Genomic DNA, 55,715 nt, shown 5'->3' with positions numbered 1-55,715 from the left:
CGGCCTCGTCGAAGGTCAGGCCGTACTGGCGCACGATCAGCTGCGTGAGCTGCGCGCTGCCGAAGGTCTGGTCGCGGTCGTAGAGGATGTCGTCGTCGCGCAGCACCTTCAGGCTGGTCGAGTCGGCCCCGATCTCGAACAGCGCCACCAGCACGTCGCGGCCCTGGTTGGGCAGGGCCTCGACGACGCGGCTCATCGCCAGCCGCGAGGCGTTGGACTCGATGTCGAGCACCACCAGCTTCAGTCCGGCCGACTCGGCCAGGCCCTGGCGGTCCTGGATGCGGTCCTTGCGCGAGGCCGCCAGCATCACCTCGACATCGCCGACCTGCTCGGTGCTGGGACCGATGACGCAGAAGTCGAGGCTGACATCGTCGAGCGGGAACGGAATGTACTGGTGGGCCTCGGCCTCGACCTGCAGCTCCATCTCCTCCTCGGTCAGCCCGCCCGGCAGCACGATCTTCTTGGTGATGACCGCCGACTGCGGCATCGCCATCGCGACCTGCTTGGTGCGGGTGCCGCTGCGCTGCACCAGCCGCTGCACCGCCTCGGCCACCTCGTCGAACTTCTCGATGGTGCCGTCGTTGATCCAGCCCTTCTCGAAGTTCTCGCTGGCGAAGCGCTCGACGATGTACTCCCCGGAGGCGGTCTGACCGAGTTCGACCAGCTTGGCGCCGGACGAGTTGATGTCCAGCCCGATCAGGGACGCATGACGACGGCCCAGCAGGAGGTCAAGAAAGCCCACGCAATTCCCCAATGCACGTCCGAAAACGCGCCGGACTGTTAACAAATCACTTCAATGCTATCAACAAAGGCATTGAGGGCCCAAGGATATCCCGGCTTTCGCATTCCGAGGATGTTGCAAACCCGTCAACTGGCCGCGCAAGGCAAAGCTTGTCATGCGATCACGATACAGGAGCCCGGGCAAGGGGGGGCTCGCCCGCCGTTACAAACGTATCTCGCGGTTCGTGACCAGTTCCTATAATCCGCCGCGATCGGCCTGCCATCCGGCGGCCCCCTGTCCCGAGAGTCCATGAGCGATAAAGGCACTTCCCCGAACACGCCGAGTCCGGCCGGGACGGCGACCGGCGCCCGGAAGGTGCTGCGAACCCTGGGCTGGATCGTCGGCCTGCCGCTGGCCCTGCTGCTGACGGGCACGCTGCTGCTGGGCATCGCGCTGGCGATGGCCTACCCGAACCTGCCGGAGATCAACTCCCTGGTCGACTACCGGCCCAAGCTGCCGATGCGGGTCATCTCCTCCGACGGCGTGATGCTGGGCGAGTACGGCGAGGAGCGCCGCAGCTACCTGCCGATCGAGCAGATTCCGAAGGTGATGCAGGACGCGGTGCTGGCCATCGAGGACGCGCGCTTCTACGAGCACGGCGGCATCGACTACAAGGGCATCCTGCGCGCGGCGGTCGAGAACCTGCGCGACTCGCGCAGCCAGGGCGCCTCGACGATCACGATGCAGGTGGCACGCAACTTCTATCTGTCGACCGAGAAGACCTTCACCCGCAAGATCTACGAGATCCTGCTGTCGCTGAAGATCGAGAGCCAGCTGAGCAAGCGCAAGATCCTCGAGGTCTACATGAACCAGATCTTCCTGGGTCAGCGCGCCTACGGCTTCGCGGCGGCCAGCGAGATCTACTTCGGCAAGCCCCTGAAGGACATCACGGTGGCGGAAGCCGCGATGCTCGCCGGCCTGCCCAAGGCGCCGTCGGCCTACAACCCGATCCGCAACCGCAAGCGCGCGACCGTGCGCCAGCGTTACATCCTGGAACGAATGGTCGAGAACGGCTTCATCACCGAGGCCCAGCGCGACGAAGCGCTGGCTCAGGAGCTGAGCTATCCCAGCCCGCGCGGCAGTGACATTCATGCCGAGTACGCGGTCGAGGCCGCACGCCAGCTGATCTTCGCCCAGTATGGCGAAGAGGCCTACACCCGCGGCCTGACGGTCGAGCTCTCGCTCGATGCCGGCGAGCAGATGCAGGCCTACCGCGCGCTGCGCCGCGGGCTGCTGAACTACGAGCAGCGCCGTGCCTACCGCGGCCCGATCGGCTTCGTCGAGCTGCCGGTGACCGACACCGGCCTGGACGTGCGCATCGCCGAGGCGCTGGAGGACCATCCCGACTACGACGACGTGCGCGCGGCCATCGTGACCGTGGCCTCGCCGCGCAAAGTCAGCGCGATGCTGCAGAACGGCGAGACCATCACGATCAGCGGCGCTGGCCTGAAGCTGGCGGCCTCGGCGCTCGGCGAACAGGCACCACCGGCGCAGCGCGTGCGGCGCGGTGCGATCATCCGGGTCATGAAGTCAGGCAGCGCCGGCGACTGGAGCATCGTCAGCCAGCCCGAGGTCGAGGGCGCATTCGTCGCGCTGGACCCGCGCACCGGCCACATCCGCGCGATGGTCGGCGGCTTCGACTACGCCAAGAACAAGTTCAATCATGTGACCCAGGCCTGGCGCCAGCCGGGCTCGAGCTTCAAGCCCTTCGTCTACTCGGCGGCGCTGGAAAAGGGCTTTTCGCCAGCGACCGTCATCAACGACGCGCCGCTGTTCTTCGACGCCGGCACCACCGGCAGCCAGCCCTGGGAGCCGAAGAACTACGACGGCCAGTTCGACGGCCCGATGTCGATGCGTCGCGCGCTGGCCAAGTCGAAGAACATGGTCTCGATCCGCATCCTCAAGTCGATCGGTCCGAGCTACGCGCAGCAGTGGGTGACGAAGTTCGGCTTCGAGGCCGACAAGCATCCCGCCTACCTGACGATGGCGCTGGGCGCCGGCTCGGTCACGCCGATGGAGATGGCCGACGCCTATGCGGTCTTCGCCAACAGCGGCATGCGGGTCGATCCGGTGCTGATCACCCGCATCACCGATGCGCGCGGCCAGGTGCTCGCCCAGGCCCGCGTGCCCGCCGCCCATGACGAGCGCCTGCGGGTCATCCCCGAGCGCAATGCCTTCATGACCAACAGCCTGCTGCAGGAAATCACCCGCAGCGGCACCGCCGCCAGCGCGCAGGCGCGGCTCAAGCGGCCGGACCTGTACGGCAAGACCGGCACCACCAACGATTCGCAGGATGCCTGGTTCACCGGCTTCAGCGCGTCGCGGGTCGCGGTGGTGTGGATCGGCTACGACAAGCCGCGCTCGCTGGGCGCACGCGAGACCGGCGGCGGCCTGGCCCTGCCGGTCTGGATCGACTACATGAGCCACGCGCTGCGCGGGGCGCCGGTGGTCGAGTACACCCCGCCCGATGGCGTGACGCAGGTCGGCGGCGAGTGGTACTACACCGAGAACGCGCAGGGCGGCGGCGTACGCTCGCTGGGCCTCGACGAGGGCCAGCCACGCACAGGCGAGGAAGAGCGCAAGGGCATTCTCGACCTGTTCCGCTCCGACGAGAGCGGCGCCAGCGCACCCCAGTGAGCCGGCGGCCGGCGTTCAGGCCGCCGGCGCCTCGAAGCGCAGCGCCCGGCCGCCCTGGGCGCTGGCCTGCGCCGACAGCGCGGCGAAGAACTCCTCGCCGCTGCGGGTGTCGCGCCAGGCACCGTCGACCCAGCGGTAGTGATAGCCGCCGGCACGCGCGGCCATCCAGATCTCGTGCAGCGGCGGCTGGGTGTTCAGGATGATCTTGCTGCCGCCGGGAAAGCTCAGCTCCAGCAGGCCGCCAGTGCGGTGGGTGTCGATGTCGATGAGGTCCTCGTCGAGCCAGCGATCGATCGTGGTCTCGATCGCCGCCAGCGCCGCATGGGCCAGGCGAAGGTACTCGGCATCGGCGAGGCCGGAGGGCGTGCTGCGGTCGGAGGTGTCCGGAGGGGTCATGGTGCTCAGGCTAGAATCGTCTTCATGTTGCAAGGTCTGCTGAAAACGAGTGTAGCGCTGGCCTGCACCCTCCTGCTGGTGACGGGATGTGGCCAGAAAGGGCCGCTGACCCTGCCCCGCGAAGCAGTCACGGCCTCGCCCACGCCGGCCTCAGCGCCGGCACAGCCCGGCGCCGCACGCTGAAGCCACGGGCCGCTCAGAAGCGGTGGCGCACGCCCATCATCGTGCCGACCCGGCTGGTCGCGCCGTTGGCGAAGGTCAGGCTGTCGCGGAAGCGGGTGCGGTCGATCTCCAGATAGACATCGGTGCGCTTCGAGAAGGCGTAGTCGGCCACCACCGCATAGAAATCGGCCTTGCCGTCACCCGCGGTGGTGCGACCGGTCTGGCGTGCATGCCAGTAATGCGCGCCCAGATTGAGCTGCGGCGTGAGCTGGTAGCCGGCGCCGACCGACAGCATGTCGCGGTGCTCGACATTGCCCAGCGCGAAGGTGCCGTTGGTGCCGCCATTGCCCAGCAGCGAGGCGATGATCAGCGGATTGAAGCCGCTCTCGAACTTGTTGCGCGCCAGACCGAGCGAAGTGCTCCACGGACCACTGTTGTAGGAGCCGCCCAGGGTCATGACCTCGCTCTTGCGCGCCGCGCCGTCGCGCAGCGCCAGATAGGCACCACCGGCCGCGAAGCCGCCGCTGGCATAGCGCACATAGCCCCCGCTCGACTTGCCGCCGGTGGCCGCACCCTCGGACACGCTGGCCTGGACCGCTGCGCGCCACGGACCGCTTTCGACCAGGTACTTGACCATGTTGCTGTTGCGCGCGCCCAGCGAGAAGCCGATCTCCGGCTTGAAGGCCTCGATGTAGGGCGAGTAGCGGAAGGACGCGTAGGTCGAGGTGAAGACATCGAACAGCACGTTGTACTGACGACCCACGGTGATGCGGCCGAATCCGCCCTGCAGGCCGACCCAGGACTGGCGCCAGAAGTCGGTCGCCGCCTGTGTACCCTCGTCGGCATTGAAGCGGTGCTCGAGGTTGCCCAGCGCGCGCAGGCCACCACCGAGATCCTCGGAAATGTTCAGACCCAGCCGGCTCTGCGACATGCCGGCGGTCACCTGGCTCTGGGAATCGCCCCGGGTGGCGGCGGTCGCGCCATCGTTGGTGGTGTGGCGCAGCGCCAGATCGACGATGCCGTAGATCGACACCGCGCTCGGTGCCGCAGGCGTCTGGGCCAGCGCGCCGCCGTGCACGGCCGCGGCCGCTGCGGCGAACAGGAGGGTCTTCTTCATGGGGACTCCGTCAGCAAGGTGAGACAGCGCCATTCTTGGCTCTGGCCAGCCGGACGTGCAGTCTGGAAGATCCCGAGTGCACCGCCTCACATCTCGTCACCACAGTGACAGAAGGGGCATGGATGTCGAGGCGAGGCGCCGGCTCGATGCTCAGAAAAGCCGCGCCGGCCCGTAGCAGGCCTCGGCGCGGCCCTGGGTGTTGTCGGCATCGGTCATGTAGGCCAGGCTGGTCAGCGGACCCGACGGTTCGCCGAAGGCGCGCTCGAAGTCGGCGCGCACATCCCGCTCGTAGTGGCGCCAGCCATTGAGCTGGCCGCGACCGGACTCGACGACGATCTTGCGGATGCGGTCGCTGCGGCTGCTGACGATGACGCTGCCGACCGGCGCCTGGGCATCCCACACATACATCAGCGTGGCATAGGGCGGCATCTCGCCGGTCAGGGTGTGTGCCAGGTCGAAGAGCATGCGGTTGCGCGCGTTCAGGCGCGACAGGTCGCCGTCGAAGGCCAGCACCACCCGGGCCACCGCATCGTCGCTGTCGGCCTGCGCCACCGTGGCGCGCTCATCCAGATCGGCGGCCCACCAGGAAAAGCGCAGCAGGCGGGCCTCGGTGCGCGGCGCCTGCAGCCGCATCCGCCACAGGCTGGCCGAGCGCTCGGCACGCGCGTGCAGGCAGGGTTGACCGAGCCGCTGGGCCGGGCGATAGAACGTCTCGCGCTTGCCCGGCAGGCGTTGCACGCCCCCGGCATCGACCGACACCGCCGGCGACTGCGGATCATCCGGCAGGCTGGAGCGATCGACCGCGGCAGGCAGCCCGGCGCAACCCGCCAGCACGAAGCTGCCCGCTAGCGCGAGCCCGCACTGGGAAAGGAAGGAGGTCATGGAGAGAGGCGCCATGGAACAGCAAGGTATCAGTCCGTCTACCCATGACAAAAGGCAAAAGGCCACCCGAGGGTGGCCTTTTGCGCATCTTCGATCTTCAAGCCTGCAGGACGCAGGCCGGACATCAGAAGGTGTGGATCACGCCGAAGTCGTAACCGGTCTTCTCGGTCTTGCTCAGCAGATCGTTGACGCGGGTAACGTCGGTGTACAGCTGGGTGCGCTTCGACAGGTTGTGGCGATAGCCCAGCGAGACCTTCTTGGTCGCGTCAGCGGTGCCGACTTCCTGCTGAGCGTAGCCAGCCAGGACCTGGCCAGCGGCGCCGACATTGACGGTCACGCCGGCCAGAGCCTGCTTGACGCGCACGTTGCTGTTGTTGTCGCCACGGCCGATGCCCAGCGAGACCTTGGCCGGGCCGAAGGCGTACGAACCGCCCAGGGTGGCCAGGTTGTCGTTGGCGCCGGTCGGGTTGTCGTACGAAGCGGCGACCATGAACGGGCCGGCAGCGTACTGGGCAGCGACCGAGTACGGACGATCCACGCCACCAGCCGGGGTCTCGGCGATGTCGGCAGCGACCTTCAGGCCACCGAAGGCGCCGTCGTAGCGGACCGAGTTCTCGGTGCGCAGGCGGCCGACCGACTTGGTCAGCGATTCGCCACGCAGGCCGGCGACGGTATCACCACCGAACGGGTCGATGACGTTGGTGGCCAGCGAGAAGGCAGCGGTGTACTGGCGGCCCAGGTTCACGGTGCCGAACGATCCGCCCAGACCGACGGTCGAGACGCCTTGCCAGAACAGCGTGGCAGCCTGGTCACCGGTGTCCGGGTTGAAGCGGTGCTCGAACTGGAACATGGCCTTCAGACCGCCACCCAGGTCCTCGACGCCACGGAAGCCGACGCGGCTGCCCGAACCGTCACGGACTTGCTTGTCAGCCGAGCCGGCGGTCTTGGCGAAGCCCAGATCCAGCTTGCCGTACAGCGTGACCGACGACTGGGCCGAAGCGGCACCGGCGAAAGCGCCCAGGACGGCGAGAGCGAGCAGAGACTTCTTCATGCAAATATCTCCTAGGTTGAACTAGAGGGTCCTGCAGCACGAGGTGTCGTCACACGACACTGCCCGGGCCAGGCCGACCTCCTCATCGGAAGCTGACGGTATTGCACCAGAGCCGTTCTTGCATTGCCAAGCGAGACAACACCGAGCGGGAATTGGCCGTTGCTGCAACACAACAAGCGGGGCTTTCGTGACACTGACAAGTCGCAAGTGCCTCGCGACTGTCACGCAACAGCGCAGCAAGTGCCGTGGAAACGCCCGCATCTGTCGCAATCCGTCATTGGCGCCCCACTACACTGCGAGCGCCATGAAGATCACCTTTTCGCCGATCGACCGCCTGGTGTCGGTCATGGACCAGAGCCTGCGCACCGTCTGGAGCCACCACCACGCCAGCCGGCCGACGCCGCGGCCCGACGCTCAGGTCGCGGCCGAGACGCCTGAGCTGGACGAGGCCGAGCGCCGGCTCTCGGGCGCGCTGATGCGGGTCAACCATGTCGGCGAGGTCTGCGCGCAGGCGCTCTACACCGCACAGGCGCTGGCCACCCGCGACGAGCGGCTGCGCGAGCAGCTCGAAGAAGCCTCGCGCGAGGAGACCGACCACCTGGCCTGGACCGAACAGCGCCTGAAGGAGCTCGGCGACCGGCCCTCGCTGCTCAATCCGCTCTGGTATGCCGGCGCGTTCGCGATCGGCTGGGGCGCGGCGCGCCTGGGCGACCGTGCCAGCCTGGGCTTCGTCATCGAGACCGAGCGCCAGGTCGAGCAGCATCTCGACGGCCACCTGCAGCGCCTGCCCGTCGGCGATCACGCCTCGCGGGCGATCGTCGCGCAGATGCGCGACGACGAGATCCGTCACGCCGAAGCCGCGCAGGCCGCCGGCGGGATCCGTCCGCCGCTGCCGGCGCGCTGGCTGATGCGCGCGGCCGCCAAGGTCATGACCGCCACTGCGCACCGCATCTGAAGCCGATCAGTCGGACTCAAGCCGCCGGCAACGCCGTGTCGACGATCTCGACCTCCAGATCGATCTGCGCCGTCTTGGCCAGCATCGCAGTGGCCGAGCAGTATTTCTCGTAGGACATCTGCACCGCGCGCTTCACCGCCGCCTCGGGCAGCTTCGCGCCGCTGACGACGAACTTCATGACGATGCGGGTGAAGACCTTGGGCTCGGTCTCGGCGCGGTCGGCGCTCATCTTCACCTGGCAGCCCTGCACCGCATGGCGGCCGCGCTTGAGGATCAGCACCACGTCATAGGCAGTGCAGGCGCCGGCGCCGGCCAGCATCGTCTCCATCGGCCGCGGGGCGAGGTTGCGCCCGCCGCCCTCGGGCGCACCGTCCATCATCAGCAGGTGGCCGCTGCCGGTCTCGGCGGAAAAGGCCATGCCCGAGGCCGGCATCCAGTTGATCGTGCACTCCATCGCTCGTGTCTCCGCAGAAAAGGGAGCGATTGTGACGTGCGACCGCGATGCCCTGCACGGACCGGCGGGGCCTGGACAGGACGCCTCCAGTTCTCGTTGCAATGCAGCAATCGCTTTGGTACACTTTCGAACAAGCAATCGGGACTGTCCCCTAGAACTTTTCGAACGACGGACACTCCCAAGCACTGGTTGTCTCCTCCACCCTCCTCCATAGGTGGATTGAGCCCGAGGCCTCAAGCCTCGGGCTTTTTTTCGTCCCGCTGCCGGGTTTGCGCGACACTAGCGGCCGCTTCTGCCCGACTCTGCCCTTGTTCTCGCCCATGTCCGACGATCGCCAGACCCTGCTGAACCACTACCTGAAGCGCATCCTGACCGCCCGGGTCTACGACGTCGCGCGCGAGACCGAGCTGGAGCCGGCACGCCAGCTCTCGCGCCGAGTGGGCAACCAGGTGCTGCTCAAGCGCGAGGACAACCAGCCCGTCTTCAGCTTCAAGCTGCGCGGCGCCTACAACAAGATGGCGCACCTCAGCCCGGAACAGCGTGCGCGCGGCGTCATCTGCGCCTCGGCCGGCAACCACGCCCAGGGCGTGGCGCTGGGCAGCCAGCGCCTGGGCTGCCGCGCCGTCATCGTGATGCCGGTGACGACGCCGCAGGTCAAGGTCGACGCGGTACGCCACCTCGGCGGCGAGGTCGTACTGCACGGCGACAGCTACAACGACGCCTACGACCACGCGCTGAAGGTCGCCGAGGCCGAGGGCCTGACCTTCGTCCATCCCTTCGACGACCCGGACGTGATCGCCGGCCAGGGCACCATCGGCATGGAGATCCTGCGCCAGCACGAGGGCCCGATCGACGCGATCTTCGTCGCCATCGGCGGCGGCGGCCTGATCTCGGGCGTGGCGGCCTACATCAAGGCGGTGCGCCCGGAGATCCGCATCATCGGCGTGCAGACGGTCGATTCCGACGCGATGCTGCAGTCGGTGCGCGCCGGCCAGCGCGTGCGCCTGAACGACGTCGGCCTCTTCGCCGACGGCACCGCGGTGAAGTTCGTCGGCGAGGAGACCTTCCGCGTCGCGCGCGAGCTGGTCGACGAGTTCATCGTCGTGGACACCGATGCGGTCTGCGCAGCGATGAAGGATGTCTTCCAGGACACCCGCTCGATCCTGGAGCCCTCGGGCGCGCTGTCGGTGGCGGCGCTGAAACAATACGTCGCGCGCGAGGGCTGCACCGGCAAGACCTTCGTGGCGATCACCTGCGGCGCCAACATGAACTTCGACCGCCTGCGCTTCGTCGCCGAGCGCGCCGAGGTCGGCGAGGAGCGCGAGGCCCTGTTCGCGGTGACGATCCCCGAGGAGCGCGGCTCGTTCAAGCGTTTCTGCGAGCTGATCGGCCCGCGCAGCGTCACCGAGTTCAACTACCGCATCAGCGACGAGCGCGTGGCGCACATCTTCGTCGGCCTGAGCACGAAGACGCGCGGCGAGTCGGCCGAGATCGGCGCGCTGTTCGCGGCCCAGGGCTTCGGCGCGATCGACCTGACGCACGACGAACTGGCCAAGACGCACCTGCGCCACCTGGTGGGCGGGCGCTCGGAACTGGCCCGCGACGAGCGGGTCTTCCGCTTCGAGTTCCCGGAGCGGCCGGGCGCGCTGATGCGCTTTCTCTCCAGCATGCACCCGGACTGGAACATCAGCCTGTTCCACTACCGCAACCAGGGCGCCGACTACGGCCGCATCCTGGTCGGCATCCAGGTGCCGGCGGCCGACGAGGCGGCCTTCGGCGAATTCCTCGACACGCTGGCCTATCCCTTCACCGAAGAGACCGACAACCCGGTCTACCGGCTGTTCCTGCGCTGAATTCACGCGCCGGAATGCACTGAAGCGCCGCGGGACGCCGGGGTGCACGGGTCACGGCCGGACGGGCTGGCGCACACAATCTGTCGCCTTGTCTGTCGCCCTGTCCTGAACCCGGATTTCCGATGTCTTCCGCTGCCCGGCCCCTGATCGTCCCGACCGCCCACCCCCAGCTCGAGGAGGCGCTGCGCTTCAAGCTCGAACGCCGCGTCGCCACCGCCGGCGGACTCGGCGAGCTGGTGCCGCTGGCGCTGCGCCTGGGGCTGATCCAGGGCACGCTGCGTCCACGACTGCGCCAGCCGCAATTGCTGCTGTTCGCGGGCGACCACGGCCTGGCGGTCGACCTGAATCCGCCGCAGCACCACAGCACCGCCGCGCAGATCGAGGACCTGCTGGCCTGCCGGGTGCCGCTGCCGGTGTTCGCCCACCAGCAGGGCATGACGCTCGACATCGTCGACTGCGGCCTGGCCAGCGCGATGCCCGCCCGACCCGGCATGCTGCTGCGCAAGATCGCGCACGGCACCCGCAACGGCCGCGTCACCGCGGCGATGACGCTCGACCAGGTCAATGCCGCGCTGCGGGCCGGCATGGAGATCGCCAAGGCCCTGCCGGGCAATGTGCTGGGCTGCGCCGGGCTCGGCGTGGGCTCGGGCGCCTCGGCCGCGCTGGTCATCTCGCGCATCACCGGCCTGCCGCTGCGCGAGCTGGTGCGCTCGGGCGCCCGGATGGACGAGGACGAGCTCAACCATGTGCTGGCCGTGCTGCACAGCGCCCACTCCCGCCATCCCGGCAGCGAGGATCCGGTGCAGGCGCTGGCCAGCTTCGGCGGCTTCGAGATGGCGGTCATGGTCGGCGCGATGCTGAGCGCGGCCGAGCGGCGCATGCTGATCCTGGTCGACGGCATGAGCGCCTGCGCCGCGCTGCTGGTGGCCTCGCAGATCGCACCGGCGGTGGTGGACTACGCGCTGTTCTGCCGCAGCACCGATCACCGCGGTCTGGACGTGGTGCTGGCCGGCTTCGAGAGCGCAGCGCTGCTGGCGCTGGGCCTGGAGTCGATCGACGGCACCGGCACCACGCTGAGCTGGCCGCTGGTGCGCGCCGCCTGCGCACTGCTCACCGAGGTCGAGGACACCGTCGAGCCGATGCCGCCGCCGGCCGAGCCCGCCGAGACCACGCCATCGGACTTCGACCCGCGCCCGGTGCGCGGCTGAGGCGCTTCAGCGCACCATGGGCGGCTCGACCACGCCGCCGCTGACGGTGCCGGCCCCCTCGGGCGGCGCCTGGATGATCGGCGGCTGCCCCGGCATCACGCCGTCGGGCGGAACCTGGATGGGCGGCACCGGCTGCATGCCCTCGGGCATCACCCCGGCCGGCGGCGCGGCGGCCGCGCTCTGCTGACCCGGCACGCCGGTGGCCGGCGGCGGCAGCTGCGGAAGATCGAGCGTGAGCTGCGCCGGCGCACCGGCCGGGCCGAGCGTGACCTGACGGGCGCTCACCGACTGCAGCACCCAGCGCGCATCCACCGCGGCACCGACGCGCACCACGCGCGCCGGCTGACCGTCGACCGCCAGCGTCGCCCAGCCTTCGCCGCCGCTGCGGGCCACTGCGCCGATCAGGCGAAAGCGCGCCGCAGCTTCGGACGCAGCGGTCGGCTGGCCGACAGGCGCGACTGGCACCGCACCGAGCATGCGCAGCACATCGCCCCGCACCGCCTGGTCGGTGGCGACCGTCTGCACCTGCGGCGGCAGACCGCCCGGACGCACGCCCAGGCGCAGGCCCCAGAAGACCAGGCTGCCCGCCAGGGCGGCCCACACCAACCATGCTGTCCAACGTGCTGCCATGGCGCCGGATTATGATCGACGACCCCGCCGACTCATCGCCCGACAGGATTGCCCGAATGAAAAGTTCGCGTCTCGCCCGCACTGCCGCACGCGGCTTCACGCTGATCGAGCTGATGGTGGTGCTGGTCATCATCGGCGTGCTGGCCGCGCTGGTCGTGCCCAACGTGCTCGACCGTGCCGACGATGCCCGCGCCACCGCCGCCCGCACCGATGTCAACAACCTGATGCAGGCGCTCAAGCTCTACCGGCTCGACAACCAGCGCTACCCGACCAGCGAGCAGGGCCTGCAGGCGCTGGTGGCCAAGCCGAGCGCCGCGCCGGTGCCGGGCAACTGGAAGCCCTATCTGGACAAGCTGCCGGCCGACCCCTGGGGTCGCGCCTACCAGTACGCCAATCCGGGCGTGAAGGGCCCGATCGACGTCTTCAGCTACGGCGCGGACGGCCAGGCAGGCGGCGAAGGCAAGGACGCCGACATCGGCTCCTGGCAGTGAGCCCCTCCGGCCAGCGCGGCTTCACGCTGCTGGAGCTGCTGGTGGTGGTCGCCATCGTCGCGCTGGCCAGTGCGGTCGTCACGATGGCGCTGCCGGATCCGGCCTCGACCCGGCTGGAACGCGAGGCCTCGCGGCTGGCCGCGATCCTGGAGGCCGCACGGGTGCAGGCCCGCGCCTCGGGCACGCTGGCCGGCTGGGCGCCCGGGCCGGGCCGACCCAGCAGCTTCGGCCCGGACGATCGGGCCGAGGATGCCGACTTCCATTTCCAGGGCCTGCCCCCGCAGCACGGCCTGCCGCAGCACTGGGCCGAGCGCGAGCTCTCCGGCCGCATCGAGGTTCAGCTGCCGCCCGGCCAGCGTGCGCTGGTGCTCGGGCCGGAGCCGGTCATTCCGGCACAGCAGCTGGTGCTGCGGCTCGAGGACCGCAGCGTGCGCCTGGGCAGCGACGGCCTGGCGCCTTTCGCGGTGATCAGCGAGGACGGCGATGCGACGCGGCGCTGAACGCGGCCTGACCCTGGTCGAGGTGCTGGTGGCGCTGACCATCGTCGCGCTGACGCTGGCCGCGGGCATCAAGGCCGCCGGCGCGCTCAGCGGCAACGCCGAGCGGCTGGAGGGCACGCTGGCCGCGCAGTGGTGTGCCGACAGCCATCTGGCCAACCTGCGCCTGTCGCGCCAGCTGCCCCCGGTGGGCGACAGCGAGTTCAGCTGCGAGCAGCTCGGGCGCAGCTATGCCGGTCGGGTCTCGGTGCGACCGACGCCCAATCCGCTGTTCCGCCGCATCGACGTGCGCATGCTCGATGCCGACGGCCAGAGCCTGCTGACCTACAGCACCGTGATGTCGAGGCTCTGATGCCGATGCGCCCTCCCGTTCCCGGATCACGCTCGCGCGCAAGCTCGCGCGGCTTCACGCTGATCGAGCTGCTGGTCGCGCTGTCGATCATGGCCGTCATGGCCGCGATGGCCTGGCAGGGCGTCGACGCGGTGGTGCGCAGCCGCGAGATCACCCAGGCGCACATGGAGCGGCTGCTGCGCCTGCAGTCGGTCATGTCGCAGTGGGAGATCGACCTGCGCGAGGTGCATGACTCCCAGGTCGTGCCCGGGCTGAACTTCGACGGCGCCACGCTGCGCCTGACCCGCCGCCGCCCCGAGGGCCTGCAGGTGGTGGCCTGGACGCTGCGCGGCGGCACGCTGTGGCGCTGGAGCTCGCCGGCGGTCACCGCGATGGATGCGCTGCAGGAGCACTGGATGCGCAGCTACCAGCTGCTGGGCAGCGAGCCCGGCACGCTGGCGATGCTGCACGGGGTCAGCCAGTGGCAGCTCTATCACTATCACCAGAGCAGCAGCAGCTGGAGCAATGCGCAGTCCAGCGGCGACATGGCCGGCAGCCCGCCTGCGGCCGAAGCCCCGCCGCCCGCACCGCCGACGCCCGATCGGCCCGATCGGCCTGATCGGCCCGGGCGGCAGGAGGGCCAGAGCCCGGACGGCGGCGGTGCCAGCGCGAGCAACAACAGCGCGACACCGCCGGTCATCGTCAACCAGGAGGCCCTGCCCGACGGCGTGCGCCTGCTGCTGCAGTTCGGCGAGGGCGGCACCGCCGCCGGCACGCTGACCCGCGACATCCGCCTGATCCACCCATGAGACCGCCCCTGCCCGCCCGACGCCGCGCGCTGCCGGCCCGCCCCCGCGGCGCGGCGCTGCTGACCGCGATGATCCTGGTCACCGTGGTGGCGACGCTGGCCGCCGGCATGCTCTGGCAGCAGTGGCGCGCACTGCAGGTCGAGGCGGCCGAGCGCACCCAGACCCAGGCGCAATGGCTGCTGCAGGGCGCGATGGACTGGTCGCGCATGATCCTGCGCGAGGACGCCCGCAGCGGCGGCACCGACCACCTCAACGAGCCCTGGGCTGCGCCGCTGGCCGAGGCGCGCCTGTCGACCTTCCTGGCCGCCGACCGCCAGATGAGCGAGGGCATGCCCGACGCCTTCCTGTCCGGCCGCATCGAGGATGCGCAGGCGCGCTACAACCTGCGCAACCTGATCCAGCAGGGCAAGATCAGCCCGCCCGAGCTGCAGACGCTGACGCGGCTGTGCGAGCACATCGGCCTGGGCGCCGATGTCGCGCAGCGGCTGGCGCTGGCGCTGCGCCGCGCCACGCCCGGTGGCGCCACCGAGGCCGAGGCCGAATCGGCCACCGGCACGGCCGCATTGCCGCTGATGCCGCCTTCGGTCGACGAGCTGGGCTGGCTGGGCCTGTCCGAGCCGGTGGTGCGCACGCTCAGGCCCTATGTGGTGCTGCTGCCGCGCGAGACGCCGGTCAATCTGAACACCGCGCCCAAGGAGGTGATCGCCGCGGTGCTGCCCGGCATCGACCTGGCCGGCGCGCAGCGCCTGGTGCAGTCGCGCCAGCGCGACCCGCTGCGCTCGCCCGACGAGGTCCAGCGGGTGCTGGGCGAGCGCGCGCTCACCGACGCACGCCGGGTCAGCGTCAACAGCGCCTATTTCGTGGTGACCGGCTCGCTGCGGCTCGACACGATGATGATCGCGCAGCGCTCGCTGATCGAGCGCCAGGGCCGCGAGGTGCGCCTGCTGTCGACCCGGCGGCTGACCGATCCGCTCGAACTGCAGGCCCTGCTGCAGCCCTGAGGCGACGAGCCCGCACCGATCGATGCAGAACCGGGCCGGAAATGCCGCTCTGTTCATGAAACGGACACCACGCCCGGTCACAGTCCGCCCCCGCCCCGCGCCCTACAATCGGCCCGAATTGACCGAACCCGCATGAGCCTGCTCGTTGTCCAACTGCCCGACCGTCCCCGCCTGCATCCGCAGGCCCGCACGGCTGCGGCACCCGCACAGGAACTGGGCTGGGTGCTGAGTCCGGACGGCCGCACCGTCCAGTCCGAAGGCCGCTGCGCCGCCGCGCTGCTGCCCCAGGCCGGCACCACGGTGCTGGCCTGCGGACCGGCCGATGTGGCCTTCCACCGCATCGACTGGCCCAAGGCGCCGCCGGCCCGGCTGCGCGCGGCGCTGGCCGGTCTGGCCGAGGAAATGCTGCTCGACGAGACCGACGCGCTGCACCTGGCCGCCGCGCCCGACGCGCGGGCCGGCGAGCCCGGCTGGCTGGCCGCGATCGACCGCGACTGGCTGGTGGCGCAGATCGGTGCGATCGAGGCCAGCGGCCGTGCGGTCGACCGGATCGTGCCGATGCTGTGGCCCGATACGCTGGCGCGCGGCCACTTCCATGTCGACCCGGCCGACGAGCCGCCGCGACCGCGCCTGAGCTGGGCCGACGCGCAGGGCGTGTCGACCTGGCCGGTGGCGGGCTCGCTGGCGCGCTCGCTGCTGCCCGAGCCGCTGCCGGGCGACACGCTGTGGACCGCCGAGCCGGCCGCGGCCGCACCCGCCGAGCGCTGGCTCGGTCAGCCGGTGCAGGTCACCCGTCAGGCCGAGCTGCTGCTGGCCGCCGCGCAGAGCCCCTGGAACCTGCGCCAGTTCGAGCTGGCGCCGCGCCACCGCGGCCTGGCGCAGCTGCGCGAGGGCTGGCGCCGCTTCATGACCCCGGCCTGGCGGCCGGTGCGCCTGGGCCTGCTCGGGCTGGTGCTGGTGCAGGTGATCGGCCTCAACGCCTGGGCCTGGCTGCAGGAGCGCGAGATCCGCAGCCGCCGGCTGGAAATGACCCAGCTGCTGACCCGCACCCATCCGCAGGTACGTGCAGTGCTGGATGCGCCGGTGCAGATGGAACGGGAGAACGAGATGCTGCGAACCAGCGCCGGCCGCGCCGGCGACGGCGACCTGGAAACGCTGATGCAGGTGGCCGCCAGCGTCTGGCCCGAGGGCCGCCCGCCGCAGACCCTGGCCTTCGAGCCGGGCCAGATCCGCCTGGGCGTGCAGGGCCTGCCGCCCGAGCTGCTCGAGCAGATGCGCGCCACGCTGGCGCCCGGCGGCTGGCGGCTCGAGCCCGGCGCCGATCAGGTGCAGATCAGCCAGGCCCGTGGCGGAGCGCCCCGATGAGCCGCCCCACCCCGGCGTCGGACCCGCGGCTCGGCCTCTGGATGCAGCAGCTCGCGCCGCTGCGCCAGCGCTGGTCGGCGCTGGCCCCGCGGGAGCGTCTGCTGATCGGCGTCGCCGCGCTGGTGCTCGGCCTCTTCCTGCTGTGGAGCGCCGCGATCGCGCCGGCGCTGCGCAGCCTGTCGACCGCGCCGGCGCGGCTGGCCGAGGTCGATGCGCAGCTCGCCCAGATGCGCCGCCTGGCCGCCGAAGCCAGCGAGCTGCGCGCGCTGCCACCGGTGGCGCCGCCCCAGGCCGAGGCCGCGCTGCAGTCGGCCACCCAGCGGCTGGGCGCTGCCGCGCGGCTGCAGGCCAGCGGCGAGCGCATCACCGTGCAGTTCACCGCCATCGAGCCGGCGGCGCTGGCCGCCTGGCTCGACGAGGTGCGCAGCGCCGCGCGGGCCCGGGTGGTCGAGGCCCAGCTCGGCCGCAGCGGCAACGGCTACAGCGGCAGCGTCGTGCTGACGCTGGCCGCGCCGCGCTGACGAGGGCGACCGCATGAGCCGCCGTCCTGACCTGCCGCTGCACGCCCGCCCATGGCGCCCGACCTACCAGCCCAGCGCCGGGCCGCTGTCGACCTTCGACGAGGCGCTGACGCGCTCGCGCACCGGCTGGGTCGCGCAGGCCCGCTCCAGCCGCCGCTGGGCGGTGGCCGGTGCGCTGACCGGCGCGCTGGTCACGCTGCCGCTGGTCGCGCCGGCCGCCTGGCTGGCCCAGGCGGTCAGTGCCGCCACCCGCGGCCATGTGCTGCTGGCCGACGCCCGCGGCTCGCTCTGGGCGGGCGATGCAGTGCTGGTGCTGACCGCCGGCCCCGGCAGCCGCGAGGCCATGGCCCTGCCCGGCCGGCTGGGCTGGCGGCTGAGCCTGGAGGGTCTGGCCGCGCAGCTGGCGCTGCGCCATGACTGCTGCCTGGGCGGCGAGCCCCGGCTGATCGTGCGCCCCGGCCTGGGTCGGGTCGAGGTGCGGGTTCAGCCCGCGCCCGACAGCCCGGACGGGCGCATCGGCCAGTGGCCGGCGGCCTGGCTGGTCGGCCTGGGCACGCCGTTCAACACCATGCGACCGGGCGGCGCGCTGCAGCTCGGCACGCAGGACCTGCGCCTGACCTGGGCGCGGGGCCGCTTCTCGATGGAAGGCAGCGCGGCGCTGGAGCTGCGCGACCTCTCCTCGCGCCTGACCACGCTGCCCCGCCTGGGCAGCTACCGCCTGACGGTGCGCAGCGACGCGGCCCAGGCCGGCACCGCGCAGATCGGGCTCGACACCCTCGACGGCGCGCTGCAGCTCAGCGCCACCGGCAGCTGGGGCGCCGGTGGCCTGCGCCTGCGCGGCGAGGCCAGCGCCCGCGAGGCCGAGCGTCCCGCGCTCGACAACCTGCTCAACATCATCGGACGGCGCCAGGGCGCGCGGTCCCTGCTCTCGATCGGATGACCATGAAGCCGTGCTCCCGCCCTCCCGTGCCGCCGCGCCTGCTCGCCGCCGCCCTGGCCGGCCTGACCGCGCTGGGCGGTCTCGCCCCCGCGTCCGACGCGCTGGCCCAGCAGGGCAGCCGCCGCGCGGCCGCCGCCAGCGCCCAGAAGGTCACCGTCAACTTCGTCAATGCCGAGATCGACGCGGTCGCGCGGGCGATGGCGGCGATCGTCAAGCGCCAGATCGTGGTCGACCCGCGGGTGCGCGGCCAGATGACGCTCTACAGCGAGCAGCCGCTGACCGAGCGCGAGGCCTTCCTGAACTTCATGTCCGCGCTGCGCGGCCTGGGCTTCACCGTCATCGAGGTCTCCGGCCTGCTCAAGGTGGTCCCCGAGGCCGAGGCCAAGCTGCAGACCGGCACCGTCTCGGTCGGTCAGGTGGTGCGCTCGGGCGACCAGATCCTGACCCAGGTCTTCAGCCTGAAGCACGAGAACGTCAACAACCTGGTGACGGTGCTGCGCCCGCTGATCTCGCCGAACAACACCATCAACGCCAACCCGGGCAACAACACGCTGATCATCACCGACTACGCCGACAACCTGCAGCGGCTGGCCAAGATCATCGCCGCGCTGGACACGCCGGCAGCCACCGATGTCGAGGTGGTTCCGGTCAAGCATGCGGTGGCCTCCGACATCGCGCAGATGGTGCAGCGCTTCGCCGACAGCTCGGCCGGCGGCACGCCCGGCGCGGCGCCGGCCACCACCGGCGGCGCGGTCTCGGTGCTGGCCGACCCGCGCACCAACGCGCTGCTGATCCGCGCGCCCAATGCCGCGCGGCTGGCGGCCATCCGCTCGGTCATCAGCAAGCTGGACCAGCCGCCCACCGGTGCCGAGGCGACCGGCAACATCCGCGTCGTCTACCTGAAGAACGCCGATGCCACCCGGCTGGCCACCGTGCTGCGCGCGGCCTTCAGCGCCGGCGGCAGCGGGGGCGGAAGCGGCAGCGCCGGCGGCCTGTCGGGCGCGGGCGGCCTGGGCAGCGGCACCGCCGCCAGCGGCGGCGGCCTGGGCACGACGGCTGGCCAGACCGGCAGCAGCGGTGCCTCGACCCAGTCGACCAGCCCGGTCAGCGCCGCGGCCAGCCCGTCGACCGGCGGCTTCATCCAGGCCGATCCGGCCACCAACGCGCTGATCATCACCGCACCGGAGCCGATGTACCGCCAGCTGCGCGCGGTCATCGACCAGCTCGACGCGCGCCGCGCCCAGGTCTATGTCGAGTCGATGATCGTCAAGATCGACGCGAACAAGACCGCCGAGTTCGGCTTCCAGTGGCAGGGCCTGCTGGGCAAGAACGGCGACAAGTATGGTCTGGTGGCCGGCACCAACTACGGCTCGACCGGCAACATCGTCAACCTGTCGACGACGACGACCTCCTCGCTGAGCGCGACCACCACCGCCTCGAGCCTGCTGGGCAACGGCCTGAACGTCGGCCTGATCCAGGCGGTCAACGGCGTCTACACGCTGGGCGCGCTGGCTCGCTTCCTGGAGTCCGAGGCCGGCGCCAACGTGCTGTCGACGCCCAACCTGGTCGCGCTCGACAACGAGGAGGCCAAGATCGTCATCGGCCAGAACGTGCCCTTCGTCACCGGCAGCTTCACCGGCACCGGCTCGAGCAGCAATTCCACCAACCCCTTCCAGACCATCGAGCGCAAGGACGTGGGCCTGACGCTGCGCCTGAAGCCGCAGATCGGCGAGAACGGCACGGTGCGCATGCAGGTCTATCAGGAAAACTCCAGCGTCGTCAGCACCAGCACCACCAGCGGGCCGACCACCGACAAGAGCGCGATCGAGACCACCGTGGTGGTCGACGACGGCCAGATCATGGTGCTGGGCGGTCTGCTCAAGGACGAGTTCGGCGACGGCGAGGACCGGGTGCCGGGCCTGGCCTCGCTGCCGCTGGTGGGCAACCTGTTCAAGTCGGGCTCGCGCAAGCGGGTCAAGACCAATCTGCTGGTCTTCCTGCGCCCGGTGGTGATGCGCACCCAGGCCGACGCCACCGCACTGACGCTGGACCGCTACGAGGCGATCCGCGCCCGCCAGCAGACCAGCCAGCCGACCCCGTCGGCGACGCTGGGCAACATCAACGACGCGCCGGTGCTGCCGGCCCTGCCCGAGCGGCCGGCCGCCACACCGTCGGCGCCCACAGCGCCGGCAGCGCCACGGCCCCCGGCCGCCGCCAACGGCTCCCTGCCCTGACCCCGACAAGCCCGATCCCGCCAAGGAATCCTGCCGTGCGCCATCCCCTGCCCTATGCCTGGGCCAAGTCGCAGCGCCTGCTGCTCGAGGACGACGGCGAGCGCCTGGTGCTGTGGGCCGACGCCCAGGCCCCGCGCGCCGCGCTGGCCGAGGTCATGCGCCTGCATGCGGTCGATGCGGTCGAGCTGGAGGCCTCCGAGCGTCTGGCCCAGCGCATCGCCCAGGCCTATGCCGGCGGCGAGTCCAGCGCCGCGGCGGTCATCGGCGAGGTCGAGAGCGCGGTCGACCTGAGCCGCATGATGCAGGACCTGCCCGCCGTGGAGGATCTGCTCGAGGCGGCCGATGACGCGCCGATCATCCGCATGCTCAACGCGCTGCTGACCCAGGCGGCCAAGGACGGCGCCAGCGACATCCACATCGAGCCCTACGAGCGCTCGTCGGCGGTGCGCTTCCGCGTCGACGGCACGCTGCGCGAGGTGGTGCAGCCCAACAAGGCGCTGCACGCCGCGCTGATCAGCCGGCTGAAGATCATGGCCGAGCTCGACATCGCCGAGAAGCGGCTGCCGCAGGACGGCCGCATCTCGCTGCGCATCGGCGGGCGCGCGATCGACGTGCGGGTGTCGACGCTGCCGGGCGTGCATGGCGAGCGCGCGGTGCTGCGCCTGCTCGACAAGGGCGAGGCGAAGTTCTCGCTGGCCAGCCTCGGCATGCAGGGCGACACGCTGGCGCGCTTCTCGCAGCGCATCGCCCAGCCGCACGGCATCGTGCTGGTGACCGGCCCGACCGGCTCGGGCAAGACGACCACGCTCTACGCCGCGCTCGGCCAGGTCGACACCTCGACCACCAATGTGCTGACGGTCGAGGATCCGGTCGAGTACGAGCTCGCCGGCATCGGCCAGACCCAGGTCAACGCCAAGATCGACCTGACCTTCGCCAAGGCGCTGCGCGCCATCCTGCGCCAGGACCCGGACGTCATCATGATCGGCGAGATCCGCGACCACGAGACGGCGCAGATCGCGGTGCAGGCCTCGCTGACTGGCCACCTGGTGCTGGCCACGCTGCACACCAACGACGCGCCCAGCGCCGTCACCCGCCTGACCGACATGGGCATCGAGCCCTTCCTGCTGTCGTCGTCGCTGCTGGGCGTGCTGGCGCAGCGCCTGGTGCGCAAGCTCTGCCCGCACTGCCGCCGCCAGGGCGAGGACGGCCTGTGGCATCCGGTCGGCTGCGAGCACTGCGGCCACAGCGGCTACAAGGGCCGCACCGGCGTCTACGAGCTGATGACGGTCGATGAGCGGGTGCAGGCGCTGATCCATGCACGCGCGCCCGAGTCCGAGCTGATCGCCGCCGCCCGCGCCGCCGGCCTGCGCTCGATGCGCGAGGACGGCGAACGCCTGGTGGCCGCCGGCATCACCTCGATGGAAGAGCTGCTGCGGGTGACGCGGGACTGACCGGAATCCAGCCTGATGCCTGCCTACCGATTCGAGGCGCTCGACGCCAGCGGCAAGACGCAGAGCGGCCTGCTCGAGGGCGACAGCGCCCGTGCGGTGCGCGCGCAGCTGCGCGCGCGGTCGCTGGTGCCGCTGGAGGTCAGCCCGGTAACCTCCGAGAGCGAGGCCAGCGGCAACGGTGCGGGCGCCTCGCTGCTGCGCCGGCGGGTCTTCACCGCGACCACGCTGGCGGTCTGGACACGCCAGCTCGCCGGCCTGGTGGCCGCCGGACTGCCGCTGGAGCGCGCGCTGACCGCGCTGGCCGACGAGGCCGAGGAGCCGCGTCAGCGCGAGCTGCTCGCGCACCTGCGCGCCGAGGTCAACGCCGGCTCGCCCTTCGCGCGGGCGCTGTCAGGCGCGCCGCGCGAGTTCGACGAGGTCTACCGCGCGGTGGTGGCCGCCGGCGAGCAGAGCGGCCAGCTCGGCCGGGTGCTCGAGCGCCTGGCCGACGACCTGGAGGAGCGCCAGGCGCTCAAGGCCAAGCTGATCGGCGCGACGCTGTATCCGGCCATCGTCTCGGTGGTGGCGGTCGTGATCGTCATCTTTCTGGTCACCTATGTGGTGCCGCAGGTCGCGCAGGTCTTCGCCGGCAGCAAGAAGGCGCTGCCGCTGCTGACCAGCGCGATGCTGGCGATCAGCGCCTTCCTGCGCCAGTGGGGCTGGGCACTGCTGCTGGCGCTGATCGGCGCCGGCACCGCCCTGGTGCTGATGCGCCGCAACGAGGCCACCCGCGAGCGGCTCGACGCGGCGGTGCTGCGCCTGCCGCTGTTCGGGCGGCTGGCGCGCGGCTACAACGCGGCGCGCTTCGCCGGCACGCTGGCGATGCTGGCCGGCTCAGGGGTGCCGATCCTGAAGGCGCTGCAGGCCGCGGCCGAGACGCTCTCCAACCGCGCGATGCGCGCCGACGCGATGGAGGCGCTGGTGCAGGTGCGCGAGGGCGCGCCGCTGGCCTCGGCGCTGGCGGCCAAGAAGCGCTTTCCGGGGCTGCTGGCGATGTTCGCTCGCCTGGGCGAGCAGACCGGCGAGCTGCCGCTGATGCTGCAGCGTGCCGCCACCCAGCTCGGCGCCGAGGTGCAGCGCCGCGCGATGCAGACCGCCACGATCCTGGAGCCGCTGCTGATCGTCGGCATGGGCGGCATCGTCATGGTGATCGTGCTGGCGGTGCTGCTGCCGATCATCCAGCTCAATACTTTCGTCAAGTGAGCGGTCGTGCCGCAGGGCACGGATCAGCGGATCAGCCCCGACTTGCGGGAGCATCCCCGAGTGACAGGCCGCCCTGGCCTGCGGCATGCTTGTCTTCAGCGCAGGTTCCCGGATTCCCGGATCTTCAGGAGACTGACATGCTGCCCCCACGCACGGAACTGGTCTGCACCACGGGTGCGGACTCTCCCCGCGGAGCGATCCCGATCGCACGGATGCGCTCCGTCTACCGGCTCGACGAGGTCGAGCGGCGCCTCGGCAAGCTCGCCGGCAAGGAACACGAGAACCTGCGTGCCACCTACGAGCGCATGCTGGAAAAAGGCCCCGAGCGCTTCCAGGTCAAGCCCGCCGGTCTGCCGGCGATGGCACACCTCTACGAGGAGCTGCCCAACTTCCATGCGGTGCTCGACGACGTGCGCCGCCAGATCGCGCTGTGCGAGGACAGCGGCGACGCGCTCGAGATCACGCCGATGCTGCTGCTGGGTCCGCCCGGCGTGGGCAAGACGCACTTCGCCAGGGCGCTGGCCGGGCTGCTGGGCACCGGAATGGGGATGGTGCCGATGAGCTCGCTGACCGCCGGCTGGGTGCTCTCGGGCGCCTCCAGCCAATGGAAGGGCGCGCGCCCCGGCAAGGTCTTCGAGACGCTGGTCGACGGTCAGTACGCCAATCCAGTCATCGTCATCGACGAGATCGACAAGGCCGGCGGCGAGCAGGCCTACGACCCGCTGGGCTCGCTCTACAGCCTGCTCGAGCACGACACCGCGCACAGCTTCACCGACGAGTTCGCCGAAGTGCCGATCGACGCCAGCCAGGTCATCTGGGTCGCCACCGCCAACGACGAGCGCGCGATCCCCGAGCCCATCCTCAACCGGGTCAACGTGCACGAGATCGAACGGCCGGACGCGGCCGCCGCGCGCCAGATCGCGCTCAGGCTGCACGCCTCGATCCGCGCCGCGCACGACTGGGGCCGGCGCTTCGACGAGACGCCGTCGGAGGCGGTGCTCGAGCGCTTCGCCGAGATGGCCCCGCGCGAGATGCGCCGCGCCTGGATGACCGCCTTCGGCAACGCCAAGCTGGCACGGCGCACCACCATCCTGCTGGCCGACCTGCCCGAGGCCGGCACCGGGCGGCGCTCGCCGATCGGCTTCGTGCACTGAGTTCAGGGGGCCGGCCGGATCCGCCCCCGCAGCGGCAGGTCGGCGTCGCGCACGTCCAGCACCACCGCCTCCCCGGAGGCCGGAAAGACGCCGGTCAGCGCGGTGATGTTGACCTGATGCGTGATCACCACCAGCACGCCCGGCCCGCGCCACTGCCTCAGCAGCTGCCGCGCGTCGGCCGTCTGCACCTCGCGCCGCTGCGGAGCGCCGAAGAAGGAATCGAAGATCTCGACCTCGTGGACAGGCTCGCCGAAGGCCAGGCGTGCCGTGTCGCGCGCCCGGCACCAGCGCGAACTGAGCACCCGGCCGACCCGGATGCCGCGCTCGCGGAAGGCCTGGCCGATGCGCCGCGCCTGATCGCGCCCGACCTCGTCGAGATTGCGCTGCGTCGCGCAGTCGTCGAGCCGGAAACCCGGCGGATCGCCACCGCCCGGCGCCTCGGCATGGCGCATCAGCACCGCTGCGCCGTCGTCCATCGCTCGCCAGACAGCGTCGCTCCCGGCCGGCCCGGCGGCCAGCGCCTGCGACAGCACGCCCACCAGCAGCACGGCCACGCCGGCATGGCAGGCCCGGACGATTCGCGCCCTTGCGCCGGGTGCCGCGGCCGTCATGTCGCCACCCTCTGCGGGCCGGAAGACATGCGGTCGGCCGGCGCGTAGGTGCGCAGCCCCGGAAGATCCAGCACCCGCACGCCGCCGTACTCGATGCGGATGAGCTGCTGCGCCTGCAGCGTGCGCAGCGCCTCGTTGACCCGCTGGCGCGACAGCCCGACCAGATAGCCCAGCTCCTGCTGGGTGATGCGCAGCATCTCGCCGACACCCGGGTAGAGCACCGGATGGAACAGCGCCGCCAGATTGCGCGCCACCCGCGAGTCGGGATCGTGAATGCGGTCGATCTCGCGCGCGGCGATGAACTGGCCCAGCCGCTCGTTGAGCTGATTCACCACGAAGCGATTGAACGGCAGGCTGTGGGCGAGCAGCTCATGGAAGACCTCGACCGGAATGCCCGCCACCACCGAGCGGCGCAGCGCCTCGATGTTGTAGCGGTAGGCCTCGCCCTTGAGCAGCGTGCCCTCGCCGAACCAGGCTCCGGGCGGCACGCCGGTGAAGGTCAGCGGCGCACCACCGTCGCAGGCATCGCTGCTCATCTTCAGCAGGCCGTCGACGACACCGAACCAGTAGACCGCCGGCCGGCCGGTTCGGCACAGCACCTCGCCCGGATCGGCCTGCACCACCCGCATCGCGCCGGCCGCCAGCCGTCGGTGCGAGGACGACAGCGTGCCGAGCCAGAGAATGCCGTCCAGCTCCGCAGCCGAGGGAAGGCGGGAGCGCTCGCGCAGCGTCATCAGGCTCATCGGGATGCCTCCAGATCGGGAAACTCCGCTTGGGAGAGTCCCTAGGATTGTCGTCAGGCTGACATCCTGGCGTCAAACCCGGACTTACCATGCCTCACGGACAACAAGACGGATCTGCCGCCCGGCACCGATCCGCATCCCCCCCGACAACGAGGACGAGGAGACGCCACGGTGAGCTCGACCTTTCCGCGCCTGCTGCTGGAACACGCCCGGCAGCGCCCCGATGCAGACGCCATCCGGGAGAAGGAATACGGCATCTGGCAGACCCGCAGCTGGCGACGACTGGCTGACGAGGTCGCCCGCATGGCCGCCGGCCTGGCCGCGGCCGGCCTGCAGCGTGGCCAGCATCTGGTGGTGGTCGGCGACAACCGGCCGCGGCTGACGATGGCCATGCTGGCCGCGCAATGCCTGGGCGCCATTCCGGTGCCGCTCTACCAGGACGCGACCGGCGCCGAGTATGTCTTTCCGCTGAACAACGCCGAGGTCGGCTTCGCGGTGGTCGAGGACCAGGAGCAGGTCGACAAGCTGCTCGAGGCCCGCGAGCAGTGCCCGCAGCTCGCACGCATCTGGTACGACGATCCGCGCGGCCTGCGCAAGTACGACGAGCCCGGCCTGGCCTCGATCGACACGCTGCTGGCCGAGGGCGAGGCCTGGGCGGCGCGCCATGCAGGCTTCTTCGATCGGGCGGTCGAGGCGGTGCAGCCGGGCGATGTGGCGGCGATGTTCTTCACCTCCGGCACCACCGGCAACCCGAAGGGCGTGGTGCACACCCACCGCTCGCTGATCGACCGCGCGCAGGCCGGCGCGAAGTTCGACCGCCTCAGCGCCGCCGAGGAGGTACTCGCCTACCTGCCGCCGGCCTGGATCGGCCAGAACATCTTCAGCTACGCGCAGTGGCTGGCCTGCGGCTATGTCGTCAACTGCCCGGAGTCGGCCGCCACCGTCACGATCGACCTGAAGGAGATCGGCCCGACCTACTACTTCGCGCCGCCGCGGGTCTTCGAGGGCCTGCTGACCAGCGTGACCATCCGCATGGAGGATGCCGGCACGCTGAAGAAGCGCCTGTTCAGGACCTTCATGGAGCACGCGCGCCGCGTCGGCCCGGACCTGATGGACGGCAAGCCGGTCGGCTTCATGGACCGGCTGAAGTACCGCCTGGGCGACCTGTGCATCTACGGCCCGCTGCGCAACACGCTGGGCCTGAGCCGGGTGCGCGTGGCCTACACCGCCGGCGAGGCGATCGGCCCGGACCTGTTCACCTTCTACCGCTCGATCGGCATCAACCTGAAACAGCTCTACGGCTCGACCGAGACGGCCGTCTTCGTCTGCCTGCAGCCCGATCACGAGGCGCGCGCCGACACGGTGGGCGTGCCCTGCGACGGCGTCGAGATCCGCCTGGCCGAGTCCGGCGAGATCATGATCAAGTCGCCGGGCCTGCTGAAGGAGTACTACAAGAACCCGAAGGCCACCGAGGAAGTGCTGACCAAGGACGGCTGGTACCACAGCGGCGACGCCGGCTTCATCGACGCCACCGGCCACCTGAAGATCATCGACCGCGCCAAGGATGTCGGCCGCATCAAGGGCGGCGCGCACGACGGCGCGATGTTCGCCCCGAAGTACGTCGAGAACAAGCTGAAGTTCTACCCCTTCATCAAGGAGGCGGTGGCCTTTGGCGACGGCCGCGACCGGGTCTGCGCCTTCATCAACCTCGACATGGAGGCCGCAGGCAACTGGGCCGAGCGGCGCAACCTGCCCTATGCCGGCTACACCGACCTGGCCGGCAAGAAGGAGGTGCTCGAGCTGATGCGCGAGTGCGTCGAGAAGACCAACGCCGACCTGGCGCAGGACGAGATGCTCGCCGGCAGCCAGATCCACCGCTTCCTGGTGCTGCACAAGGAGCTCGACGCCGACGACGGCGAGATGACCCGCACCCGCAAGGTCAAGCGCGGCGCCATCGCCGACAAGTACCGGGTGCTGATCGACGCGATGTACGGCGGCCGGCCCGAGCAGTTCATCGAGACGGCGGTCAAGTTCGAGGACGGCCGCAGCGGCAGCGTCTCGGCGACGCTGAAGATCATCGACGCGAAGACCTTTCCTGCGGTCCGGAGGGCGGCATGAGCAACAGCCACGACAGCAGCGGCAAGAAGATCGGCGACGTCATCCTGGACGTGGCCAACATCTCCTTGCGCTTCGGCGGCGTCAAGGCGCTGACCGACATCAGCTTCAATGTGCGCGAGCATGAGATCCGCTCGATCATCGGCCCGAACGGCGCGGGCAAGAGCTCGATGCTCAACTGCATCAACGGCGTCTACGCGCCGCAGGAGGGCAGGATCACCTTCCGCGGCCAGACCTTCGGTCACATGAACCGCCGGCAGGTCGCCGAGATGGGGCTGGCGCGCACCTTCCAGAACCTGGCGCTGTTCAAGGGCATGAGCGTGATCGACAACATCATGACCGGGCGCAACATGAAGATGAAGAGCAACCTCTTCCTTCAGGCGCTGCGCTGGGGCCCGGCCGAGCGCGAGGAGTCGGCGCACCGCGAGCAGGTCGAGCACATCATCGACTTCCTGGAGATCCAGGCCTTCCGCAAGACGCCGGTCGGACGGCTGCCCTACGGCCTGCAGAAGCGCGTCGACCTCGGCCGCGCGCTGGCGATGGAGCCGCAGGTGCTGCTGCTCGACGAGCCGATGGCCGGCATGAACGTCGAGGAGAAGCAGGACATGTGCCGCTTCATCCTCGACGTCAACGAGGAGTTCGGCACCACGATCGTGCTGATCGAGCACGACATGGGCGTGGTGATGGACATTTCCGACCGCGTCGTCGTGCTCGACTACGGCAAGAAGATCGGCGACGGCACGCCCGACGAGGTGCGCAGCAACGAGGACGTCATCCGCGCGTACCTCGGCACCAGCCACTGAACCGCAGGGAGACACGCAACATGGGATTCTTCCTCGAGACCCTGATCGGCGGCCTGATGACGGGCATGCTGTATTCGCTGATCGCCCTCGGCTTCGTGCTGATCTTCAAGGCCTCCGGCGTCTTCAACTTCGCGCAGGGCGCGATGGTGCTGTTCGCCGCGCTGGCGATGGCGCGCTTCTCCGAATGGATCCCGGCCGGCCTGGGCATCGAGAGCAAGACGCTGGGCAACATCCTGGCCTTCCTCGCCGCGATGGCGGTGATGGTCGGCGTGGCCTGGGTGATCGAGCGCTGGGTGCTGGGCAAGCTGGTCAACCAGGAGGGCATCACGCTCTTGATGGCCACGCTGGGCGTGACCTACTTCCTCGACGGCGCCGGCCAGACGATCTTCGGCTCGGACATCTACAAGATCGATGTCGGTCTGCCCAAGGACCCGATCTTCCTGCTGGAGAACGTCTTCCAGGGCGGCATCCTGGTGGGTCAGGAGGATCTGTATGCGGCGCTGATCGCCGCCTCGATGGTGGCGGTCCTGGCGGCCTTCTTCCAGTACACCGCCACCGGCCGCGCGCTGCGCGCAGTGGCCGACGACCACCAGGCGGCGCAGTCCATCGGCATTCCGCTCAACCGCATCTGGGTGATCGTCTGGTCGGTGGCCGGGTTCGTCGCGCTGGTGGCCGGGATCATCTGGGGCAGCAAGCTGGGCGTGCAGTTCTCGCTGTCGCTGGTGGCGCTGAAGGCGCTGCCGGTGGTGATCCTCGGCGGCCTGACCTCGGTGCCGGGCGCCATCATCGGCGGGCTGATCATCGGCGTGGGCGAGAAGCTCTCGGAGGTCTACATCGGCTCGATGGTGGGCGGCGGCATCGAGATCTGGTTCGCCTATGCGCTGGCGCTGGTCTTCCTGCTGGTGCGTCCGCAAGGCCTGTTCGGCGAGAAGATCATCGATCGCGTCTGAGTCCGAATCCGAGTCTGAGGAGACACCCCCATGCTTTACCGTGAGAACGGCCAGTTCAAGACCAGCTACGCCTCGGACCAGCAGATCTTCCCGATCGCGCAGGACCGGCTGGGCATCCTGCTGCTCGTCGCCTTCGCAGCGACGGTGGTGCCAATGCTGGCCTCGGAATACATCTTCCGCGCCATCCTGATTCCCTTCCTGATCCTGTCGCTGGCAGCCCTCGGGCTCAACATCCTGGTCGGCTACTGCGGCCAGATCTCGCTGGGGACCGGCGGCTTCATGGCCGTCGGCGCCTACGCGGCCTACAACTTCTTCGTCCGCATCGACGGCATGCCGGTGGTCCCGGCGCTGCTGCTGGGCGGGGTCTGCTCGACGGTGGTGGGCGTGCTGTTCGGCATCCCGTCGCTGCGCATCAAGGGCCTCTATCTGGCGGTGGCGACGCTGGCGGCGCAGTTCTTCATCGACTGGAGCTTCCTGCGCATCAAGTGGTTCACCAACGACTCGGCCTCCGGCTCGGTCAGCGTCTCGGGCCTGCAGGTGCTGGGCCTGCCGATCGACACGCCGGCGGCGAAATACCTGTTCTGCCTGGCCTTCCTGTGCGTGTTCGCCCTGATGGCCAAGAACCTGGTGCGCGGCAATGTCGGGCGCGAGTGGATGGCGATGCGCGACATGGACGTGGCCGCCTCGGTGATCGGCATCCGCCCGGTGCAGGCCAAGCTCAGCGCCTTCGCGGTGTCGAGCTTCATCGTCGGCGTGGCCGGCGGCCTGTGGGGCTTCGTGCACCTGGGCTCGTGGGAGCCGGCGGCGTTCTCGATCGACCGCTCCTTCCAGCTGCTGTTCATGATCATCATCGGCGGCCTGGGCTCGATCATGGGCAGCTTCTTCGGCGCGGCCTTCATCGTGATCCTGCCGATCCTGCTCAACCAGATCCCGGCCTGGCTGGGCGTGCCGATCTCCACCGCGACCGCCTCGCACCTGGAATACATGATCTTCGGCGCGCTGATCGTCTTCTTCCTGATCGTCGAGCCGCACGGCCTGGCCCGGCTGTGGTCGATCGCCAAGGAAAAGCTGCGCCTGTGGCCCTTCCCGCACTGAATCGCGTCCGTCCTGTCCCCCCATCCCACCGCGTGTTCCCCCACGCCTGCTGACCCGGAGGTTCCCATGAAGCTGAAGTCGCTCGCCCTCGCCGCCTCGATCGTCGCCGCCGTCGCCGGCGCGACCACCGCCCCGGCCGCCTTCGCGCAGGCCAAGGAGCAGTTCTTCCCGGTGCTGGTCTACCGCACCGGCCCGTACGCGCCCAACGGCGTGCCCTTCGCCAACGGCTATGTGGACTACCTGAAGCTGGTCAACGCGAACAATGGCCTCAACGGCGTGAAGATCACCTTCGAGGAATGCGAGACCGGCTACGCCACCGACCGCGGCGTCGAGTGCTACGAGCGCCTGAAGGGCAAGGGCGCCACCGTGTTCCAGCCGCTGTCGACCGGCATCACCTTCGCGCTGACCGAGAAGGCACCCGTCGACAAGATCCCGCTGATCACCGCCGGCTACGGTCGCTCGGAGTCGGCCGACGGCGGCGTGTTCAAGTGGAACTTCCCGCTGCTGGGCACCTACTGGATCAACGCCGACGCGCTGGTGCAGCATGTCGGCAAGAAAGAAGGCGGCCTCGACAAGCTCAAGGGCAAGAAGATCGCGCTGGTCTACCACGACTCGCCCTTCGGCAAGGAGCCGATCCCGGTGCTGCAGGAACGCGCCAAGACCCATGGCTTCGAGCTGCAGATGCTGCCGGTGACCGCGCCGGGCGTCGAGCAGAAGTCGACCTGGCTGCAGATCCGCCAGAGCCGCCCGGACTATGTCTTCCTGTGGGGCTGGGGCGTGATGAACTCCACCGCGCTGAAGGAGGCGGTGGCCACCGGCTATCCGCGCGAGAAGATGTACGGCGTGTGGTGGGCCGGCGCCGAGCCCGATGTCAAGGACGTCGGCGAGGCGGCCAAGGGCTACAACGCCGCGGCCATCCAGCACGGCGCGCAGCCCGAGGCCAAGGTGGTGCAGGACATCCTGGCCAAGCTGCATGCCAAGGGCCAAGGCACCGGTCCGAAGGAGGAGGTCGGCTCGGTGCTCTACATGCGCGGCATGATCTCGGCCATGCTCGGCGTCGAGGGCGTCAAGCGGGCGCAGGAGCGCTTCGGCAAGGGCAAGGTCATGACCGGCGAGCAGGTCCGCTGGGGCCTGGAAAACCTCGCGCTCGACCAGAAGAAGCTCGATGGCCTGGGCTTCGCCGGCGTGATGCGGCCGGTCTCGACCAGCTGCCAGGACCATGTCGGCGCCGGCTGGGTCCGGGTGCACACCTGGGACGGCAAGAAATGGGGCTTCACCTCCGACTGGCTGCAGGCCGACGAGATGATCCTCAAGCCGATGGTCAAGGCCGCCGCCGACAAGTACGCCACCGAGAAGAAGCTCGAGCGCCGCAAGCCCGAGGACTGCCAGTCCTGAGCGCCTGAGCCCTGATCCCCCACCCCAGCGGACACGCACCATGAGCACTCCGAACATCCTCCTGAACGTCAACGGCATCGAGGTGATCTACAACCATGTGATCCTGGTGCTCAAGGGCGTGTCGCTGCAGGTGCCCGAAGGGCGGGTCGTCGCGCTGCTCGGCGGCAACGGCGCCGGCAAGACGACGACGCTGCGCGCGGTCAGCAATCTGCTCGCCGGCGAGCGCGGCGAGGTCACCAAGGGCTCGATCGAGCTGCGCGGCGAGCGCATCGAGAAGCTCTCCACCTCCGACATGGTCAACCGCGGCGTGGTGCAGGTCATGGAAGGCCGGCACTGCTTCGCGCACCTGACCATCGAGGAGAACCTGATGACCGGCGCCTACACCCGCCGGGATGGCAAGGCGGCGGTGGCCGAGACGCTGGAGAAGGTCTACAACTACTTTCCCCGGCTCAAGACGCGTCGCACCAGCCAGGCCGCCTACACCTCCGGCGGAGAGCAGCAGATGTGCGCGATCGGCCGCGCGCTGATGGCCAACCCGAAGATGGTGCTGCTCGACGAGCCCTCGATGGGACTGGCGCCGCAGATCGTCGAGGAGGTGTTCGAGATCGTGAAGGATCTGAACACCAAGGAGCGCGTGACCTTCCTGCTGGCCGAGCAGAACACCAACATCGCGCTGCGCTACTCGGACTACGGCTACATCCTCGAGAACGGCCGCATCGTCATGGACGGCGAGGCCCGGGCGCTGCGCGAGAACGAGGACGTCAAGGAGTTCTACCTCGGCATGGGCGGCGGCGACCGCAAGAGCTTCAAGGACGTCAAGAGCTACAAGCGCCGCAAGCGCTGGCTGGCCTGAGGCTGGCCCCTCTCCCCTCTCCCCTCCTCTCTTCACCCCGAGAAAGAAAGGCTGCGCCGTGAGCGAGTTCTACGACGCACTGGAAACCCGCGACCCGGCCGAACGCGAGGCGGCGCAGTTCGCAGCCCTGCCGGCCCAGGTGGCGCATGCGCAGGCGGGCACGCCGGCCTTCGCCGAGCTGCTGGCCGGCATCGATGCCGCCGCGGTGACCGACCGCGCCGCGCTGGCGCGCCTGCCGGTGATCCGCAAGGGCGAACTGCTCGAGCGGCAGAAGGCGCAGCGCGCCCGCGACGCCTTCGGCGGCTTCGCCGCGATCGGCTGGCGTGGCCAGGGCCCGGGGCGCGGCGCGCTGCGGGTCTTCCAGTCGCCCGGTCCGATCTACGAGCCCGAAGGCGCCGGGCGCGACTACTGGCGCATGGCCCGCGCGATCTTCGCCGCGGGATTGCGCGCCGGCGACCTGATCCACAACAGCTTCAGCTACCACCTGACGCCAGCGGGCTCGATGATGGAGACCGGCGCGCATGCGCTGGGCTGCGCGGTCTTCGCCGGCGGCGTCGGCAACACCGAGCTGCAGCTGCAGGCGATGACCGAGCTGCGCCCGCACGGCTACATCGGCACGCCCGGCTTCCTGAAGATCCTGGTCGAGAAGGCGGCCGAGACTGGCACCGACATCGGTTCAGTCACCAAGGCGCTGGTCAGCGGCGAGGCCTTTCCGCCCAGCCTGCGCGACTGGCTGGCCGAGCGCGGCGTGCAGGGCTTCCAGTGCTACGCCACCGCAGACCTCGGCCTGATCGCCTACGAGACCGCCGCGCGCGAGGGCCTGGTGCTCGACGAGGGCGTGATCGTCGAGATCGTGCGCCCCGGCACGAACGACCCGGTGCCCGACGGCGAGGTCGGCGAGGTGGTGGTGACGACGCTCAACCCCGACTACCCGCTGATCCGCTTCGGCACCGGCGACCTGTCGGCCATCCTGCCCGGACCCTGCCCGAGCGGCCGCAGCGCACCGCGCATCCGCGGCTGGCTCGGCCGTGCCGATCAGACCACCAAGGTGCGCGGCATGTTCGTTCACCCCTCGCAGGTAGCCGAGGTGCTGCGCCGCCATGCGGATGGCGGGCTCGGGCGCGCGCGGCTGGTCGTCGAGGGCGAGATGACCGACGACCGCATGACGCTGCAGGTCGAGTGCGCCCAGGCACCCGAGGGCCTGGCCGATCGGCTGGCCGACACGGTGCGCGAGGTGACCAAGCTGCGCGCGACGATCGTGCTGACCGCGCCGGGCAGTCTGCCCAACGACGGCCGGGTCATCGAGGACCGGCGCAGCTACCGTTGAACAACCAGACAGAAGCTGACAGGAACTGACGGTCTTAAGTAGTTTCCGAGATACCGGCGCGGGCACGCGCCGCTACCATGCGCTCGCGCGCTGGCTCGGGCTGGCGCGCCGACTGATCTACCCGTCCTTGCGGACAACACCTAGCCCACAGATCCCGGAGACCCCATGAAGCGTCTGCTCACGGCCGTGACCCTCGCCACGATGGCCCTTGGCGCCTCGGCCCAGAACTATCCCGAAAAGCCGATCACCATCGTCGTGCCGTTCGCCGCAGGTGGTCCGACCGACAAGGTGGCCCGTGATCTGGCCGAAGCGATCCGCAAGCCGCTGGGCGGCCAGGTCATCATCGAGAACGTCGCCGGCGCCGGCGGCACGCTGGGCCACACCAAGGTCGCCAAGGCCGGTGCGGATGGCTACACCCTGCTGCTGGCCCACGTCGCGATGGCTACCGCGCCGGCGCTGTACCGCAAGCTGCAGTACGACGCGCTCAACGACTTCGAATACCTGGGTCTGGTCAACGAGGTGCCGATGACGCTGATCGCGCGTCCGACGATGCCGGCGGCCAACTATGGCGAGCTGGCCAAGTGGCTCGACGCCAACAAGGGCAAGATCAACCTGGCCAACGCCGGCCTGGGATCGGCCTCGCACCTGTGCGGCCTGCTGTTCCAGCAGAGCACCAAGATCGACATGACCACCGTGCCGTACAAGGGCACCGGCCCGGCGATGACCGACCTGATCGGCGGCCAGGTCGACCTGATGTGCGACCAGACCACCAACACCACCGGCCAGATCAGCGGCGGCAAGGTCAAGGCCTATGCGGTCACCACCACCAAGCGCCTGACCGGCGAGGCGGTGAAGAACCTGCCGACCCTGAACGAGGTCGGGCTGAAGGGCTTCAACGTCACCATCTGGCACGGCCTGTACGCACCGAAGAACACCCCGAAGCCGGTGCTCGACAAGGTCAACGCCGCGCTGAAGACGGCGCTGAAGGACGCCCAGTTCATCAAGAACCAGGAAGCGCTGGGCGCCGACATCGTCGACGACGGCCGCGTCAACCCGGCCGAGCACAAGAAGTTCGTCGAGGCCGAGATCGCCAAGTGGGGCCCGGTCATCAAGGCCGCCGGCCAGTACGCCGACTGAAGGCACCGGCTCAGGCACTGGCTGCTGCGCACCGGTCTGCCTGAGGCCCGGGAAGAATGAGAAAGGGCCGCGGATGCGGCCCTTCTTCTTGGCGGTCCCGACCTGGCGCCGGGTGACTCAGCCCAGCGTGACCTTGGCGAACTTGCGCTTGCCGACCTGCACCACGAAGGTGCCCGCCTCGATCTTCAGGCCTTTGTCGCTGACGACCGCGCCGTCGATGCGCACGCCGCCCTGCTCGACCATGCGCAGGCCCTCGCTGGACGAGGCCACCAGATTGGCCTGCTTCAGCAGCGCGCCGATGCCCAGCGGCGCGCCCGACAGCGTCACCTCCGGGATCTCGTCCGGAATGCCGCCCTTCGATCGGTTCTGGAAGTCCTGCTCGGCCGCGTCGGCCGCCGCTGCGCCGTGGAAGCGGGTGGTGATCTCCTTGGCCAGCATCACCTTGGCATCCTTCGGATTGCGCCCGGCCTGGACCTCGGCCTTCAGCGCGGCGATCTCCGCCTCGCTGCGGAAGCTCAGCAGCGTGAAGTAGGTCCACATCAGGTCGTCGCTGATCGACAGCAGCTTGGCGAACATCGCGTTGGCCGGCTCGCTGATGCCGATGTAGTTGCCCTTGGACTTGGACATCTTGTCCACGCCGTCCAGGCCCACCAGCAGCGGCATCGTCAGGATGCACTGCGGCTCCTGGCCATACTCCTGCTGCAGGTGGCGACCCATCAGCAGATTGAACTTCTGGTCCGTGCCGCCCAGTTCCAGATCGGACTTCAGCGCGACCGAGTCATACCCCTGCATCAGGGGGTACAGGAACTCGTGCACCGAGATCGGCGTGCCGGCCTTGAAGCGCTTGGTGAAGTCGTCGCGCTCCATCATGCGCGCCACCGTGTAGCGGCTGGCCAGCTCGATCATGCCGCGCGCGCCCAGCGGATCCGACCACTCGGAGTTGTAACGGATCTCGGTGCGCGCCGGATCCAGCACCAAGCTGGCCTGGCGGTAGTAGGTCTCCGCGTTGACCTTGATCTGCTCGGCCGTCAGAGGGGGACGGGTAGCGTTGCGGCCCGACGGGTCGCCGATCATCGAGGTGAAGTCGCCAATCAGGAAGATCACCTGATGCCCCAGATCCTGCAACTGGCGCATCTTGTTCAGGACCACGGTGTGCCCCAGATGGATGTCGGGCGCGGTCGGATCCAGGCCGAGCTTGATGCGCAGCGGCTGGCCGGTGCGTTGCGCGCGTTGCAGTTTCCCCACCCATTCCGGCTGCGGCAGCAGTTCTTCACAGCCGCGCAGCGTGACCTCCAGCGCCTGACGCACGGAATCTTCAATTTCGGTTAAATGTTGGCCCATGAGTGAAACGGGGGGTTATTGGTTCGTAACTTCGAAGTGCGTGGGTATACTGGTCCGGTTTCGCAGATCAAGACAGAACCAAGAACAACAGACACCAACGAGAGCGGGTCCCGGATTCTAGAGCGTCAGTCCCAGCCGGCACGAGCCACCGGCGGATGGCGAGCATGGAGGGAGAGACCGGGGGCCGGACGTCAATCCGGGAAGGATGTGCTCGCGCACCTTCCACGAACCAAGAACATCGCTCGTGAACAACCTGGGTGAAAAGGTGCGCCTGCAACTGGCGCACGCCGATCTCACGATCCGTCGACATCCGAAGACCTTCAGCGCGATCGTCACGGCCGTGCTGACCTTCAGCGGCGTGACCGCGTTTGGCGTGGCGCCGCTGAGCATGATCGACTCGACGCCGAAGAACGTGCAGACCGTCGTCGAGACGGTCACGCCGACGGGCCTCGACGAGCAGGCCGAGGCGCTGGCCGAGTACGAGATGCTGCTGCATCGCACCGACCTGACCCGCTCGACCGACACCGCCGACACCCTGCTGCGGCGCCTGGGCGTGTCCGATGCGGAGGCTGCGCAATTCTTGCGGACCGACCCGGCAGCACGCACCATCCTTTCGGGCAGGCCGGGCAAGATGCTGCAGGCCGTGACCGAATCGACGCCGGGTGGCGGTCAGCTGCAGGAACTGGTCGTGCGCGGCCCGGCCGCCGACAGCGCGCAGAACAGCACCCACTTCACCCGCATCACCGTGCGCCGCGACGACAGCGGCCTGAAGGCGACCAGCGAGCAGTTGCCGATGCAGATCGAGACCCGCACCGGCGCCGCGACGATCAGCTCGACCCTGTTCGCCGCCGCCGACGAGGCACGTCTGCCCGATGCGGTCACCGGCCAGATCGCCGAGATGTTCGGCAGCGACATCGACTTCCGCCGCGAACTGCGCAAGGGCGACCGCTTCTCGGTGGTCTACGAGACCATGACCGCCGACGGCGAGCCGGTCACCTGGGGAACCTCCTCGGGCCGGGTGCTGGCCGCGCGCTTCGTCAACGGCAACGACACCCATGCGGCGGTCTGGTTCCAGGAGCCGGGCAGCAAGGGCGCCTACTTCAGCCCGGACGGCAAGAGCAAGGCCAAGGCCTTCCTGGCCTCGCCGCTGGCCTTCTCGCGGGTCACCTCCGGCTTCGCGATGCGCTTCCACCCGATCATGCAGACTTGGCGCGCCCACCTGGGCGTCGACTATGGCGCGCCGACCGGCACGCCGGTGCGTGTGGTCGGTGACGGCGTGGTCGACTTCGCCGGCGTGCAGAACGGCTACGGCAATGTGGTCATCGTCAAGCACAGCGGCGACCGCGCCACCGTCTACGCCCACCTGAGCCGCATCGACGTGCGCAAGGGCCAGTCGGTCAGCCAGAGCGACCTGATCGGCGCGGTCGGCGCCACCGGCTGGGCCACCGGCCCGCACCTGCACTTCGAGTTCAAGGTCAAGGGCGCCCACGTCGACCCGATGCAGATCGCCCGGGCCGCCCAGGCCACCGAACTGTCCGCCGCGGCGCGTGCCCGCTTCGACAGCATGTCGCGCCAGCTGCAGGAGCAGCTCGCCAGCGCCGAGCGCGACCAGGCCACCCGCTCGGCCAGCGCCTCGGTGCCGCGCCGCCAGCGCATGGAATGAGCGACGGCGAGCTCTTCGTCGGCCTGATGTCGGGCACCTCGCTCGACGGGGTCGACGGCGTGCTGTGCCGCATCGGTGCCGACAGCGCCTGGCAGGCGCTGATCGCGCATGTGCACCAGCCTTTTGCACCGGCATGGCGTGAACGGCTGATGGCGCTGCAGGCCAGCGGTCCCGACGAGCTGCACCGTGGCGCGCTGGCCGCCAATGCCGTGGCGCGGGCCTATGCCGAGGTGGTCGCGCAGCTGCTCCAGGAGAGCGCCACGCCGGCTGCGGCGATCCGCGCGATCGGTGCGCATGGCCAGACGGTGCGCCATCAGCCCGGCCTGCATGACGGCTGCGGCTACACCGTGCAGCTGCTCAACGGCGCGCTGCTGGCCGAGCTGACCGCCATCGACGTGGTCTGCGACCTGCGCAGCCGCGATGTCGCCGCCGGCGGCCAAGGCGCGCCGCTGGTGCCGATGTTCCATCAGGGCATTTTCGGCGCCGACGGTCAGGCCCGCGCGATCATCAACATCGGCGGCATCTCGAACCTGACGGTGCTGCGCCCCGGCCAGCCGCCGCGTGGCTTCGACTGCGGCCCCGGCAACGCGCTGATGGACCACTGGATCGAGCGCCACCAGAGCTGCGCCTATGACGCAGATGGCGCCTGGGCTGCCGGCGGCCAGGTCGACACCGCGCTGCTGGCGCGACTGCTCGACGAGCCCTATTTCCGCCAGCCTGCCCCGAAGAGCACCGGCCGCGACCTGTTCCGGCCCGACTGGCTGCAGCCTCGGCTGGCCGCGGGCAGTGCGCTGGCACCGGTCGACGTGCAGGCCACGCTGTGCGAGCTGACGGCACGCGCCATCGCCGACGACGTGCGCCGCGAGGCCGCGGACGCGACCGAGCTGCTGGTGTGCGGCGGCGGCGCGCTCAACCGCCACCTGATGGCGCGCCTGCAGGCACGGCTGCCCGGCCTGCCAGTGCGGCCGACCGACACGCGCGGCCTGCCGGTCATGCAGGTCGAGGCGGCCGCCTTCGCCTGGCTGGCGAGCATGCAGGTGCACCGCCGCCCGGCCGGTGAACCGGCGGTGACCGGCGCACGCGGCCCGCGCATTCTCGGCGCGCTTTATCCGGCCTGAAACGACGCAGGCCGCCCGAAGGCGGCCTGTTCACGAGGTTCAGGGCGGCGTGCGCTCAGACCGAGAAGCTCGAGCCGCAACCGCAGGTGGTGGTCGCGTTCGGGTTCTTGATGACGAACTGCGAGCCGCTCAGGTCTTCCTTGTAGTCGATCTCGGCGCCCGTCAGGTACTGCAGGCTCATCGCGTCGATCAGCAGGGTCACGCCGTTCTTTGACATCTGGGTGTCGTCATCGTTGACGATCTCGTCGAAGGTGAAGCCGTACTGGAAGCCGGAGCAGCCGCCACCCTGCACGAACACGCGCAGCTTCAGGTCAGGATTGCCTTCCTCGGCCACCAGATCGGCCACCTTGGCGGCGGCGCTGTCGGTGAAGACGATCGGGGCGGGCAGGTCGGTGAAAGAGGTGTCGAGGGTTTCGGCGACGGCGCTCATCAAGGGCTCCGGTGGAAGTGAAGGTCGGTGATCAGTTCTTGTCGCTGCCGGTGGCCAGCAGCTTGAGAGCAGGCTTGTCGTCGGTCGTCACGGCATCGGTGCGGGCGCCCTTCGACAGCGGGTGCAAGGCACCTTCGATGGTAGCACCCTGGTGCATCTCGAGCGCCTCGTAGACGACATCGCCCTGGATGTGCGCCTTGGGTTGCAGCTCGAGCAGCACGCTGGACTCGATCGGCCCGACAACCGCGCCGTTGATGATGACATGACCGGCCTTGACCGTGCCGGTGACCCTGGCTTTCTCGCTGATCACCAGGATGCTGGTGCTGCCGGCATCCGCCACCACATCGCCCTGGACCTCGCCGTCGATGCGCAGGCCGCCACTGAAGCTCAGCGTGCCCTGGATGACGGTGCCCTCGCCGATCAGGCTGCGGATCGCGGGCTGCTTCTTGGAACTGAACATGGAATCAATCCTGTCGAGATGAGGTTGAAAGGTGCATAAAACAGGCGCAGACCGGCAGGCGCGCGCCCTCAGAAGAGCCGGGCCGTCTCGGCCACCAGCAGGCGACCGTCCGCGCCGAGCACCCGGAACTCCACCTGCCGGACCGAGACCCCCGACGGATACTCCACCACACCATCGAGACGCAGGTACTGCCTGATGTCGATGGTCTGGTTCGGTCGGGACACGGTCTGCGACCAGGGCTTTCCGTCAGAGGATCCGACAAGTACCAGATCGTAGCGCCCCTTGAGCCCTGCAGGCTGCCCCAGCGCCTGCATCAGCAGCGCCTGATAGCGCAGCCGCTGCGGCCCGTCGGCCTGCAGCTGCAGGCCGCGCACCGACAGCGGCCGGTTGTCGGTCGGCGCCGGCATCATCTTCTCGAGAAAGCCGATGTCGCGGGTCAATGCGAGGTTCTCGACCTCCAGCACCTTGACCCGGGCCGCCAGCGCCTCCTGGGCAGTGCGGGAGGCGGTCAGCAGGCTGTCGGCGGCATTGGCGACCGACACCGCGCGCTGGTGCTCCTCACGCAGCCGCTCGAGCTCCTGGCGCAGCAGGCGCAGTTCCGCACCCGCATCACGCCCCAGCCCGGCGATCTCGCGGCCGTATTCATAGGTCCAGACCGCCACCGCAGCCGAGCCGCCCATCATCAGCGCCAGCACCAGCCAGCGGATCGGCCAGGGCAGCCGGCTGCGCACCGTGACCCGGGGTGCGCTCACCGACAGCCGGCGGCGCAGCAGTTTCCATCGCATGCGAGATCCTGATCAGCAGCAACATCCTGTTGCACAGGCCCGAACGATACGACAGAGTTCCACTGCGGTCAGCATCACCGGCCGCCAAAAAGCAGAAGGCCACCCTGAGGTGGCCTTCGAAGCTGCAGGGCCTGCCGGGTCTCCCAGGTCTGCTCGAGGGCAGACTTGGCGGCAGGCAGAGCAGGAGATCAGCGCTTGCTGAACTGCTTGCGGCGACGCGCGCCGTGCAGACCGACCTTCTTACGCTCGACTTCACGAGCGTCGCGGGTCACGAAGCCGGCGTTGCTCAGCTCGGGCTTCAGGGTCGCGTCATAGTCGATCAGGGCGCGGGTGACGCCGTGACGGACGGCACCGGCCTGGCCGGATTCGCCACCACCGTGCACGTTGACCTTGATGTCGAAGGTCTCGACATTGTTGGTCAGCGCCAGCGGCTGCTTGACGATCATGATCGAGGTCTGACGGCCGAAGTATTGCTCGACCGGCTTGCCATTGACCGTGATCTGGCCCGTGCCCTTCTTGATGAAGACACGCGCGACCGACGACTTGCGACGGCCCGTGCCGTAGTTCCAATCACCAATCATTGTCGGCTCCTCAGATGTCCAGCGACTTGGGCTGCTGAGCGGTGTGCGGGTGCTCGGTGCCCGCGTAGACCTTCAGCTTCTTGATCATCGCGTAGCCCAGCGGGCCCTTCGGCAGCATGCCCTTGACGGCCTTTTCGATGGCGCGACCCGGGTGCTTGGCCTGCATGTCCTTGAACTTGGTGCCGTAGATGCCACCCGGGTGACCGGTATGACGGTAGTACACCTTCTGTTCGGCCTTGTTGCCCGTGACACGGATCTTGTCCGCATTGACGATGACGATGTAGTCACCGGTGTCCACGTGAGGCGTGTAAATGGCCTTGTGCTTGCCGCGCAGGCGGAGGGCGACTTCGCTGGCCACCCGTCCGAGAACCTTGTCCGTTGCGTCAATCACAAACCACTCATGCACGACCTCGGCCGGCTTGGCGCTGAAAGTCTTCATGGCAAATCTCTTTGCTTCAGGGGTCTGCTGGCTGCTTGATCCGGGCCCTCGGCGCTGCTTGTGAACGCAGCCTCTCAGGTCTCCGGCCAGGTCTTCCGACCCGTCTTTCCCGTGCAGCCAATGACGGAAAAGCCTGCGAGTGTAGCACAGCGACAGGCTGCACCACGGCTCGCAGGCTCAGAAAGGGCGATGAGCGATCAGCCCGTCAGCCCATCAGCCGTCAATTGCCGGCTGGCACCTTGCCTTCCACGCCCTTGACGTAGAAGTTGACACCCGACAGGAACTTGTCATCGGCGACCGCGTCCTTGGCCAGCATCTCCTTGCCGTCCTGACCGACGATCGGGCCCTTCCAGATCACGAAGCTGCCATCGGTCAGGCCGGCCTTGATCTTGGCGACCCGGTCCTTGACCTCGGCGGGCACCTTGTCGGAGATCGACACCAGGTCGATCGCGCCTTCCTTGACGCCCCACCAGACGCCACCGGTCTGCCAGGTGCCGTCGAGCGCGTCCTTGACCGCCTTGCTGTAGTACGGCGTCCAGTTGATGACCGCCGAGGCCAGATGCGAGTTCGGACCGAACTTGCTCATGTCCGAATCCCAGCCGAAGGCCAGCTTGCCCTTCTCCTCGGCCTTCTGCAGCACCGCGCTGGAGTCGGTGTTCTGGAACAGCACGTCGGCGCCGCCGGAGATCAGGCTCTGCGCGCCCTCGCCTTCCTTCGGGGGATCGAACCACTTGTTGACCCAGACCACCTTGGTCTTGACCTTCGGGTTGACGCTCTGCGCGCCCAGCGTGAAGGAGTTGATGTTGCGGATCACCTCGGGAATGGGGATCGAGGCGACCACGCCCAGCGTGTTCGACTTCGTCATGCTGCCGGCGATGACGCCGGCCATGTAGGCGCCCTCGTAGGTGCGGCTGTCGTAGGTGCGCATGTTCTCGGCCGTCTTGTAGCCGGTGGCATGCTCGAACTTCACGTCCTTGCTGTCGGCGGCGACTTTCAGCATCGGCTCCATGTAGCCGAAGGTGGTGCCGAAGATCAGCTTGTTGCCCTGGCCGACCAGATCGCGCATCACCCGCTCGGCGTCGGCCGACTCGGGCACGTTCTCGACGAAGGAGGTCACGATGCGGTCGCCGAACTCGGCCTCGATCGCCTTGCGGGCGTTGTCGTGGGCGAAGGTCCAGCCGGCGTCGCCGACCGGGCCGACGTAGGCGAAGGCGACCTTGAGCGGCTCGGGCTTGGCCGGCTCGGAAGCCGCGGCCGAAGCCGGCTCGGCGGCCGGGGCGGCCGGGGCGGCCGGGGCAGCCTCTTCCTTCTTGCCGCAGCCGGCCAGCGCGGCGGCAGCGGCCAGCGCGGCCCAGCCGGAGGCCTGGAGCAGCGTGCGCTTCGAGAGCTTGGACATGGGTTCTCCTGTTGAGAGTCTGTCGGTCGTGTTGTGCCTGGATCAGCAGGCGGGGATTATCGGATCCGGCTCAGGATCCCGGGAAGAAAGGCTTGCCGATCGAGGCCGGCATGTTGGCGCGGATCCACGCCGGGTTGCGCGAGATCAGCACCAGCACCACGATCGTGGCCAGATAGGGCAGCGCGGTCAGCAGCTGGCTGGGCAGCTGCACGCCCTCGCCTTGCAGGTGGAACTGCAGCATCGTCACGCCGCCGAACAGGTAGGCGCCCAGCAGCACGCGCGCCGGCCGCCAGGTGGCGAAGGTGGTCAGCGCCAGCGCGATCCAGCCCTTGCCGGCGGTCATGCCCTCGACCCACAGCGGCGTGTAGATCACCGACAGGTAGGCGCCGGCCACGCCGCACAGCGCGCCGCCGGCCATCACCGCCAGCAGCCGGATGCGCCGCACGGAATAGCCCAGCGCATGCGCCGACTCGGGCGACTCGCCCACCGCACGCAGCACCAGCCCGGCGCGCGAGCGGTACAGGAACCAGGCCAGCGCGGCCATCAGCACGATCGTCAGGTAGACCATCGGGTGGTGCTTGAAGAAGGCCGGCCCGAAGAAGGGAATGTCGGCCAGTCCGGGAATCTCGAACTTCGGCCGCTCGGCGAGCTTTTCCTGGGTGTAGCGGATGCCGACGAAGGCCGAGAAGCCCGCGCCGAACAGGCTCAGCGCCAGGCCGGTGGCGTACTGGTTGGTGTTCAGCCAGATCACCAGCACGCCGAAGGCCGCGGCCATCAGCGCGCCCGCCCCGGCGCCGGCGGCAAACGCGATCCAGTCATTGCCGGTGTGCACCGAGGTGGCGAAGCCGGCGATCGCTGCCACCAGCATCATGCCTTCGGCACCGAGGTTGAGCACGCCGGCGCGCTCGTTGATCAGGAGGCCCAGGCCGGCGATCGCCAGCACGGTGCCGGCACTCAGCGTGGCCGCCAGCAGCAGCGCGAACTCGTTCATCGGGCACCCTTTCCTGCGGCGCCCCAGCGCACGCGATAGGCGATCAGCGTGTCGCAGGCCAGCAGCGTGAACAGCAGCAGCCCCTGGAACACGCCGGTCAGCGATTTCGGCAGGCCCAGGCGCGACTGCGCCAGCTCCCCGCCGATGTAGAACATGCTCATCAGCAGCGCCGAAAAGACGATGCCCACCGGATGCAGCCGGCCGACGAAGGCGACGATGATCGCCGCGAAGCCGTAGCCCACCGGTACATAGGGCGTGAGCTGGCCCAGCGGTCCGGCGGCCTCCAGCGCGCCGGCCAGGCCGGCCATGCCGCCCGACACCAGCAGCGCCGTCCACAGCGCGCCGCGCGACGAGAAGCCCGCATACAGCGCCGCCGCCGGCGCCAGCCCGCCCACCTGCAGCGCAAAGCCCCGGTAAGTACGGAACAGGAAGGCGGTGAAGCCGCCCACCGCCACCAGCGCGATCAGCACGCCGATGTTGGCGCGCAGGCCGTCGACCAGGCGCGGAATCTTCGTCGGCTCGAGAAAGGTGATGGTCTGCGGGAAGTTGAAGCCCTTCGGATCCTTCCAGGGGCCGTAGACCAGATAGCTCAGCAGCATCTCGGCCACATAGACCAGCATCAGGCTGACGAGGATCTCGCTGGCGTTGAAGCGGTCGCGCAGCAGCGCGGTGATACCCGCCCAGGCCATGCCACCGAGCACGCCCGCAGCCAGGATCAGCACCACGATCCCGCGCGAGGAGTCAGGCTGCGCCTGCAGCGCCACCCATCCGCCGGCCAGCGCCCCGACGATGAACTGGCCCTCCGCGCCGATGTTCCACAGGTTGGAGCGGAAGCACACCGCCAGCCCCAGCGCGATCAGCACCAGCGGCACCGCCTTGACGCTCAGCTCGGACAGCGCGCGGGCGTCCTTCAGCGGCTCGACGAAGAAGACCTGCAGGCCCTTGACCGGGTCCTTGCCCAGGAGGGCGAACAGCGCGATGCCGATGATCGTGGTCAGCACCAGCGCGATCAGCGGCGAGGCCAGCGACATCGCCTTCGACGGCTGCGGCCGGGCTTCAAGCCTGAGCATGGTCGCTCTCCTTGTTGTTGTTCTGCTTGTTCTGCGGCGAGGGCTCCGACGGCCACAGACCCGACATCCAGGCGCCGATCTGCTCGATGGTGGCGTCGCGGGTGGCGATCGAGGGCGAGAGCCGCCCCTGCGCGATCACCACCAGCCGGTCGCTGATCTCGAACAGCTCGTCGAGCTCCTCGCTGACCACCAGCAGCGCGCAGCCGGCCTCGCGCAGCGCCAGCATCGCCTGGCGGATCTGCGCCGCCGCGCCGACGTCCACGCCCCAGGTCGGCTGGCTGACGATCAGCAGCTTCGGACGCGCGTCGATCTCGCGGCCGACGATGTACTTCTGCAGATTGCCGCCCGAGAGCGACCTGGCCGCCGCGTCCGGGCCGCCGGCCTTGACGTTGTAGCGCTGGATCAGCTCGGCCGCCTGCGCGCGGATCGCGCCCATCTTGAGCCAGCCGCCCGGGCCGACGTTCTCGGTGCGGGTCAGCAGCAGGTTGTGCGCCAGCGACAGCGTCGGCACCGCGCCGCGGCCCAGGCGCTCCTCGGGCACGAAGTGCAGCCCCAGGCGGCGGCGCTGCGCCGGCGTGGCGCGCGCGATGTCCTGGCCCGAGAGCCGCACCGAGCCGGCCGGCGCGCGCCGGTCCTCGCCGGAGAGCGCGGCCATCAGCTCCTGCTGGCCGTTGCCCGACACGCCCGCGATGCCGACGATCTCGCCCGCCCTCACCTGCAGCGCCAGCCGCGACAGCGTGGTGCCGAACGGATCGACCTGCGGCAGGTCCAGCCCCTCGACCGCCAGCACCACCTCGCCGGGCGCGGCCGGGCGGCTGCGCAGCGCCGGCGGCTCGGCGCCGATCATCAGCTTCGACAGCGAGGCGTTGGTCTCCTGCGTCGGATCGACCTCGCCCGTCACCTTGCCGCCGCGCAGCACCGTGCAGTGGTGGCACAGCGCGCGGATCTCGTCGAGCTTGTGGCTGATGTAGAGGATCGAGCAGCCGGTGTCGGCCAGCCGGCGCAGCGTGACGAAGAGCTTCTCGACCGCCTGCGGCGTCAGCACCGAGGTCGGCTCGTCGAGGATCAGCAGCTTCGGATCGGTCAGCAGCGCGCGCACGATCTCGACGCGCTGGCGCTCGCCGACGCTCAAGGAATGCACCGGCCGCAGCGGATCGACCTCCAGCCCGTACTCGCCCGAGACCGCGCGGATGCGCTCGCTCACCTGCGCCAGCGACATCGACTTGTCCAGGCCGAGCCAGACGTTCTCGGCCGCGGTCAGCGTGTCGAACAGCGAGAAGTGCTGGTAGACCATGCTGATGCCGAGCTGGCGCGCGTGCGCGGGGCTGGTGATCTGCACCGGCTGGCCGTTCCAGCGGATCTCGCCGGCGTCGGGCTTCACCGCGCCGTAGATGATCTTCATCATCGTCGACTTGCCAGCGCCGTTCTCGCCCAGCACGGCATGGATCTGCCCGGGCGCGACCGTCAGCGCCACGCCGTCATTGGCGCGCACCGCGGGGTACTGCTTCGTGATGCCCAGGAGTTCCAGGCGTGGAGGGGCGGTCATCGGGGGAGGACTCCGGGTCGGGTCAGTCGTGCGGCACAAAAACGGTGCGCATTGTCACAAAAACTGTCGTCAGCGGATCGGCGCGCGCCGGAAAAGCGCGCGACCGGCGATCCAGGTCGCCGCCAGGTTCCGCTCGTCACCGAGTGTCATCCAGGCGAAGACCCGCTCATGCAACTGTCGCGCCCGCGCGTCGCGGTGCGTGGCCACCGGGCCGGCGGCCCAGTCCCACAGCGCCAGATCGGCGGTGCGACCGACCTCCAGCGCGCCGATCTCGTGCGCCAGGCCGAGCGCCTCGGCCGCGCCCAGCGTCGCGCCGTGCAGCGCCTTCCAGGCCGTCAGCCGCACGCCGCGCAGCGCCTGCACCTTGTAGGCGTCGGCCAGCGTGCGCAGCATCGACAGGCTGGTGCCGCCGCCCACGTCGCTGGCCAGCGACACGCGCGCGCCGGCCGCCTCCAGCTCCGGCCAGCCGATCAGGCCGCTGCCGAGAAAGAGGTTGGAGCTCGGGCTGTGCGCGATCTGCGCGCCGGTGTCGGCCAGCAGCGCGCGGTCGGCGTCGTCGAGCCAGATGCCGTGCGCCAGCACCGCGCGCTCGCCCAGCAGCCCGGCGCGGTGATAGACGTCGAGGTAGCTGCGCGCCTCGGGGAAGAGCTCGGCCACCCAGGCCACCTCGGCGCGGTTCTCGGCCACATGCGTCTGCATGTAGAGGCCGGGCACCTCCATCATCAGCCGCCCGGCCATCGCCAGCTGCTCGGGCGTGCTGGTCGGCGCGAAGCGCACCGTCATCGCGTAGGCCAGCCGGCCGGTGCCGTGCCAGCGGCGGATCAGCGCGCGGCTGTCGCGCTCGGCGCCGGGCACGTCGTCGCGCAGGCCCTCGGGCGCGTGGCGGTCCATCAGCACCTTGCCGGTGATCAGGCGCATGCCGCGGTGGTGCGCGCCGGCCAGCAGCGCCTCGGTCGAGCTGACATGCACCGTCGGGAACACCACCGCGCTGGTCGTGCCGTGCGCCAGCAGCGCATCGAGGAACAGCTCGGCCCCGGCGACGGCCACCGCCGGGTCGGCGTGGCGCATCTCGGCGGGGAATGTGTAGGTCTCCAGCCAGTCGAGCAGCTCGGTGCCGTAGCTGGCGATCACGTCCAGCTGCGGGCTGTGCACATGGGTGTCGATGAAGCCCGGCATCAGCAGCCGGCCGCGCCGGTCCTCGACCGACCAGACGGCCGCGTCCGGCGTGAAGGCCGCCGCGGGCTCGACGCCCGCGATGCGGCCGTCCTCGACCAGCAGCCAGTGATCGGGCCGCCAGCGCACGCCCGGCACCAGGCCGGTGGCCGGATCGGGCACCGCCCAGCCGGGATCGGCGTCGAAGTCGAGCAGGTCGGCGCGCAGCGCCAGGCGGTCGGGAGCAGAGGTCATGCGGACGGAGCAGCGGGAACAGGAACGAGGACGGGATCGGCGGCGGCGGACAGCCCCGGCGCCGGCAGCCGGCGCGCGACATCGCGCACCGTCTCGCGCAGCCAGCGCAGCGAGGCCGCGCCGTGCGTGACCTCATGCCAGAGCTGGTAGTAGGTCAGCGAGGGAAAGTCGACCGGACAGCGCACGACGCGCAGCGGCAGCGTGCCCAGATGGCGCTGGCAGAACAGCCGGCCAGTGGTCAGCACCAGCGCGTCGCTGTGCGCCAGCATCGTCGGCACCAGCGCGAAATGCGGGCTGCGCACGACGATGCGCCGCTGCAGGCCCTGACGCGCCAGATGCTCGTCGATCACGCCGTGGCCGCCGGTGTGCAGCGCCGTCGGCGCGACATGGTCGGCGGCGAGGTAGCGCTCCAGCGTCCACTCGCGCGGCCGGCGCGCCGCCAGGTGGTCGGCGCCGACCAGGCAGACGATCTCGTCGGAGAACAGCCGGCCGATGTGCAGCTCGGCCGGCGGCTCCAGCCAGTTGCCGATCACCAGATCGACCTCGCCGCGCGCCAGCCGGGCGCGGTAGTCGAACTCGGCCGACAGCGCGTGAATGGTCAGCCGCGCGCGCGGCGCCTGCTGGCGCAGCCGCGCCACCAGCATCGGCAGGAACAGCGGGTCGAGGTAGTCGCTGGCGGCGATGCGGAACTCGATCTCGGCCGCGCCGGGCGTGAAGGCGCGGGCGCCGGACTTGCCACCGAAGAGCTGCTCGGCGCTGCGCAGCAGCGTCTCGGCCGGCGCCATCAGCTGCAGCGCGATCTCGGTGGGCACCATGCCGGCGCCGGCGCGCACCAGCAGCGGGTCGCCGATCAGCGCGCGCAGCCGTCGAAGCTGCGCGCTGACCTGCGGCTGCGTGGAGGACAGGCGCATCGCGGCACGCGAGACGCTGCGTTCGGAAATCACGGTGTGAAAGACCCTGACGAGATGGAGCTCGATGGTGTCGAAAACGGCACGCTGTGTCATACGTTCATTCTCATGCAGGTCATCATTTCACGCGCATGTCATGCGGCGTCTGCTGGGGTATGTTCCGGCCCATGCCCGAGATTTCGCCCCGACCGATCCGCTTCGTCCACCGCGGCCGCACCGTCGCGCTTGAGGGCGTGGCGCCCACGCGCACGCTGCTCGACTGGCTGCGCGAGGATGCCCGCCCGCGCTGCACCGGCACCAAGGAAGGCTGCAACGAGGGCGACTGCGGCGCCTGCACCGTGCTGGTGGCCGAGCGCGACGACGCGGCGCCCGGCGGCGTGGCGATCCGCAACATCAACGCCTGCCTGAGCTTCCTGCCCACGCTCGACGGCCGCGCGGTGCTCACGGTGGAAGACCTGCCGCCGGCCCATCCGGTGCAGCAGGCGCTGGTCGAGTGCCACGGCTCGCAGTGCGGCTTCTGCACGCCCGGCTTCGTGATGACGATGACCGCGCTGCGCGAGGCGCACACGGCCGCCGGCACCCGCCCCGAGCGCCCGGCCATCGCCGACGCGCTGGCCGGCAACCTGTGCCGCTGCACCGGCTACCGTCCGATCGTCGACGCGGCCGAGCGCATGTTCGACCTGCCCGACGCGCCGATCGACCGCGCCGCGCTGCGCGCGCAGCTCGATGCGCTGCAGGTGGACGTGGGCCCTCGCCTGCGCGAGGGTGACGGCGTGGACAGCCGTCATCCCCGCGCAGGCGGGGACCCACAAAGTCCTGCCCATGCCGGTGACGCCTTCCACGCCCCGCGCACCCTCGACGAGCTGGCCGCCCTGCGCCTGGCCGATCCCGAGGCGCGGCTGCTGGCGGGCGCGACCGACATCGCGCTGTGGGTCAACAAGCAGTTCCGCGAACTCGGGCGGCTGATCTGGACCGGTGGCGTGACCGAGATGCGCCGCATCACGACCGAGGCCGACGGCACGCTGCACATCGGCGCCGCCGCCTCGCTGGAAGACGCCTGGGCGGCGCTGGCCGCGCGCTGGCCCGCGCTCACCGAGGTCTGGCGGCGCTTCGCCTCGCCGCCGGTGCGCCACGCCGGCACGCTGGGCGGCAACATCGCCAACGGCTCGCCGATCGGCGACGGCGCGCCGGTGCTGATGGCGCTGGATGCGCGCATCGTGCTGCGCCGCGGGCCCGACACCCGCACGCTGGCCCTCGAGGACTTCTACCTCGACTACATGAAGAACGCGCTCACGCCGGGCGAGTTCGTCGAGCGGCTGATCGTGCCGCCGCAGCCCGAGGGCACGCAGGTGCGCGCCTGGAAGATCAGCAAGCGCTTCGACAGCGACATCTCCACCGTGCTGATGGCGGCCGCGCTGCGGCTGGATGCCGACGGCCGGATCGCCGCGGTGCGGCTGGCCTTCGGCGGCATGGCGGCGATCACGAAGCGCGCCGCGCACGCAGAGGCCGCGCTGCTCGGCCGCCCCTGGAACGAGGCGGCGCTGCAGGCCGCCCAGGTCGCGCTGGCGCAGGACTTCCGCCCCTTGAGCGATCTGCGCGCCAGCGCCAGCTACCGGCTCGCGGTCAGCGCCAACCTGCTGCGCCGGCTCTGGCTGGAGACGCGGCCCGACGATCCGCTGCCCGCCAGCGCCACCCAGGTCCGGGAGTTCCGCGCATGAGCACGACCGTCATCGGCACCTCGCGCCCGCATGAATCCGCGCAGCTCCACGTCACCGGCCGCGCGCCCTACATCGACGACCTGCCCGAGGTGGCCGGCACGCTGCACGGCGCGCTCGGCCTGTCGCCGGTGGCGCACGGGCGGCTGGTCGCGCTCGACCTAGCGCGGGTGCGCGCGATGCCCGGCGTGGTCGCGGTGCTGTCGGCCGCCGACATTCCCGGCGTCAACGACTGCGGCCCGATCGTGCACGACGACCCGATCCTGGCCGAGGGCACGGTGAACTGGCGCGGCCAGCCGATGTTCCTGGTCGTGGCCCGCACGCGCGGCGAGGCGCGGCGCGCGGCGGCGCTGGCGGCGCAGGTCGCGACGATCGAGCCGCTGCCGGCGGTGCTCGACGCGCTGGAGGCGCACCGGCTGCAGCAGTACGTCGTGCCGCCGATGCGCCTGAAGCGCGGCGACGCCGCGGCCGCGATCGCCGCCGCGCCGCACCGGCTGGAGGGCCGCTTCAGCCTCGGCGGCCAGGAGCAGTTCTACCTGGAGGGCCAGATCGCCTACGCGCTGCCGCAGGAGAACGACGGCCTGCTGGTGCACAGCTCGACCCAGCACCCGACCGAGATGCAGCACGTCGTCGCGCACGCGCTGGGGCTGGCGGCGCACCAGGTGCAGGTGCAATGCCGGCGCATGGGCGGCGGCTTCGGCGGCAAGGAGTCGCAGTCGGCGCTGTTCGCGGCCTGCGCGGCGCTGGCGGCGCAGCGGCTGCAATGCCCGGTCAAGCTGCGCCCGGACCGCGACGACGACTTCCTGATCACCGGCCGGCGCCACGGCTTCGAGTTCCGCTACAGCGTCGGTCATGACGAGGCCGGGCGGCTGCTGGGCGCCGAGGTCGAGATGGTCTCCAACGCCGGCGCCTCGGCCGACCTGTCGGCGCCGGTGATGACGCGCGCGCTGTGCCACTTCGACAACGCCTACTGGCTGCCCGACGTCGATCTGCACGGCTACTGCGCGCGCACGAACACGCAGAGCAACACGGCGTTTCGCGGCTTCGGCGGGCCGCAGGGCGCCCTGGCGGTGGAGGTGATCCTCGACGAGGTGGCGCGCCGGCTCGGGCTCGACGCGCTGGCGGTACGCCGCGCCAACTTCTACGGCACCGAGGACCGCAACGTCACGCCCTACGGCCAGACGGTCGAGGACAACATCATCGCGCCGCTGGTCGACGAGCTGGCCGAGCGCGCCCGCCACGACGCGCGCCGCGCCGAGATCGCCGCCTTCAACGCCGCCAGCCCGGTGCTGAAGAAGGGCCTGGCGCTGACGCCGGTGAAGTTCGGCATCAGCTTCAACGTCGCGCACTTCAACCAGGCCGGCGCGCTGGTGCATGTCTACACCGACGGCTCGGTGCTGGTGAACCACGGCGGCACCGAGATGGGCCAGGGTCTGAACACCAAGGTAGCGCAGGTGGTCGCGCACGAGCTGGGTCTGCCCTTCGAGCGGGTGCGGGTCAGCGCCACCGACACGCACAAGGTGGCCAACACCTCCGCCACCGCCGCCTCCACCGGCACCGACCTCAACGGCAAGGCGGCGCAGGACGCGGCGCGCCAGATCCGCGACCGCCTGGCGGCCTTCCTGGCGGCGCGCTGGCAGGTGGCGCCCGAGGCGGTGCAGTTCGCCGGCGGCCAGGTGACGGCGGGCGCGCAGGCGCTGGCCTTCCCCGAGCTGGTCGCGCTGGCCTATGCCGCGCGCATCCAGCTCTGGAGCGACGGCTTCTACGCCACGCCCGGCCTGCACTGGGACCGCGAGCGGTTGCAGGGCCGGCCTTTCTTCTACTTCGCCTACGGCGCGGCGCTCAGCGAGGTCATCGTCGACACGCTGACCGGCGAATGGCGGCTGCTGCGCGCCGACGTGCTGCACGATGTCGGCGCCTCGCTGAACCCGGCGCTGGACATCGGCCAGGTCGAGGGCGCCTTCGTGCAGGGCATGGGCTGGCTGACCACCGAGGAGCTGCGCTGGCAGCCGATGGACGGCTCGCGCGCCGCGGGCCTGCTGCTGACGCACGCGCCCAGCACCTACAAGATCCCGACCGCCAACGACATTCCGCTGGAGCCTGGGGCACTCGACGTGCGGCTCTACGCCAACCGCAACCCGGCCGACAGCATCCACCGCAGCAAGGCCGTGGGCGAGCCGCCGCTGCTGCTGCCCTTCAGCGTCTTCCTGGCGATCCGGGACGCGGTGTCGGCGGCGGGCGGGCACCGCGCCGATCCGCCGCTGCGCGCGCCGGCGACCGGGGAGGCGATTCTGGACGCGCTGGCGGGGGTCATGGCGGCGGGGGTGGGTCCCCGCCTGCGCGGGGATGACGGGATTCGTGGGGATGACGGGATTTGCGGGGATGACGGGATTCGCGGCGATGACGGGGGCGGAGTGGCCGGGAGCGACGGCGCGTGACGCCGCTGCGCCTGCAGGCCGAGGCGCGCGCCCGGCTCGCCCGGGGCACGCCCGCCATCGACGTGCTGATCGCCGCGCACCAGGGCTCGGCGCCGCGCGAGACCGGCACGCGCATGGTGGTGACGCCGGCCGAGGTGCTCGGCACCATCGGCGGCGGCCATCTGGAATGGAAGGCGATCGAGGCGGCGCGGCGCCTGCTCGCCCGGCCGGACGCGCCGGCCGAGACGCTCGACCTGCCGCTGGGGCCGGCGCTCGGCCAGTGCTGCGGCGGGCGGGTGAAGCTGCGGCTGTCGCGGCTGACGCCCGAGGCGCTCGACGCCTGGACGCTGCCGCCGCCGCGCTTTCATCTGCAGCTGCACGGCGCCGGCCATGTCGGCCGCGCGATCGTGAAGCTGCTGGCCGACATCGACGGCCGCGTCCGCTGGGTCGATGGCCGGGAAGACGAGTTCCCGCCGCACGATCCGCTCGAGCAGCCGCACATCACCCGAATCGTCAGCGATGCGCCCGAGATGGAGGTCGCGCAGGCGGCGCCGGGCACCGCCTTCCTGGTCATGACGCACCGCCATGACCTCGACGAGGCGATCACCGAGGCCATCCTGCGCCGAGGTGACGCCGCCTTCTGCGGCCTGATCGGCAGCGCCACCAAGCGGGCGCGCTTCCTGTCGCGCTTCGAGGCGCGGGGGCTGAGCGCGGCGCAGCGCGGTCGCCTCACCTGCCCGATCGGCCTGCCCGGCATTGCCGGCAAGGAGCCGGCGGTGCTGGCGGTGAGCGTGGTGGCTCAGCTGCTGAACCTGTGGCCGAAAAAGCAATTCTGATCAAGCCCGAGACGGATACGATTTGCCGCGCCCATTACCGCGCCCATAGTTGCAAAAACGTCAGGCGGCGTCCCTGATCGGAGCCTGATGTCCTACACAGGCACCAACTCGGTTCACCTAGAATGGCTGCGCCGCCGCGACTGTCGCCACAAAGCATCATCTGCGATTGACTTCCGGCGAATCCAGTTAAGGTGACTGCCCCTGCTTTCGAGACAACTTGGAGCAGGACAGGCACTCCATCACGGGAAGGCCAGACCGCAAGGGTCGATCAGGCCTCGATCTTTCATTTCACGACTCGGGCAGCCAGGGGTATCAAGGAAGCAACAGTTGCAACATTGCGACGGCCATCACTCGTGCATTTTGTCACAAGCGGGCCGCTGATCGGCACCTGACCCCCCACCTAGAATGGTCCGCAGTTACCCTAATCACATCTGACTCAGGAAGGAAGGCATGCATCCACACAGCGAAGCATCGATGGCGGTCTTGTCGCGAATGCCTGCAACCGACTCCCGGTCAACCTCCAGCCCCCCCTGTTCCCCGCCAAAACCGGCCGCCGGCGCTGCAGCGCCGCGCGATCCGGCAACCCACGGCATGCTCGAACGCGGCCGGGTCGGACTGAACATGCTGGAGCGAGCGGCCAAGCGTCTATTCGACCTGGTCGGCGTGTTGGTGATGCTGATGTTGTTCGCACCGATCATGCTGAGCATCGCGCTGGCCGTGCGCATGACGACGGGCCGGCAGGTCATCTACGGTCACACTCGCATTGGCCGCGACGGTCGCGAGTTCCAGTGCTACAAGTTCCGCTCGATGGTGCCCAACGCCGACGAGGTGCTGCGCCGTCTGCTCGAGAGCGATCCGCAGGCGCGCGCCGAATGGGAACGCGACTTCAAGCTGAAGGACGATCCGCGCATCACCCGTGTCGGCCGTTTCATCCGCAAGACCAGCCTGGACGAGCTGCCGCAGCTCTGGAACGTGCTGCGCGGCGAGATGAGCATCGTCGGCCCGCGCCCGATCGTGCAGCTGGAGCTGGACCGCTACTACGACGCCGCCCGCGATCATTACCTGAGCGTGCGGCCTGGCCTGACCGGCCTGTGGCAGGTCAGCGGTCGCAATGACATCGGCTACGACGAGCGCGTCAACCTCGACCGCCACTACGTCGACAACTGGAACGTCTGGACCGACCTGTCGATCAGGGCGATTGCATGAAGCCCGATCCCCTACTTCGGGCTGATGCCGAGCACGGTCTCCAGATACTTCGGGCTCCAGGCGGCCTTCTGGCGCTTGATGTTGAGACTGGTCTTCCTGGATTTTTCCTGCCTGAGCAGGTTCAGGCTCATGCGTCTGAGGATGGCGAAGTTCTCGGCCCCGTCGCCCACGCGGATGCGACAGTCGTCTTCGGAGAAGGTCATGTCCAGCACCCA

53 protein-coding genes (1 of these 53 running past the window's edge) are annotated in these 55,715 nt (G+C 69.9%); 31 read left to right on the top strand and 22 right to left on the bottom strand.

The genetic code is table 11. The annotated features are described in order from the left end of the window. Positions 1-742, bottom strand: the 5' portion of a protein-coding gene (locus BW996_RS15735; RefSeq protein ID WP_051631839.1) for a pilus assembly protein PilM. Its footprint begins 338 nt before the window's first position; 742 of the gene's 1,080 nt are visible here — the first part of the coding sequence; the start codon lies at positions 740-742; its stop codon lies off the left edge, out of view. 288 nt (positions 743-1,030) lie between these two features. On the opposite strand from BW996_RS15735, the gene BW996_RS15730 reads away from it, so the two are divergent. Beyond that, positions 1,031-3,418: a penicillin-binding protein 1A gene (locus BW996_RS15730; RefSeq protein ID WP_051631838.1), complete on the top strand. Its 2,388-nt coding sequence runs from the start codon at positions 1,031-1,033 to the stop codon at positions 3,416-3,418. A 15-nt stretch (positions 3,419-3,433) separates the two neighbouring features. Here BW996_RS15730 and cyaY read toward each other — a convergent pair whose 3' ends face one another. After that, positions 3,434-3,814, bottom strand: a complete 381-nt coding sequence (gene cyaY, locus BW996_RS15725; protein WP_051631837.1) for an iron donor protein CyaY — start codon at positions 3,812-3,814, stop codon at positions 3,434-3,436. On the opposite strand from cyaY, the gene lptM reads away from it, so the two are divergent. Next, positions 3,740-3,997 carry an LPS translocon maturation chaperone LptM gene (gene lptM / locus BW996_RS22540; RefSeq protein WP_081838066.1) on the top strand — a complete coding sequence of 86 codons (258 nt, stop codon included), beginning with the start codon at positions 3,740-3,742 and terminating at the stop codon, positions 3,995-3,997. The two genes, cyaY and lptM, sit on opposite strands and share 75 nt — an antisense overlap. Before the next feature lie 13 nt (positions 3,998-4,010). Here lptM and BW996_RS15715 read toward each other — a convergent pair whose 3' ends face one another. The 3 genes from BW996_RS15715 to BW996_RS15705 all read right to left on the bottom strand — a co-directional run bounded on the left by BW996_RS15715 (position 4,011) and on the right by BW996_RS15705 (position 7,026). Next, positions 4,011-5,093 carry a porin gene (locus tag BW996_RS15715; RefSeq protein ID WP_037481025.1) on the bottom strand — a complete coding sequence of 361 codons (1,083 nt, stop codon included), beginning with the start codon at positions 5,091-5,093 and terminating at the stop codon, positions 4,011-4,013. 150 nt (positions 5,094-5,243) lie between these two features. Beyond that, positions 5,244-5,975: a DUF3047 domain-containing protein gene (locus BW996_RS15710; RefSeq protein ID WP_037481023.1), complete on the bottom strand. Its 732-nt coding sequence runs from the start codon at positions 5,973-5,975 to the stop codon at positions 5,244-5,246. A 124-nt stretch (positions 5,976-6,099) separates the two neighbouring features. Further along, positions 6,100-7,026, bottom strand: a complete 927-nt coding sequence (locus BW996_RS15705) for a porin (protein WP_051631836.1) — start codon at positions 7,024-7,026, stop codon at positions 6,100-6,102. 304 nt (positions 7,027-7,330) lie between these two features. Here BW996_RS15705 and coq7 point away from each other — a divergent pair, with 304 nt between their 5' ends. Beyond that, entirely contained in the window at positions 7,331-7,981 is a 651-nt protein-coding gene (gene coq7 / locus BW996_RS15700; protein ID WP_037481021.1) for a 2-polyprenyl-3-methyl-6-methoxy-1,4-benzoquinone monooxygenase, read from the top strand. 16 nt (positions 7,982-7,997) lie between these two features. On the opposite strand, the gene BW996_RS15695 is transcribed toward coq7, so the two are convergent. After that, on the bottom strand, positions 7,998-8,435 hold the full coding sequence (locus tag BW996_RS15695) for an OsmC family protein (RefSeq protein WP_037481019.1): 438 nt from the start codon (positions 8,433-8,435) through the stop codon (positions 7,998-8,000). A gap of 320 nt (positions 8,436-8,755) precedes the next feature. Here BW996_RS15695 and ilvA point away from each other — a divergent pair, with 320 nt between their 5' ends. Further along, positions 8,756-10,288 (top strand): threonine ammonia-lyase, biosynthetic, encoded by a 1,533-nt coding sequence (gene ilvA / locus BW996_RS15690; protein WP_037481017.1) that lies wholly within the window; start codon positions 8,756-8,758, stop codon positions 10,286-10,288. Between the two features lie 122 nt (positions 10,289-10,410). Continuing rightward, positions 10,411-11,496, top strand: a complete 1,086-nt coding sequence (locus BW996_RS15685) for a nicotinate-nucleotide--dimethylbenzimidazole phosphoribosyltransferase (protein ID WP_051631835.1) — start codon at positions 10,411-10,413, stop codon at positions 11,494-11,496. Between the two features lie 6 nt (positions 11,497-11,502). On the opposite strand, the gene BW996_RS15680 is transcribed toward BW996_RS15685, so the two are convergent. Then, complete coding sequence (locus BW996_RS15680) at positions 11,503-12,102, bottom strand: hypothetical protein (RefSeq protein WP_051631834.1); 600 nt, start codon at positions 12,100-12,102, stop codon at positions 11,503-11,505. 80 nt (positions 12,103-12,182) lie between these two features. Between BW996_RS15680 and gspG the strand changes: the two genes are divergently transcribed. The 12 genes from gspG (at position 12,183) to BW996_RS15620 (ending at position 24,162) form a co-directional block, all read left to right on the top strand. Continuing rightward, entirely contained in the window at positions 12,183-12,617 is a 435-nt protein-coding gene (gene gspG / locus BW996_RS15675; RefSeq protein ID WP_037481015.1) for a type II secretion system major pseudopilin GspG, read from the top strand. Continuing rightward, the gene (locus BW996_RS15670; RefSeq protein ID WP_051631833.1) at positions 12,614-13,117 is read left to right on the top strand and encodes a pilus assembly FimT family protein; all 504 of its coding nucleotides are present in this window, start codon (positions 12,614-12,616) and stop codon (positions 13,115-13,117) included. The genes gspG and BW996_RS15670 overlap by 4 nt, the downstream gene beginning before the upstream one ends. After that, positions 13,101-13,466 carry a type II secretion system minor pseudopilin GspI gene (gene gspI / locus BW996_RS15665; RefSeq protein ID WP_037481013.1) on the top strand — a complete coding sequence of 122 codons (366 nt, stop codon included), beginning with the start codon at positions 13,101-13,103 and terminating at the stop codon, positions 13,464-13,466. Before BW996_RS15670 ends, gspI begins: the two co-directional genes overlap by 17 nt. Then, on the top strand, positions 13,466-14,254 hold the full coding sequence (locus tag BW996_RS15660; protein ID WP_076459002.1) for a PulJ/GspJ family protein: 789 nt from the start codon (positions 13,466-13,468) through the stop codon (positions 14,252-14,254). The genes gspI and BW996_RS15660 overlap by 1 nt, the downstream gene beginning before the upstream one ends. Continuing rightward, positions 14,251-15,255: a type II secretion system minor pseudopilin GspK gene (gene gspK / locus BW996_RS15655; RefSeq protein ID WP_051632171.1), complete on the top strand. Its 1,005-nt coding sequence runs from the start codon at positions 14,251-14,253 to the stop codon at positions 15,253-15,255. The genes BW996_RS15660 and gspK overlap by 4 nt, the downstream gene beginning before the upstream one ends. A gap of 132 nt (positions 15,256-15,387) precedes the next feature. Continuing rightward, positions 15,388-16,620: a type II secretion system protein GspL gene (gene gspL, locus BW996_RS15650; protein WP_037484449.1), complete on the top strand. Its 1,233-nt coding sequence runs from the start codon at positions 15,388-15,390 to the stop codon at positions 16,618-16,620. Continuing rightward, the gene (locus BW996_RS15645; protein ID WP_241462039.1) at positions 16,617-17,141 is read left to right on the top strand and encodes a type II secretion system protein M; all 525 of its coding nucleotides are present in this window, start codon (positions 16,617-16,619) and stop codon (positions 17,139-17,141) included. Before gspL ends, BW996_RS15645 begins: the two co-directional genes overlap by 4 nt. Positions 17,142-17,154: 13 nt before the next feature. Beyond that, positions 17,155-18,081, top strand: a complete 927-nt coding sequence (gene gspN / locus BW996_RS15640) for a type II secretion system protein N (protein WP_081838252.1) — start codon at positions 17,155-17,157, stop codon at positions 18,079-18,081. Between the two features lie 2 nt (positions 18,082-18,083). Beyond that, positions 18,084-20,315 (top strand): type II secretion system secretin GspD, encoded by a 2,232-nt coding sequence (gene gspD / locus BW996_RS15635; RefSeq protein ID WP_241462038.1) that lies wholly within the window; start codon positions 18,084-18,086, stop codon positions 20,313-20,315. Beyond that, positions 20,312-21,766, top strand: coding sequence for a type II secretion system ATPase GspE (gspE, locus tag BW996_RS15630; RefSeq protein ID WP_375131990.1), 1,455 nt, complete (start codon positions 20,312-20,314; stop codon positions 21,764-21,766). Before gspD ends, gspE begins: the two co-directional genes overlap by 4 nt. A gap of 15 nt (positions 21,767-21,781) precedes the next feature. Beyond that, the gene (gene gspF / locus BW996_RS15625) at positions 21,782-23,008 is read left to right on the top strand and encodes a type II secretion system inner membrane protein GspF (RefSeq protein WP_037484444.1); all 1,227 of its coding nucleotides are present in this window, start codon (positions 21,782-21,784) and stop codon (positions 23,006-23,008) included. A 137-nt stretch (positions 23,009-23,145) separates the two neighbouring features. Beyond that, positions 23,146-24,162, top strand: coding sequence for an AAA family ATPase (locus BW996_RS15620; RefSeq protein WP_037484442.1), 1,017 nt, complete (start codon positions 23,146-23,148; stop codon positions 24,160-24,162). Between the two features lie 2 nt (positions 24,163-24,164). Here BW996_RS15620 and BW996_RS15615 read toward each other — a convergent pair whose 3' ends face one another. After that, a complete protein-coding gene (locus BW996_RS15615; protein ID WP_081838251.1) occupies positions 24,165-24,773 on the bottom strand; it encodes a histidine phosphatase family protein in 609 nt (202 codons plus the stop codon). Next, positions 24,770-25,516, bottom strand: coding sequence for a Crp/Fnr family transcriptional regulator (locus tag BW996_RS15610; RefSeq protein ID WP_037484440.1), 747 nt, complete (start codon positions 25,514-25,516; stop codon positions 24,770-24,772). Before BW996_RS15610 ends, BW996_RS15615 begins: the two co-directional genes overlap by 4 nt. 171 nt (positions 25,517-25,687) lie before the next feature. Between BW996_RS15610 and BW996_RS15605 the strand changes: the two genes are divergently transcribed. The 8 genes from BW996_RS15605 (at position 25,688) to BW996_RS15570 (ending at position 35,191) form a co-directional block, all read left to right on the top strand. After that, positions 25,688-27,634, top strand: a complete 1,947-nt coding sequence (locus tag BW996_RS15605) for an AMP-dependent synthetase/ligase (protein ID WP_037484436.1) — start codon at positions 25,688-25,690, stop codon at positions 27,632-27,634. Further along, positions 27,631-28,434 (top strand): ABC transporter ATP-binding protein, encoded by an 804-nt coding sequence (locus tag BW996_RS15600; RefSeq protein WP_037484435.1) that lies wholly within the window; start codon positions 27,631-27,633, stop codon positions 28,432-28,434. Before BW996_RS15605 ends, BW996_RS15600 begins: the two co-directional genes overlap by 4 nt. Before the next feature lie 20 nt (positions 28,435-28,454). After that, a complete protein-coding gene (locus BW996_RS15595; RefSeq protein ID WP_037484432.1) occupies positions 28,455-29,384 on the top strand; it encodes a branched-chain amino acid ABC transporter permease in 930 nt (309 codons plus the stop codon). 30 nt (positions 29,385-29,414) lie between these two features. Continuing rightward, entirely contained in the window at positions 29,415-30,479 is a 1,065-nt protein-coding gene (locus BW996_RS15590) for a branched-chain amino acid ABC transporter permease (RefSeq protein WP_037484430.1), read from the top strand. Between the two features lie 66 nt (positions 30,480-30,545). Further along, entirely contained in the window at positions 30,546-31,874 is a 1,329-nt protein-coding gene (locus BW996_RS15585) for an ABC transporter substrate-binding protein (protein ID WP_037484429.1), read from the top strand. Positions 31,875-31,914: 40 nt separating this feature from the next. Further along, positions 31,915-32,727 carry an ABC transporter ATP-binding protein gene (locus BW996_RS15580; RefSeq protein WP_037484426.1) on the top strand — a complete coding sequence of 271 codons (813 nt, stop codon included), beginning with the start codon at positions 31,915-31,917 and terminating at the stop codon, positions 32,725-32,727. A 58-nt stretch (positions 32,728-32,785) separates the two neighbouring features. Next, on the top strand, positions 32,786-34,054 hold the full coding sequence (locus BW996_RS15575) for a phenylacetate--CoA ligase family protein (protein WP_037484423.1): 1,269 nt from the start codon (positions 32,786-32,788) through the stop codon (positions 34,052-34,054). Positions 34,055-34,219: 165 nt separating this feature from the next. Further along, positions 34,220-35,191, top strand: coding sequence for a tripartite tricarboxylate transporter substrate-binding protein (locus BW996_RS15570; protein WP_037484421.1), 972 nt, complete (start codon positions 34,220-34,222; stop codon positions 35,189-35,191). 117 nt (positions 35,192-35,308) lie between these two features. Here BW996_RS15570 and tyrS read toward each other — a convergent pair whose 3' ends face one another. Next, positions 35,309-36,532 carry a tyrosine--tRNA ligase gene (tyrS, locus tag BW996_RS15565; protein ID WP_037484419.1) on the bottom strand — a complete coding sequence of 408 codons (1,224 nt, stop codon included), beginning with the start codon at positions 36,530-36,532 and terminating at the stop codon, positions 35,309-35,311. Positions 36,533-36,776: 244 nt separating this feature from the next. Here tyrS and BW996_RS15560 point away from each other — a divergent pair, with 244 nt between their 5' ends. Beyond that, positions 36,777-38,195, top strand: a complete 1,419-nt coding sequence (locus BW996_RS15560; protein ID WP_241462036.1) for a M23 family metallopeptidase — start codon at positions 36,777-36,779, stop codon at positions 38,193-38,195. Further along, on the top strand, positions 38,192-39,313 hold the full coding sequence (locus tag BW996_RS15555) for an anhydro-N-acetylmuramic acid kinase (protein ID WP_037484417.1): 1,122 nt from the start codon (positions 38,192-38,194) through the stop codon (positions 39,311-39,313). The genes BW996_RS15560 and BW996_RS15555 overlap by 4 nt, the downstream gene beginning before the upstream one ends. A gap of 55 nt (positions 39,314-39,368) precedes the next feature. Here BW996_RS15555 and erpA read toward each other — a convergent pair whose 3' ends face one another. From erpA to BW996_RS15500, 11 genes are all read right to left on the bottom strand, one after another. Next, positions 39,369-39,743 (bottom strand): iron-sulfur cluster insertion protein ErpA, encoded by a 375-nt coding sequence (gene erpA / locus BW996_RS15550; protein WP_037484415.1) that lies wholly within the window; start codon positions 39,741-39,743, stop codon positions 39,369-39,371. Positions 39,744-39,774: 31 nt separating this feature from the next. Further along, positions 39,775-40,203, bottom strand: a complete 429-nt coding sequence (locus tag BW996_RS15545; RefSeq protein WP_037484412.1) for a bactofilin family protein — start codon at positions 40,201-40,203, stop codon at positions 39,775-39,777. Positions 40,204-40,271: 68 nt separating this feature from the next. Further along, a complete protein-coding gene (locus BW996_RS15540; RefSeq protein ID WP_037484410.1) occupies positions 40,272-40,988 on the bottom strand; it encodes a DUF6776 family protein in 717 nt (238 codons plus the stop codon). Positions 40,989-41,176: 188 nt separating this feature from the next. Next, complete coding sequence (rpsI, locus tag BW996_RS15535) at positions 41,177-41,569, bottom strand: 30S ribosomal protein S9 (protein ID WP_037484408.1); 393 nt, start codon at positions 41,567-41,569, stop codon at positions 41,177-41,179. A gap of 10 nt (positions 41,570-41,579) precedes the next feature. Further along, the gene (rplM, locus tag BW996_RS15530) at positions 41,580-42,008 is read right to left on the bottom strand and encodes a 50S ribosomal protein L13 (RefSeq protein WP_037484406.1); all 429 of its coding nucleotides are present in this window, start codon (positions 42,006-42,008) and stop codon (positions 41,580-41,582) included. A gap of 220 nt (positions 42,009-42,228) precedes the next feature. Next, the gene (locus BW996_RS15525; RefSeq protein ID WP_037484405.1) at positions 42,229-43,404 is read right to left on the bottom strand and encodes a BMP family ABC transporter substrate-binding protein; all 1,176 of its coding nucleotides are present in this window, start codon (positions 43,402-43,404) and stop codon (positions 42,229-42,231) included. Between the two features lie 70 nt (positions 43,405-43,474). Beyond that, on the bottom strand, positions 43,475-44,395 hold the full coding sequence (locus tag BW996_RS15520) for an ABC transporter permease (protein ID WP_037484402.1): 921 nt from the start codon (positions 44,393-44,395) through the stop codon (positions 43,475-43,477). Continuing rightward, positions 44,392-45,465, bottom strand: a complete 1,074-nt coding sequence (locus BW996_RS15515; RefSeq protein ID WP_037484400.1) for an ABC transporter permease — start codon at positions 45,463-45,465, stop codon at positions 44,392-44,394. The genes BW996_RS15520 and BW996_RS15515 overlap by 4 nt, the downstream gene beginning before the upstream one ends. Next, positions 45,452-47,011, bottom strand: a complete 1,560-nt coding sequence (locus BW996_RS15510) for an ABC transporter ATP-binding protein (RefSeq protein WP_037484398.1) — start codon at positions 47,009-47,011, stop codon at positions 45,452-45,454. The genes BW996_RS15515 and BW996_RS15510 overlap by 14 nt, the downstream gene beginning before the upstream one ends. Before the next feature lie 69 nt (positions 47,012-47,080). Then, positions 47,081-48,418, bottom strand: coding sequence for a guanine deaminase (gene guaD, locus BW996_RS15505; protein WP_037484395.1), 1,338 nt, complete (start codon positions 48,416-48,418; stop codon positions 47,081-47,083). Next, the gene (locus BW996_RS15500; RefSeq protein WP_037484393.1) at positions 48,415-49,422 is read right to left on the bottom strand and encodes a LysR family transcriptional regulator; all 1,008 of its coding nucleotides are present in this window, start codon (positions 49,420-49,422) and stop codon (positions 48,415-48,417) included. Before BW996_RS15500 ends, guaD begins: the two co-directional genes overlap by 4 nt. A gap of 71 nt (positions 49,423-49,493) precedes the next feature. Between BW996_RS15500 and xdhA the strand changes: the two genes are divergently transcribed. The 4 genes from xdhA (at position 49,494) to BW996_RS15480 (ending at position 55,500) form a co-directional block, all read left to right on the top strand. Continuing rightward, positions 49,494-51,044, top strand: coding sequence for a xanthine dehydrogenase small subunit (gene xdhA / locus BW996_RS15495; RefSeq protein WP_037484457.1), 1,551 nt, complete (start codon positions 49,494-49,496; stop codon positions 51,042-51,044). Continuing rightward, a complete protein-coding gene (gene xdhB / locus BW996_RS15490; RefSeq protein WP_083701064.1) occupies positions 51,041-53,479 on the top strand; it encodes a xanthine dehydrogenase molybdopterin binding subunit in 2,439 nt (812 codons plus the stop codon). The genes xdhA and xdhB overlap by 4 nt, the downstream gene beginning before the upstream one ends. Then, a complete protein-coding gene (gene xdhC, locus BW996_RS15485) occupies positions 53,476-54,294 on the top strand; it encodes a xanthine dehydrogenase accessory protein XdhC (RefSeq protein WP_037486373.1) in 819 nt (272 codons plus the stop codon). The genes xdhB and xdhC overlap by 4 nt, the downstream gene beginning before the upstream one ends. Positions 54,295-54,885: 591 nt before the next feature. Next, a complete protein-coding gene (locus BW996_RS15480) occupies positions 54,886-55,500 on the top strand; it encodes a sugar transferase (RefSeq protein WP_051632345.1) in 615 nt (204 codons plus the stop codon). A gap of 11 nt (positions 55,501-55,511) precedes the next feature. Here the strand turns inward: BW996_RS15480 and BW996_RS15475 are convergent. Continuing rightward, a partial coding sequence (locus tag BW996_RS15475; protein WP_375136225.1) for a transposase occupies positions 55,512-55,715 on the bottom strand: 204 nt, incomplete at its 5' end.

Origin of the sequence: Sphaerotilus natans, from assembly GCF_900156335.1 — a bacterium.
In the GTDB taxonomy this organism is placed as follows: domain Bacteria; phylum Pseudomonadota; class Gammaproteobacteria; order Burkholderiales; family Burkholderiaceae_C; genus Sphaerotilus; species Sphaerotilus natans.
The sequence above is the reverse complement of the archived record's forward strand: the minus strand, read 5'-3'. Positions and strand labels throughout refer to the sequence as shown.

What these genes read in the sequence shown, in the direction of transcription:
- BW996_RS15730 (WP_051631838.1), top strand. Translation starts at nt 1,031, where the DNA reads ATGAGCGATAAAGGCACTTCCCCGAACACGCCGAGTCCGGCCGGGACG.
- lptM (WP_081838066.1), top strand. Translation starts at nt 3,740, where the DNA reads ATGGGCCAGGCGAAGGTACTCGGCATCGGCGAGGCCGGAGGGCGTGCT.
- cyaY (WP_051631837.1), bottom strand. Translation starts at nt 3,814, where the DNA reads ATGACCCCTCCGGACACCTCCGACCGCAGCACGCCCTCCGGCCTCGCC.
- BW996_RS15715 (WP_037481025.1), bottom strand. Translation starts at nt 5,093, where the DNA reads ATGAAGAAGACCCTCCTGTTCGCCGCAGCGGCCGCGGCCGTGCACGGC.
- BW996_RS15710 (WP_037481023.1), bottom strand. Translation starts at nt 5,975, where the DNA reads ATGACCTCCTTCCTTTCCCAGTGCGGGCTCGCGCTAGCGGGCAGCTTC.
- BW996_RS15705 (WP_051631836.1), bottom strand. Translation starts at nt 7,026, where the DNA reads ATGAAGAAGTCTCTGCTCGCTCTCGCCGTCCTGGGCGCTTTCGCCGGT.
- coq7 (WP_037481021.1), top strand. Translation starts at nt 7,331, where the DNA reads ATGAAGATCACCTTTTCGCCGATCGACCGCCTGGTGTCGGTCATGGAC.
- BW996_RS15695 (WP_037481019.1), bottom strand. Translation starts at nt 8,435, where the DNA reads ATGGAGTGCACGATCAACTGGATGCCGGCCTCGGGCATGGCCTTTTCC.
- ilvA (WP_037481017.1), top strand. Translation starts at nt 8,756, where the DNA reads ATGTCCGACGATCGCCAGACCCTGCTGAACCACTACCTGAAGCGCATC.
- BW996_RS15685 (WP_051631835.1), top strand. Translation starts at nt 10,411, where the DNA reads ATGTCTTCCGCTGCCCGGCCCCTGATCGTCCCGACCGCCCACCCCCAG.
- gspG (WP_037481015.1), top strand. Translation starts at nt 12,183, where the DNA reads ATGAAAAGTTCGCGTCTCGCCCGCACTGCCGCACGCGGCTTCACGCTG.
- gspI (WP_037481013.1), top strand. Translation starts at nt 13,101, where the DNA reads ATGCGACGCGGCGCTGAACGCGGCCTGACCCTGGTCGAGGTGCTGGTG.
- BW996_RS15660 (WP_076459002.1), top strand. Translation starts at nt 13,466, where the DNA reads ATGCCGATGCGCCCTCCCGTTCCCGGATCACGCTCGCGCGCAAGCTCG.
- gspK (WP_051632171.1), top strand. Translation starts at nt 14,251, where the DNA reads ATGAGACCGCCCCTGCCCGCCCGACGCCGCGCGCTGCCGGCCCGCCCC.
- gspL (WP_037484449.1), top strand. Translation starts at nt 15,388, where the DNA reads ATGAGCCTGCTCGTTGTCCAACTGCCCGACCGTCCCCGCCTGCATCCG.
- BW996_RS15645 (WP_241462039.1), top strand. Translation starts at nt 16,617, where the DNA reads ATGAGCCGCCCCACCCCGGCGTCGGACCCGCGGCTCGGCCTCTGGATG.
- gspN (WP_081838252.1), top strand. Translation starts at nt 17,155, where the DNA reads ATGAGCCGCCGTCCTGACCTGCCGCTGCACGCCCGCCCATGGCGCCCG.
- gspD (WP_241462038.1), top strand. Translation starts at nt 18,084, where the DNA reads ATGAAGCCGTGCTCCCGCCCTCCCGTGCCGCCGCGCCTGCTCGCCGCC.
- gspF (WP_037484444.1), top strand. Translation starts at nt 21,782, where the DNA reads ATGCCTGCCTACCGATTCGAGGCGCTCGACGCCAGCGGCAAGACGCAG.
- BW996_RS15620 (WP_037484442.1), top strand. Translation starts at nt 23,146, where the DNA reads ATGCTGCCCCCACGCACGGAACTGGTCTGCACCACGGGTGCGGACTCT.
- BW996_RS15615 (WP_081838251.1), bottom strand. Translation starts at nt 24,773, where the DNA reads ATGACGGCCGCGGCACCCGGCGCAAGGGCGCGAATCGTCCGGGCCTGC.
- BW996_RS15610 (WP_037484440.1), bottom strand. Translation starts at nt 25,516, where the DNA reads ATGAGCCTGATGACGCTGCGCGAGCGCTCCCGCCTTCCCTCGGCTGCG.
- BW996_RS15600 (WP_037484435.1), top strand. Translation starts at nt 27,631, where the DNA reads ATGAGCAACAGCCACGACAGCAGCGGCAAGAAGATCGGCGACGTCATC.
- BW996_RS15595 (WP_037484432.1), top strand. Translation starts at nt 28,455, where the DNA reads ATGGGATTCTTCCTCGAGACCCTGATCGGCGGCCTGATGACGGGCATG.
- BW996_RS15590 (WP_037484430.1), top strand. Translation starts at nt 29,415, where the DNA reads ATGCTTTACCGTGAGAACGGCCAGTTCAAGACCAGCTACGCCTCGGAC.
- BW996_RS15585 (WP_037484429.1), top strand. Translation starts at nt 30,546, where the DNA reads ATGAAGCTGAAGTCGCTCGCCCTCGCCGCCTCGATCGTCGCCGCCGTC.
- BW996_RS15580 (WP_037484426.1), top strand. Translation starts at nt 31,915, where the DNA reads ATGAGCACTCCGAACATCCTCCTGAACGTCAACGGCATCGAGGTGATC.
- BW996_RS15570 (WP_037484421.1), top strand. Translation starts at nt 34,220, where the DNA reads ATGAAGCGTCTGCTCACGGCCGTGACCCTCGCCACGATGGCCCTTGGC.
- tyrS (WP_037484419.1), bottom strand. Translation starts at nt 36,532, where the DNA reads ATGGGCCAACATTTAACCGAAATTGAAGATTCCGTGCGTCAGGCGCTG.
- BW996_RS15555 (WP_037484417.1), top strand. Translation starts at nt 38,192, where the DNA reads ATGAGCGACGGCGAGCTCTTCGTCGGCCTGATGTCGGGCACCTCGCTC.
- erpA (WP_037484415.1), bottom strand. Translation starts at nt 39,743, where the DNA reads ATGAGCGCCGTCGCCGAAACCCTCGACACCTCTTTCACCGACCTGCCC.
- BW996_RS15545 (WP_037484412.1), bottom strand. Translation starts at nt 40,203, where the DNA reads ATGTTCAGTTCCAAGAAGCAGCCCGCGATCCGCAGCCTGATCGGCGAG.
- BW996_RS15540 (WP_037484410.1), bottom strand. Translation starts at nt 40,988, where the DNA reads ATGCGATGGAAACTGCTGCGCCGCCGGCTGTCGGTGAGCGCACCCCGG.
- rpsI (WP_037484408.1), bottom strand. Translation starts at nt 41,569, where the DNA reads ATGATTGGTGATTGGAACTACGGCACGGGCCGTCGCAAGTCGTCGGTC.
- rplM (WP_037484406.1), bottom strand. Translation starts at nt 42,008, where the DNA reads ATGAAGACTTTCAGCGCCAAGCCGGCCGAGGTCGTGCATGAGTGGTTT.
- BW996_RS15525 (WP_037484405.1), bottom strand. Translation starts at nt 43,404, where the DNA reads ATGTCCAAGCTCTCGAAGCGCACGCTGCTCCAGGCCTCCGGCTGGGCC.
- BW996_RS15520 (WP_037484402.1), bottom strand. Translation starts at nt 44,395, where the DNA reads ATGAACGAGTTCGCGCTGCTGCTGGCGGCCACGCTGAGTGCCGGCACC.
- BW996_RS15515 (WP_037484400.1), bottom strand. Translation starts at nt 45,465, where the DNA reads ATGCTCAGGCTTGAAGCCCGGCCGCAGCCGTCGAAGGCGATGTCGCTG.
- BW996_RS15510 (WP_037484398.1), bottom strand. Translation starts at nt 47,011, where the DNA reads ATGACCGCCCCTCCACGCCTGGAACTCCTGGGCATCACGAAGCAGTAC.
- guaD (WP_037484395.1), bottom strand. Translation starts at nt 48,418, where the DNA reads ATGACCTCTGCTCCCGACCGCCTGGCGCTGCGCGCCGACCTGCTCGAC.
- BW996_RS15500 (WP_037484393.1), bottom strand. Translation starts at nt 49,422, where the DNA reads ATGACACAGCGTGCCGTTTTCGACACCATCGAGCTCCATCTCGTCAGG.
- xdhA (WP_037484457.1), top strand. Translation starts at nt 49,494, where the DNA reads ATGCCCGAGATTTCGCCCCGACCGATCCGCTTCGTCCACCGCGGCCGC.
- xdhB (WP_083701064.1), top strand. Translation starts at nt 51,041, where the DNA reads ATGAGCACGACCGTCATCGGCACCTCGCGCCCGCATGAATCCGCGCAG.
- BW996_RS15480 (WP_051632345.1), top strand. Translation starts at nt 54,886, where the DNA reads ATGCTCGAACGCGGCCGGGTCGGACTGAACATGCTGGAGCGAGCGGCC.